Source organism: Sphingobium sp. AP50 (assembly GCF_900109095.1).
Classification (GTDB): Bacteria; Pseudomonadota; Alphaproteobacteria; order Sphingomonadales; family Sphingomonadaceae; genus Sphingobium.
This window is the reverse complement of sequence record NZ_FNYZ01000019.1, coordinates 1-57,671: the sequence shown is the minus strand read 5'-3', so window position 1 is coordinate 57,671 and position 57,671 is coordinate 1. Positions and strand designations below refer to the sequence as shown.

Here is a 57,671-nt window from a genome sequence, read left to right as displayed (position 1 = left end):
ATCCACCGCCTGCCGGGCCGTACCCCGATCGCGGGACAGCGCCATCCAGCCGGCATCCACCAATATCCATCCCTTTTCGCGCTGATGACCGATGACGGTGGACAGAAGCGACAGGGCAATATCATCGACCGTGCACACGCCGATCCCGGCCATCACCAGATCGAAGAAGACGAATACTCCGGCCCGGACTTCCGTCACGCCGTCGAAGCTGGTGCCGAAATGGGCGGTCGGCGTCGATCCCACGCTGACGACCGGGCAGGAAAAGCCTTTGGCCCGCAGCCAGTCCGCCGTGGACACGACCGCCAGCCTTTCTTCCTCCGCGCAGGCGCGCAAGGCTTCATCGCTGCGTGCGCCATAGCTGCCACCGGCATGGGTCAGCACGCCGCGCAGTTCCGCGCCGTCCGCCAGAGCCGACGCGATGGCAAGCTGTGCGTCATGATCATCCGGCCGGACGCCCGATCGATGGCCGTCGCAATCCACTTCGATCAGGGCGGGGATAGCGACGCCTGCATCCCGCGATGCACGGGCCACGGCCTGCGCTTGCTCCACGGAATCGAGCACGACGGCAATGTCGACGCCTTCGGCTTTCAGCGCCAATATGGCGGGCAGCTTGTCGGGGCTGATCCCGACCGCGTAGATGATGTCGCGCACCCCGGCCTGCGCGAACAATTGCGCTTCACGCAGCGTCGATACGGTGGCCGGTCCGTGCGGCGTGGTCATCAGACGATGCGCGACGTCGACCGACTTGGCGGTTTTGAGGTGCGGACGCAGGTTCACGCCCAGTCCGTCCAGACGACCCCGCAGACGCGCGATATTGCAGTCCATCCGGTCGGCGTCGAGGATCAGGGCGGGGGTGGAAAGCGTCGAGAGAGTCTGTTCAGGCAAGGTCATGCTGCTCCGGCTGGAGGTCGCATAATGCGTGCCGGTGGGAAATTATCAAATCCAATCTGCCAGATAGCGCAAAGGGCGGCGCGTCCTGCGACACGCCGCCCTTTCCTTTTTTATTCGACAGTCAGGATCAGAAGCGAACCTTCGCGCCGACAGTCATGTAACGGCCGATCGTGTCATAGTGGATCGCGCCATAAGTGGTCAGCGGCGGATCGCGATCGAACAGGTTGTTGACGTTGGCGAACAGGGTGAACTTGTCGATGTTCACCTGACCGCCCAGGTCGACATAGACGCGAGCCGCGATGTCATTGTTGGCGATGTCCAGCGCATGGTTGAACTTGCCGCCGCCGACATAGCGAACGCGGGCATCGATCGACACATCCTGATTGGTGTAGTTGATCGAGCCCGTGGCGCGCCAGTGCGGCGTGCCGAAGCTGACATTGTCACCCACGTCGCCGGCCCGATCGACGGTGGTCTTGCCATCGTTGATCAGCACCTTGTCGACATAGGTGGCGAGGCCACGGAAGCGCATCGTGCCACCCATACCACTGCTGACCTTGCTGAGCGGCAGGGTATAGCTGGCTTCGACGTCCACACCGCTGGTCCTGTACTCGGCCAGGTTGATATAGGTGGTGTAGATGGTCGTGGGCGCACCGTCGCTGTCGCGAACGATCTGGCTGCACAGATTGTCGTTCCCACCGGCACAACCGGTGATCACATCCTGCGCGCCGAGCGAGGTGATCGCGTCCTTCAGCTTGATGTTATAATAGTCGACCGACAGATTGAAGCCCGGCAGGAAGGTCGGCGTGAACACCGCGCCCAGAGTCAGCGTGCTGCCGATTTCGGGCTTCAGGTTCGCGTTGCCGCCGCCATAGCGGGTGACGGAATAGGTGTGGCTCTTACCCTCATCATCGATTTCGGCAACCGTGGTGAAGCTGGTCGTGCTGGTGGTGTAGAGTTCGGCCAGGCTGCCCGAACGAATGTCACGCGAACGCGACGCACGGATCAGCAGGTTGTCGAAGATGCGGTCGGTCAGACCCAGCTTCCAAGACCAGATGCCACCGCTGGTGCTGTAGCGGCTGTACCGGGCCGCGCCATTGACATCAAGCTTGCTGAAGGGCTGATCCAGCAGCGGGAGGGCGACTTCGGCGAAGCCTTCCTGCACGTTGAACCCACCATTAAGCGGCGAGAAGTTGAACCGGCTGAACCCGCCGGCTGCCGAGGTGGCGTCGAGGCTGTTGGTGACCTGTTCTTCCCAGCGTGCTTCGGCACCAAAGGCGACCGAAACCGGGCCGGCCCAGGTGGAGAAGGGATCACCGCGAAGGCTGGCGCCGGTGGTGTCGAGCTTGGTCGTGTAGATGACCTTGGCGACGTCGCCGAAGACATAGTCGATCGCGGCTTGGCTGGCAGTGCCGGTGCCCAGGATATTGAGCGGCGAGCAGCCCGAATTGGCGTTGGTCAGGGTGACACGGCAAACGATATTGCCGCTCGAATCCGTCACCGCGTCAAGCGCGTTGCTCAGCTTCGTGCCGTTGATCTGGTTGTCATAGCTCTGCATGTTGCGGTTTTCGCCATGGCTGTAATAAGCCGAATAGCGCCACTTGCCGTCCGCGAAGCTGCCGTCGACGCCGATCGCGCCTTCGATATTCTGGCGATAATAGCCGAAGGTCCGATAACCATAATCCTCGAACACGCGGCCGACCTTGACGGTGGTTTCCTTGGCAGCGGCCAACTGGCTCTGGATGTCCGACGACAGATAGGGGTTGGTCGCCGACAGGGTGTAGGTGCCGCTTTCCGCATAGAAGGGATATTTCGCCCAGATGCGGCTGTAGCTGCCGTCCGCCCAGAAGGTGGCGTCGCCCACTTCGAAGCTGGCGCGGGCATAGCTGTTGACGCGCTGATAGGGGTTGGTCAGCGAATATTCGTCGTTGGTGGCGACGCCTTCGCCGCCGACCATGGTCGAACCGCTGATCTGGCTGCCATATTGGAAGTCGCGCAGCGTGCCGTCCGAATTGAAGGTCTGACCCTTCAGCGTGCCCGAGGTGATCAGGCCACCCAGGCTGGTGGTCGAAGCGTTGACGTCGCGGACCAGAATATAGTCATGGTCGCCATCGGTCGGTGAGAAGAGGTTGGCGCTGCCGACATTCTTGCGCGAATTGCGATCGAGAATGCCGTCATCCTTCTGATATTCGCCGCCGATCATGAAGTGACCGCGGCCATCAGCGAACTTGGTGCCGAAGGTGGCGTCGAGGCTGTAGCGATAGCCGTCGCCGCGCGAGGACAGGCCATTCTGGGCGCCCAGCGTCAGGCCTTCCAGATCATCGTCCAAGATGATGTTGACCACGCCGCCGATCGCGCCCGAACCCCAGGCCGCCGATGCGCCGCCGGTGACGACTTCGACCCGCTTCACCAGACCCTGCGGCACGGTGTTAAGGTCGGACGAGCCGGTGAAGCGGCGGTTGTTCAGCAGGGTCAGCGTGCGGGTGACGCCCAGACCGCGAAGGTCCATTGCCGAGGAGGAGGAATTGGTGTTGGCGACGGTGCTGGCCGGCGACTGGGTCGCGCGGAACTGCGGCAGGTCGTTCAGAACCTGCGCGATGCTGGGACGAGCACCCTGGCGCAGTTCGGTTTCACCGATGACGGTGGTCGGCGTCGGCGCTTCGAAGCCCTTGCGGTCAATGCGCGATCCGGTGACGACAATGGCCGGGGCCGCTTCTTCGACAGCTTCATCGGCGGCGGCAGGCGCGGCGTCCTGCGCCATGGCGATAGACGGAGTGGCGAGCGACAGCACCAGAGCGGCGCCGGCAGTCCCCGCCATCAGCAGGCGGCGTAGTCCTTCTTCATTGTAACGCATCTTGATAGTCCCCTTATGCTCTTGCTTTGATTATGGCCGCGACCCGAGCGGCTCTTGTGTAATGTCCTGAAAAATCAGTCCGCGACGCGGCGGAAGGCGACGTCGTAGGCGCGGCCTTCGCCAAAGCGCAGGCCAGTGACGGCGCCATTGGCATCGCGTTCGAACTTGACCGTGATGCGCGAGGATTGCGGCATCGCTTCGCCAGTGAAGACGTCGGCATAAGCGGGCGTCAGCGGCTGGTTGTACCAGCGCGGGCCGCTATAGATCAGCTTGTCGCCATCCTGCCGGAAGCTGAGGCAGGCGAAGGTGTCGACCCCGCAGAAGCGGCCGACATAGGGCTTGGGATCGAAAGCGGTGACGGCATCGACCTTGCGATAGGCGACCTTTTCGCCCTCCCGATGTTCAAGCGTCAGGCCGGTCTTGCTGAAGGCGAAGATATCCTCGCGCTGGGCCCAGCGGCCCGGACCGACCGGCTTCAATACCTTGCCATCGGCACGCAGATTGCCCTTGTCGTCGCTGTCGAAGCGGACCGGGAAGCCGGTCATGCCGTCGGCATAGACACCCGAGGGCAGCGCGCCCTTGGGCGCATAGGGCTTGGCATTATAGGCCGGCAGGAAGATGTCAGCGACATCGCGACCCAACGTCGGCGTATCGGCATTGCCGGTATTGCAGAGCAGCGACACGGCCAGCTTCTGCTGCGGATAGCGCGCCATCCATGCGCGATAGCCGCCGGTCGACCCCGAATGGCTGACTTCCTGCACGCCATGATGATCCAGGTTCACCAGCGCCAGCGCATAGGCGATCGGCGTGCCATCATTCAGCTTGGTGGGGGTCTGCATCGTCTCGGTGAAGCCGGGGCCGAATGTGTCGGCATCGAGCGCCGCCTGCCACTTCACCAGATCGCCCACCGTGGTCAGCAGGCCGCCATTGCCATAGGCATCCTCGATCACCTGATCGTTGCGATAGACGCCATCTTCAAATTCATAGGCGCCGGTGCGGCCCGCGACGACATCGGCATGATCATCGCGCCAGCGGGTATGGGTCATGCCCAGTGGCTTGAAGATATGATCCTGAGTGAAGTCGGCGAGCGACTGGCCGCTGACGCGGGCGACGATGATCGCCAGCAGATTGAAATTGGTGTTGCTGTACAGATAATGGCTGCCGGGCGCGAAGTTCAGCTCCTTCTGGCGCGCGACGATGTTCAGCATATCCTGATTGTCGGCGGTGCGGCTGTTGCGCGGCCAGCCTTCGATCGCAGCGACCGAGCCCCAGTCGCGCAGACCGCTTGTGTGGTGCAGCAGGTGGCGGATCGTGACCGGCGTGCCGTAATCGGGCATTTCCGGCACGAACTTGCGAATATCATCGTCCAGCGACAGCTTGCCCGCACGTGCCAGCATCAGCGTGGCGGCGGCAGTGAACTGTTTGGAATCGGAACCGGCTTCGAAGATGGAATCGGTGCTGATCGGCACACCCAGCTCCAGGCTGGCCATGCCATAGGTACGGGTGGCGATCGCCTGTCCTTCGCGCGAAACGGCGACGGCGCAACCGGGAGCATCGGGCTTGGCCCAGCGCGCGAACAGGGCGTCTACGCGGGCGATGCTGGCCGGATTGGCCGGAGCGGGCGCGGCGGCGCTGGCCGTACCGGCGACGCAAAAGGACAGGAACGCCCCCGCAAGCGAAGGCAGCTTGATCGTCATGTCTGATTCCCCTTGCGCGCGCCTAAGAAAGGCGAGCGCTGATCTTGTCGGTCCGCAGCCTTTGGCGCGGTTGCAGCATGGCTTAACCGGAGTCGCTGTCATGAACCTGACACAAGCGGGAAAGACGCCGACTACACGCAATCTATGGCAAGCAAGCGAGTCCCGACCTTCCCTTTTGCGTCGGAATGGGTCATGCACGGCGCAATTTCCTGCTGCTTTCGAGAGGATGCCGCGTCACGGAGTCGGGTATGCGGTTGTTGCTGGTGGAAGATGATGAGCGGCTGGCGCGCGGCATGGTCGCGTCGCTGGAAGCGGCAGGCTTTGCCGTCGACATATTGACCAGCGGTGAGGATGCATTGCGGCTGGCCAGCCAGGAACCCTATTGCGCGATCGTGCTGGACCTGGGCCTGCCGGACATGGATGGGCTGGACGTGCTGAGCCAGTTGCGCGCGCGCGGCGCGGCAACGCCGATCCTGATCCTGACGGCGCGCGACATGATCGACGACCGGATCAACGGGCTGGACCGGGGTGCGGACGATTATATGGCCAAGCCCTTCGACCCGCGCGAACTGGAATCGCGCATCCGTGCGCTGGTCCGCCGCAGTCAGGGATCGCCCGATCCGGTGATGCGCATCGGTGCGCTGACCTTCGACCGGTCGAGCCGGACGGTCTATCTGGACGATGTGATACTGGACCTGCGCCGCCGCGAACTGGCCGTGCTGGAAACGTTGATGGGACGGCCCGGCAAGGTCGTGGCCAAGGAACGGCTTTCGGCCGAAATCTTCAACTTCGACGATGCGGTGACGCCCAATGCGCTGGAAGTCTATGTCGGCCGCCTGCGCAAGAAATTGCAGCCGTCCGGCCCGGCGATCCGCACGATCCGTGGCCTTGGCTATATGATCGAAGCGGCCTGACGATCCCTTAATGCGCCAGTCTCCCCATTCTCTCCGGCTGCGCCTGACCGGCGCGGTGTTGATGCCGCTGGCGGCGCTGGTGCTGCTGTTCTGCGTCATCACGGCGCTGGTCACGCATGATACCGAAGCCAATACGGTCGACCGGGTGCTGATCGGATCGGTACGGACATTGAGTCTGGCTTACAACAACCCGGCGGCCGACCGGGAGCGGCTGGTGCCGCTGGTGATCCACCTGCTGCGGCGGCGCGCGCGGCCAGTCGTGCTCTACAGCGTCTATCGCGGGCAGACCCTGATCGCTGGCGACCCTGCCCTGCTTCCACCCGCTGATTATAGCGCGACATGGGATGGCATGCTCGACCGGCACAAGCCCACCACTTTCGTCAACGCCTATCGCGAGAACCGCATGGTGCGCGGCTATCTGGACCCGGCCGATGCCCGGCAGGTAACGCAGGCGGCTTATCTGCGCAGCGGTACGCTGCATGGTAAACCGGCGCGGATCGCCACCGAAATTCGCCGGGCACAGGGCGACACGGAGCTGATCGCGATTCAGGTCGCCGACTATATGGACGATCGTGCCGCCTATGAACGCACCTTCCTGCAACAGGTGGTGCTGGCGGGGCTGGCCGCCCTGATCCTGACCGGCATGCTCTTCTGGTGGGCGATCGAATGGGGGTTGCGCCCGCTGGTGGATCTCACCCAGCAGGTCGATATGGCACGACGTGATGCGCCAGCGACGTTCCGGCTGGAAACACCAGAAACCGGGCCGGTCGAGATGCAGCCTTTCGTCGCGGCCTTCAACGGGTTGATGGCGCGGTTGGAAAGGGCGACCGAGTCCCTGCGCCAGTTTACGTCCAATGCATCGCACCAGATGCGCACGCCGCTGGCCGTCGCGCGGGTGCAACTGGACGTGCTGGACCGGTACGGTCCGACATCGCCGCAGGGCAAGGCGGCCTTGCAGGACATTCCGCATGCCATCGATTCGCTGGAGCAATTGTTGCGCCAGTTGATTGCCCTCGCCCGCAGCGAGGATCAGATCGGCACGCAATTGCGGCCCTTCGATCTGGCGGAAGTGGCCGCCACCGTCACCGGAGAGCGGGCGGCGCAGGCGCCGGCCGACATCGACATCGGCTATGACAAGAGCGTGGAAGGCCCGGTCATGGCGGTGGGCCAGCCAACACTGGCGGCCGAACTGATCGGCAATCTGCTCGACAATGCGATCCGCTATAATCGGCCGGGTGGCAGCGTGTCCGTCCATGTCGATCGCGATGAAGAAGGTGCCATCGTCGCAATCGACGATGACGGCCCCGGCATTTCGGCAGCCGATCGGGAAAAGGTGTGGGAGCGTTTCTATCGCATCCCCAATCGCAAGGCGCCTGCAGGAACGGGGCTGGGCCTGCCGATCGCCCGCGCCATTGCCGAGCGGATGGGCGCGACGATCAGCCTTGAGGACGGGCGGTCGGGCAAGGGGCTGTGCGCTATCGTCCGTTTCAGGTCCGACATCGCCTGACGCGCCACCGGGCGGGCAATCGCCTCTGTGACAGGTTCATGTCAGCCGCGGCGGCTATCCCCATGGCAAAGCCGATCCCGGCCGGAGCCAAGGGGAAATTCCATGCCGTTGCCCATTTCATTCCGCTGCAAGGCGCTGCGCAGCCTGTCTCTCGCGGGCGCCGCCCTGATGATGACCGCCGCCCTCCCGTCCCATGCGGAGGAAGAGGAGAGCGGTGGCAAGCTGACTACGGCAACCGTGCCGAGCACCCCGATCGCGGGTGAGTTCAGCTTCGCAGCGGTCGGCGACCTCATCTATCTGCGCCCGATGCTGGCGACGATCGAGAAGCAGTCGCCCGACATGCTGGCCATTCTGCGCGGTGCGGACGTGACCTTCGCCAATTTCGAGACGACCGCGCTCGACCTCAAGACCTTCAAGGGATCACCGCAGGCGGAATCGGGCGGCACCTGGATGCTGGCTGATCCCGCCGTACCGGGCGACGTCGCCAAGATGGGCGTCGATATCGTCGGCCATGCCAACAACCACGCCACCGACTGGGGCGTCGAGGGTCTGTATGACACGCTGGACCTGCTGGATGATGCGCATCTGGTCCATGCCGGCACCGGCCGCAGCATGACGGCGGCGCGGGCGCCCGCTTATTTCGATGGGCCGCATGGCCGTGTCGGGCTGATTTCCGCCACCACGAGCTTCACGCCGATGTCGCCCGCCTCCGACCCGTTGGGTCAGGTGCCGGGACGCGGCGGCGCCAATGCAATCCGCAGCACGGAAATCGGACTGGTGTCCGACGCCGATCTGGCGACCATCGCCCGTCTCGCCGGGACCAAGGCCGGCGCGCCGGTCAAGATGAAGGGCCGCGAATATCGCGCGACCGCCACCCCCGCCACGCCGATGACGATCGAATATGATCTGAACGCCAAGGATGTGAACGCCAATCTGCTGGCCGTGCGTCAGGCCCATCAGAATGGCAATTTCACCGTCTTCTCGCTGCACAATCATGAACCGGGCAATGCCTTCCAGACGCCCGCCAATTTCGCGCCGACGCTGGCGCATCAGGCAATTGATGCCGGGGCGGACGTCTATGTCGGCCATGGTCCGCACCAGTTGCGCGGCATCGAAATCTACAAGGGCAAGCCGATCTTCTATTCGCTCGGCAACTTCGCGATGATGAACAATAGCCTCGATGACCTGCCGGCCGATATGTACGACCAGTTCGGCATCACGCCGGGCAGCGTGACTGCGCCGGAACTGCTTCAGGCGCGCGGGGCGAAGGAATTTGGCGATCCCAACCTCTATGAAACGGTGATCGCGGTCAGCCAGTATAAGGATGGCAAGCTCAGCGAGATCCGCCTCTATCCCGTGGATCTGGGCGTCAACGCGACGGGCGCGGGACGCGGTGTGCCGCATCTGGCGGACGCAACGGTTGGCGCGCGTATCCTCGCCCGGTTGCAGCGCCTGTCGCAACCCTTTGGAACGCATATCGACATCGCGCGCGGGATCGGCATTATCCGCGTCAGCGGATCGAACTGATCCCCCTATCGTCATCAGCCGCGCCGCGGCCGAGGAGTATCCTGACCATGTTGCCCCCTTTCAAATCCCTGTCGTTCCTGGCGGTTGCCGGGCTGCTTTCCACGTCCGCCATGGCCATCGCTGCGGGATCGGCACCGTCCTTCGACGTCGCGCGGATCAGCAACGACATAAAGACGCTGTCGAGCGACGAATTTGAGGGTCGCGGCCCGGCCACCCGCGCCGAAACCAAGACCATCGACTATGTCGCCGGACAGATGAAGGCGGCGGGCCTGAAGCCTGCGGGGCAGAAGGGCACATGGTTCCAGGACGTGCCGCTGCGCATGTCGAACATCAGCGGCACCCCGACCCTGTCGATGACGATCGGCGGCACGGCACAGGCGCTGACGCAGGGCGGTGAGGTTGCGATCCGCGCAGCCGAAACCGGCCAGTCCTCGGTCAAGTTCGCCGATCTGCCGCTGGTCTTCGTCGGCTATGGCGTGAAGGCGCCCGAGCGCGGCTGGGACGATTTCAAGGGCGTGGACCTCAAGGGCAAGATCATGGTCGTGCTGGTCAACGACCCCGACTTCGAAGGCGGCGAAGGCGATTTCGGCGGCGAGCTGATGACCTATTATGGCCGCTGGACCTATAAATATGAGGAAGCCGCGCGACAGGGCGCGGCCGGCGTGCTGGTGGTGCATGAAAGCGAGCCGGCCTCCTATGGCTGGGCGACGGTCAAGAACAGCAACACCAACACCATGTTCGACATCGTCCGCACCGATCCGAAGTCCGCGCACACGCAGATGGAAGGATGGGTGCAGAAGGATCTGGCCGCCAGGCTGTTCGCAGCCTCGGGCATCGATTTCGACGCTGCCAAGGCAGCGGCGCGGAAGAAGGACTTCCAGCCCATCCCGCTGAAGGCGACGATGAGCGCCGACTATGCGGTGAAGTCGGAAATCATCACCTCGCACAATGTGGCCGGGCTGGTGCAGGGCAGCAAATATCCGAACGAGACCGTGATCTATTCGGCGCATTGGGATCATCTGGGCATCGGCGCGCCCGATGCAAAGGGCGACACCATCTATAATGGCGCGCGCGACAATGCGTCGGGCACGGCGGCGCTGCTGGAGCTGGCGCGCGCCTATGCCAAGGGGCCGAAGCCCGAACGGACCGTGCTGTTTCTGGCGGTAACGGCAGAGGAAAAAGGCCTTCTGGGGTCCGAATATTATGCCGACAGCCCGTTGCGGCCGCTGGCGACGACGGCCGGCGTCATCAATATGGATGGGCCGCTGGGTATCGAAAAGACCACCAATTTCAGCATTTCGGGTTCGGCCAAGCTGGGCATGCTGGACCTGCTGACCGAGGAAGGCGAGAAGCTGGGCCGCCATTATACGCCTGACGCGCGGCCGGAAGCGGGCAGCTTCTATCGTTCGGACCATTTTTCCATGGCCAAGCGCGGCGTGCCCGCAATCTCCTTCAATCCGGGGCGCGAACTGGTGAATGGCGGCGCGGCGCGCGGCAAGGAACTGGGCGATATCTACACCCGCGATCGCTATCACCAGCCAGCCGACGAATATGATGCCAGCTGGGACACCAGCAGCTGGCAGGGTGACATGACCCTGCTCTACAATGTCGGTCGCCGCGTCGCCGACAGCCATGTCTGGCCCAACTGGTCGGCAGACAGCGAATTCCGCGCCACCCGCGACGCGAGTGAAGCGCAGCGGAAATAATCGTTACATTCTGATTATTCGGCAGGCGGCGTGGATATCCATGCCGCCTGCCCGCCCTTCCCTCATCCCTGTTCAGCCACCTCTTCGGGCTGAAAGGTTGATGACAGCTTCCCTCTCTAACCGGGCCGTCATCCATGTGGTCGATGCCGCAGGGACCGCGACGCCCGTGCGCCACAGGCCGTTCGATGCGTCGGCAGCGTCCAGACCCGCCCTGCGAACGGCGAGAGGATTTATGAACGACATCTGGACCCATATCGTGGCCGATTTTTCCAATCTCGGCTCTCCATCCGCGCTGGCCGCTTTCGGTCAGGTCGTGCTGATCGACATCATGCTGGCGGCGGACAATGCCATCGTCGTCGGTGCGCTGGCCGCTGGCCTGCCTGCCGCATCGCGGCGCAAGGTGATCGCGATCGGCGTCATCGCCGCGCTGATCCTGCGGATCGCTTTTGCTCTGGTCGTCACGGAACTGATGCAACTGGTCGGGCTGGTCTTTGCCGGTGGCCTGCTGCTGGTCTGGGTCGCATGGAAGATGTGGCGTGAATTGCGGTCGGGCGGTGAAGCCGAAGATGGCGAGGATATCGCCGGAAAGGCTGCGCCCAAGGGCTTTGCGCAAGCGGCTTGGGCGGTGGCGATTGCCGACGTGTCGATGAGCCTGGACAATGTGCTGGCGGTAGCCGGCGCAGCGCGCGAACATCCCGGCATCCTGATCGTCGGGCTGGTCCTGTCGGTCGCCCTGATGGGTATTGCCGCGAACCTGCTGGCCCGCGTGATCGAACGCTATCGCGCAATCGCCTATTTCGGCCTGCTGGTGATCCTCTATGTTGCGGGCAAGATGATCTATGAAGGCGCGATCGATCCGGTGACGGGCCTGATCACGCTGTTCTAAACATGATATAGAAAGGGCGGCTGATCCGGTTCGATCGGATCAGCCGCCCTTTTTTTGTGTCAGTCGATGTCCCGGCGAGCCATCGTCCTGAAACCCAGCGGCGCCGCGATCAGAACCAGCACCACGCGGGTCAGATGATGGATGATCACCACCCCCGGCTCCAGCGACAGGCTGAGCGCCACCATGCTCATTTCGGCAAGGCCGCCAGGTGAATAGGCCAGCGTCAGCAGCACCGGATCAAGGCCGGTCAACGCACCAATGGCCGCCGCCCAGGCAAAGGTGACGGCCAGCAGGATCAGGGTCGATCCCGCCGCCAGCGCCAATGTACGCAGCAAAGCCTTCAATGTCAGGCCGACGAAGCGACAGCCGATGGTCGCGCCAAGGCCGACCTGCGCGGCGGCGAGCGCCCAGCCGGGGATGCGGAAATCGGCAAGGCCGCTCATATGCACGACCGCGCTGACGGCAAGTGGTCCGACCAGATGCCAGGCAGGCAGGCGCAGCAGCTTCCCCAGAAACAGGCCCAACGCCACGCAGCCCCCTGCCCATAGCAGGAGCGACCAGTCCGCCACCACCTCGCCGGTGACGGCCGCCCTCGACGCGATGGCGACCGGGCCATGATCCAGCCGGATGAGGAAGGGCAGGATGAAAACGACGAGGAAAATGCGCGCGCCGTGAATGAGGCCGATCGTGCGTTCGTCCGCGCCCCGCTCCGCGCCCATCACCACCATTTCGGCAATGCCACCGGGCATGCCGGCGAAATAGGCGGTGGCGGGATCGAACTTGGCGACCTTACGAAAATAGGTGACGCATAGCAGCGCCGCGCTGGCGAGGAAGAAGGGCAAGGCGAGGAGCGGAATGATCCAGTCGCGGGCCTGCGGCAACAGGTGCGGGCCAAAGCTGCTGCCCAGCACGACGCCGATCACTGCCGCCATCGGGCGGCGGGTAGCGGAGGATGCCTGTATCGGCAGGCCGATAACGCTGGCGACGGCGCAGGCGGCCATGGAACCCAGCACCCATGGCAATGGCGCGTCGATCTTCAGGAACAGAGCGCCCCCCGCTGCCCCGACAGCGATGGCTGCCAGGAAGCGGAGGGCGCTCTGCGTTGCCCGGTGTTTGACCGATTGCGACCCGTCAGGCAACGAAGGGGAAGGCCAGTGCGATCATGCCGACCAGCGTCATGACGATGCAGACCGCCGCCGCCGGCAGCAGGGTGAAACGCTGATGATCGGCCAGGTCGATACCGGCCAGGCTGACCAGCAGATAGGTGGACGGCACCAGCGGGCTGAGCAGATGAACCGGCTGACCCATCAGCGAAGCACGCGCAATCGCCATTGGATCAACGCCATAATGCGATCCGGCCTCCGCCAATATGGGCAGCATACCGAAATAGAAAGCGTCGTTGGAGATGAAGAAGGTGAAGGGCATGGACAGCAACGCCGTGATCGGCGCCATATAGGGCCCAAGCGCAGGCGGAATGACGCCCACGACTTCCTTGCTCATGGCTTCCACCATGCCGGTGCCGCCGAGGATGCCGGTGAAGATGCCGGCAGCAAAGATCAGCGACACGACCGACAGCACGTTGCCGGCATGGGCGGCGATCCGTTCCTTCTGCTGCGCGACGCCGGGATAGTTGACGATCATGGCAATGGCGAAGGCGATCATCATCAGGACCGAGAGGGGCAGGATACCCCAGACCAGAAGGCCGAGCAGCGCGACCACCAGCGCGGCGTTAAACAGGCGCAGATGCGGGCGACGGGCTTCGGGATATTGCGACACGCCAAGATCGGCGATGTCCACCGCTTCACGCTGCGGCAGATGGACATGGCCCAGACGACGCCGTTCCTTGATGCCGAACCAGAAGGCGAGGCCGAGCAGGAAGGCAAGGCCCGCAATCATGCCGGGGATCAGCGGCAGGAACAGGGTAGCGGGGTCCAGCTTCAGCGCGCTCGCCGCGCGGGCGGTCGGGCCGCCCCAGGGCGTCAGGTTCATGATCCCGCTCGTCACCATCAGCAGGCAGACGAGATAGATGCGCTTCATGTCGAACCGCTTGTACAGCGGCAGCAGGGCCGCGCAGGTGATGATATAAGTCGTCGACCCATCCCCATCCAGACTGACGATCGCGCACAGCACGACCGATCCCAGCAGGATCAGCAGCGGATCTCCATGCACGAGGCGAACCAGTCGGCCGACGAGCGGATCGAACAGGCCCGTATCCGTCATGGTCGAGAAGAAGAGGATGGCGAACAGCAGCATGACGCCGGTCGGCGCCAGATTCTTGATACCGTCGATCATCATGTCGCCAAGGCCCGCCGCCTGTCCGGCGATGACGCCGAACAGCGAGGGGATGATGATCAACGCGACCAGCGGCGTCATCTTTTTGGTCATGATCAGCGTCATGAAGGTGGCGACCATCAGGAAGCCGAGCAGGGCAAGGTTCATCGCTGCGTCCTTGAAAAGGCGGGAGGAAGAAGGATCAGAAAGTCACGCCGACACGCGCGCTGACGGTCTGGCCGTCGTCGCTGCCGGTATAGCTTCCGGCGCGGTTGTTGGTGCGCCAGTGGATGCCGTTCACCTGGATGCGGGTGAAGCTGTTGAGATACCAATTCACGCCCAGCGTCGCGGCCCAGCCGTCGCCACCCAGGACGAGGTCGGTATAGTCCAGATTTTCATAGCGGGCGGTGAGTTCGATTGCGCCCGATCCGCCGTTCAGGACGGGATCGAGAACATTGGGCTGGCCGAAGCTGCCGAGACGCGGGTTATAGGGCGGCAATTCGCCGGTCAGGAAATAGCCGGTCGAAACGCTCCATGCCTTGCTTTCGAAATCAGGGCGGCCGCCGGTCAGGCGCGCCACGCGACGGCCTGCCTCACCCATGACCCACAGGCCGCCGGTATAGCCGCCCAGTTCGACGCCATAGCCAGTGGTCGACTTGCCGCCGAGCAGTTCACCGGTCGACACGCGCACCGCGCCGTTGAAGCGGCCGCCGATGACAGTGCTGCGCGTCAGCGTGGTGGCGGCCGAAGACAGGGCCTCGTCAAAGCCCCATGCGCCGACATGCAGGAGAGACTTGTCCGTCTTGATCGGATTCCAGTGCGCGCGGAAAGCGGCGGTGCGGCTGTCATTGGTCGTCTGTTCGCCATCCACCCGGTCGCCGGTGACGCTAACCGATGCGTGCCAGTTGGAACCGAACATGCGGCCCATGAGGCCGATGCCGTAAAAGCCGCGCTGCGGAATGATCGCGGTGGAAACGACGCCGCGCTCCAGGAAGGGCGTGGAGTCCGACCCGGTGCTGCCTTCGAAGGCGCGGTCGTTGAACAGGTGGCCGACGCGGACGTCATAGTCGACCTTGCTGCTCAGCCGATTGCGCCAGCCCATGAAAGCGGTGACGATGTCGACTTCATTTTCGGAAAAGTCGGTTTCGAACTGGTAGAAGAAATGCGGGCCGACGCCGCCTTCCAGACCCAGACGCAGCGCGCGCATGCCGGTGGTGGTCGTGTTGCGACCCGCATAGTCGGACCCCATGGTGGAACTGACGTCCACCAATATGCGACCGCGCGGCTTGTAGGTGAAAACGCCGTCAGCAGAGCGGAAGACGGGCAACCCCGCGCCCCATTCGGTCGTCACGCCGGACGGATTGGCGGCCACGGCGCGCGCCTGTGCCACGTCGATATCGGCCGGGCCGGGCGGGACGATCTGCGGCGCGAAGGGGGTGACGACCAGAGGCTGGCTCGCCTGTTGCTGCGCCATCTGCTGTGCAGCAACAGGCGCAGCATTTTGAGCGACAGCCTGCCCCTCGATCTTGTCGAGGCGTGCCTTGAGCGCAGCAATTTCAGCCGCCTGCGCCTTGACGAGGGCGGCCAGCTCATCCGCGCTGGGCGTCTGGGCAAGGGCGGGGGTAGCGGCGATCAGCGCCAGCGCGGCGCAACCGCCACGCAGAAGGAAGGCGTTCATTTCTGTTGGGCTCCGGAAGCAAGGGCCGCGTTCCAGTCGCGCAGGAAGCGCTGCTGTTTCAGGCGGTCGAGATTGACGAGAAGCTGGGGACCGACGCGGATCGGTCGCGCCTGCGTGGCGGGCAGGCGGCGACCGCGGGCGTCGGTACGCACCGGCCATAGGCTATGCTGGGCGAGCAGGGATTGGCCCTGACGCGACAGCAGGAAATCGAGGAAAAGCTTGGCGGCGGCGGGATGCCGCGCCTCCCGCGCGATGAAGGCGATGCGCGACATGATGATGGTGTAATCCTGCGGAAAGATCACACCGATGCGCGGATCGCGCCGTGCCCGTTCCACCGCATAGGAACCGATGACATTATAGGCGATGCTGAGTTTTCCCTCGGCCACGCCGCGCAGCATCGGTTCGGTCGTGATCGACAAGGTCGGGCGCGTCGCAGCGATCGCCTCCACCAGCGACCGTGTGTCGCCGGTGATGGCAAAGTCCTGCGTCAGATAGAGATAGCCGGTGTTGGACCGGGCCGGATCGAAGGTCGCGACCTTGCCGGTCAGCGCCCGGCGATCCTTGCGCAGCATCGCTTCCAGCGCAGCATGACTCTGGGGCGGCCGGGGAATCGCCTTCTTGTTATAGACATAGGCGATCGGTTCGGCGGTGATGCCGAATCCCATATTCTTCCAGACAGCCGATGCCGGCAGAGCGGGCTTTTCCGGGCTGGCATAGGCCTGTGCAAAGCCGTCATTGATCAGCTTTACCTGCTGATCCATGGCCGAAGACCAGACGAGATCGGCCGAAGGCTTGCGCGCCCGTGATTCCGCCACGAAACGGCGATACATCTCGTTGGAGCCGAGATCGGCATAGCGGACGGTGACACCCGGATAGCGACGCTGGAAGGCGAGAATGAGCGGCGCCATTTCCGACGTATCGGCATTGGCGTAAACGACGACCTGCCGTTCGGCCTGTGCCGCCGCAATCAACTGATCATAGGAGCGCGGATAGCCGGTCGGCCGTTCCGCTACGGCTGTAGCGGCCGGTATGGCCAGACTTGCCAACGCTGCCAGTATCTGAATAACCCTTCGCATCACCCTGTCCTTTGCTTTCCGTTTCTGTCGTCGGATAAGATGTGAGGGTCAGTTACGAAGCCAAGCTGTCATCAACCTTTCAGCACCAGGTGCCCCATTCGGATTTTGATGATCGAAGATGACGCTGCGCTGGCGCGCAGCATTTCCGCCCTGCTCCGCGCGGGTGGCCACGCCGTGGACCATGTCGCGACAGGGGAAGATGCGCTGTCAGTCGTGGGCAGCGAACCCTATGCGCTGGTGATTCTTGACGTGGGCTTGCCTGATATCGATGGATTCGCCGTGCTGGCGGAACTGCGACGGCGGGGCGAGAAGGTGCCGGTGCTCATGCTGACCGCACGCGATGCGCTGGACGATCGGGTGCGGGGGCTGGATCTGGGCGCCGACGATTATCTGCGCAAACCCTTCGATCCCGAAGAACTGGAAGCGCGGGTGCGGGCGCTGGGGCGGCGGCGCGGTGGCGATCCGACACCGGAAATCAGCGTCGGCTCGCTCACCATCAATCGATCGACGGGCGCGGTGGACGTGGCGGGGCGACCGCTGGACCTGCGCCGGCGCGAACTGGCAGTACTCGAGTCGCTGGCGACTCGCGCAGGACAGGTGGTGCCGCGCGAATTGCTGATCGGCGAGGTGTTCGGTTTCGACGAGCCGGTCGGCGGCAACGCCATCGAGGTGCATGTCACGCGGCTGCGCGGCAAGCTGGCGCCCGACGGCCCCGGCATCCGCACGGTACGCGGCGTGGGCTATATGCTTGATGCCGGGTAAGGCGCGCGCCATTGCGCTGCGCACCCGCCTGCTGGCGGCGATGCTGGGGCCTTTGCTGGGCGCGGCGGCCATTATCGGCGTTGGCGGCGCCACGCTGATTTCCGACGTGGTGCGCCGGACCAACGACCGGGTTCTGGGCGGCGCATTGGGTGCGATCGCGGAGACGGTGCAGGTCGAGCGCGGCGAAGTGACGCTGGACCTGCCGCCCGCCGCCTTCGGCATGCTGGAAAATGGTGAGCGCGACAATGTCTATTACCGGATCGCCGTCGGACCCGCCCTGCTGACCGGCTATGCCGATCTGCCCGCACCCGATCCCAGCACGATGCTGGTGGATCAGCCGCGCTTCCGCTTTTCGACCTATCGCGATCAGGGCATCCGTATTGCCGAGGTGAAGCGGATGCTGCCCCGGATCGAACAGCCGGTCATCGTGCAGGTGGCCGAGACGCTGGACAATCGCAAGACGCTGGCGGGGCAGTTGATCGTCGCTCTAATGCTGGGCGAAGTGGCGCTGGTCGGTGTTGCCGTCCTGCTGCTGCGTCCGGCGCTGGGGTGGAGCCTGCGTCCACTGGCGCGGTTGCGCCGGTCGGTGGAAGCGCGCGACGCCGGGGTGCGGCCCGACTTCTCGCCACTGGATGCCGGGCCGCTTCCCAACGAACTGGAGCCGCTGGCGACGGCATTCGACCATCTTCTGGCGCAGCTCGATCGCGCCACCAGCGGCGTGCGCCGCTTCACGGCCGACGCCTCTCACCAGATGCGCACGCCGCTTTCGGTATTGCGGGTGCAGATCGAACTGGCGCGACGGGGGTCGGTCGCCGCGCTCGATGAAATTGCCGACGCCGTGCAGCGACTGGAACGACTGGTGACGCAATTGCTGGCACTGGCCCGCGCTGAGGAGGCGGGCACCGCGCCGCCACTGGAATCGGTCGACCTGAAGGAAGTCAGCACCGCCGTCATCGCCCGGCTGATCAATCAGGCGATCCATGCCGGGATCGAACTCAATCTCGAATCGCAGGATGATCGCACCTATCGCGTGCAGGCGCATCGGACATTGGTGTTCGAAATCATCGCCAACCTGATCGACAATGGCATCCGCTATAACCAGCCCGGCGGTACAGTTACCGTCACCCTGTCGCATCAGCCCGGTGCCATCCTGCTGACCGTCGGCGATGACGGCCCCGGCATCGCGCCCGAACATCATGACAAGGTCTTCGAACGCTTCTTCCGCGCGAGCGCCCTGACCGGGCCGGACGGCACCGGACTGGGCCTGGCGATCGTGCAATCGGCCGCGTCGCGCATGGGCGCCAGCGTAGAGATCGCGCCGGAGGGACCGGGCACGCACATCTCCGTCCGCTTTGCTGCCGAACAGGGTTAGAGCGCGGCGATCACCGACCGGGTGAAGGCGTCCGTACCCTGCTGCCCGCCGACATCGGCGGTGCGAAGCGCCGGATCATCCAGCACCTGCTCCACCGCCCGTTCGATCGCAGCGGCGGCTTCGATCAGCGCAACATTGTCGTCCCGGCGGCCGCGCCAGTCGAGCAGCATGGCAGCCGACAGGATGAGCGATGTCGGATTGGCGACATTGCGACCGGCGATATCCGGTGCGGAGCCATGCTGGGCCTGCGCGACGCAGATATCGTCCCCCGCATTGATCGATCCGCCCAGCCCCAGACTGCCACACAATTCCGATGCCTCGTCCGACAGGATATCGCCGAACATGTTGGTGGTGACGATGACATCGAATCGGTCGGGTGTGCGGATGAGCAACGCGGCGGTCGCGTCCACGATCAACTCTTCCAGTTCGACATCGGGATAGTGGGTGGCAACCGCGCGTACTTCGCGCAGGAACAGGCCGTCGGACATTTTGACGACATTGGCCTTGTGGACCGCCGTCACTTTCCGCCGGCGACCCTGTGCCAGAGAAAAAGCGGCATGAGCAACCCGGCGGCAGGCCTGCGCGCTGATCTTGCGGACCGACAGGGCAGTGTCGGGATCGGGCATGAATTCGGCTATGCCCGCATACATGTTGCGGTCGGAATAAAAGCCTTCGGTACATTCGCGCACAATGATCAGGTCCATCGGCTTGCGCAGGACGCTGAGGTCCGGGCGCGACCGGCACGGCCGGATGTTCGCGCCCAGATTGAAGCGCACGCGCAATTCCCCCGAAGGATTGATGCCGCCCTGATCGCGCGGGGGATAGTCATAATGCGATACCGGCCCCAGGATTACGCCATCCACCTGCGGCACCCGCGCCAGCACGGCATCCGGGCAAGTGGTGCCCTGCTCCGCCAGGGACGCAAAGCCGATGGACATTTCTTCAAAGGTGAGGTTGAGCGCAAAAGCTTTATCGGCCGCTTCCAGCACCTGCCTGGTCGCTGCGGTGATTTCGGGACCGATGCCGTCTCCCGGCAAAATGAGGATATGCATCCCTGCTCCTGCGATGGCTGATGGAGCCATCGCCGGTCGCATGACGACGGGCCACAGGCAAGGGTCAACCGCCCGTGCTGCGCCGGATCACCAGCCGTGCTTGCAGAATATCGGGCGGCGGCGGCCGGTCCTCGATCCGCGCGACCAGCGTGTCGACCAGCAAGGCGCCCGCACCCTTGATATCCTGCATGACGGTGGTGAGCGGCGGATTGGTCAGGCTGGCGGCGGGAATATCGTCAAAGCCGACAATCGCGACGTCGCCCGGCACGGACAGGCCAGCCTCGGCCAGCGCGCGCATCGCCCCGATCGCGATCAGATCGCTGGCGGCGAAGATGGCGTCGAACGGCACGCCCCGCGCGATCAGCGTTCGGGCGGCCGCCTGTCCGGCATCCTCGGCGGTCAGGGCATCGACCTGAAGTGCGGGATCGGGCGCCACGCCCCGTGCCATCATCGCCTGACACAGGCCGGCATAGCGATCGGCAAATTCGGGATAGTGGTGATCGGCATGTCCCAGAAAGGCGATGGAACGGCGCCCCAGTCCCAGCAGATGATCGCCCGCCAGTCGCCCCGCGCCGATATTGTCCGACCCCACTGTCGGGCCGATCGTATCTTCCCCCACCGATCCCCAGCGGACGAAATGGGTGCCATGACCGACCAGATCAGTCAGACGCCGTTCGTACAGCGTATAATCGCCATAACCGAGCAGGATCAGGCCATCGGCCCGGTGGCTGTCCTGATAGCGGACATGCCAGTCATCCTCCATCTTCTGAAAGGAGATCAGCAGGTCCAGCCCGCGCGCGCCGCATTGCCGCGTGATCGACCCCAGCATCGCCAGAAAGAAAGGGTTGATATTGGATTCGTCGGGCGTCGGATCTTCGAAGAACAGCAAGGCGATCGTGTTGGATCGCTGTGAGCGCAGCGAGGATGCATTTTTGTCGACCGAATAGTTAAGGTCGCGGGCAATCGCCTCGATCCGCTGGCGGGTGGCCAGGCTGACCGATCGCGATCCGCGCAGGGCGCGGCTGACCGTGGGCTGCGACACGCCGGCCAGATAGGCGATGTCGAAGCTGGTCGGCTTGCTGCTGGGCTGGCGTCCCATCTCTCTCCTTCTGCGCGGTACCCGCGCCACAGCCATGGTAGGACGGCGCGGAAAGCAAGGCAATTACGTCCTTTCGCCCCGAACGATCCGTTGCGCCGCCGCCACAGTCGGGAGGGGCCATAATTATGCGTATACGTATGCCTTATGGTCGGACCGACCGGGACAGGCGTAGAACGGCGCCATAGCGAGGACAGTGGTGCCACAGGACCACGCCCGCACAGACAGGGTCCAGCATCGGTGAAGGGGTTCGCCGATGTCATAGGGGAGAGGATATAGTGGCCAATCAGTTCAACCGCGCCCATTTGCTGGGCGCTTCCATCTTTGCCATCATCATGGCAGGCAGCGCCGCCCCGGCCTTCGCGCAGGATGTGCCGCAGGCCGATGCGGCACCGCAAGGTGAGGCGAACGACACCATCGTCGTCACCGGCTTCCGCGCCGCGCTGCAAAGCGCCGTCAACGTCAAGAAGAACGCACAGACGATCGTGGAATCGGTGTCGGCCGAAGATATCGGCAAGCTGCCCGACGCCTCCATCGGCGAATCCATCGCCCGTCTGCCGGGCCTCACCTCGCAGCGCCTGTTCGGCCGCGCTAATTCGATCGCGATCCGCGGCGCCAGCGCCGACCTCTCCTCGACCACGCTCAATGGTCGGCCGCAGACGTCGACCGGCGAACAGCGCAATGTCGAATTCGACCAATATCCCGCCGAAGTCGTCAGCCGCGTCGACGTTTACAAGACGCCGCAGGCCAACCTGATCCATCAGGGTCTGGTCGGCACCGTAGACATCCGCACCATCCGCCCGCTCGACTATGGCAAGCAGATGATCGCCGTGGGCGCGCGCGGCGTTTATGCCGACCTTGGCAAGGTCAATGCCGACAGCAAGGACAAGGGCTATCGCCTGACCGGCACCTATGTCGACCAGTTCGCCGGGGACCGGATCGGTGTCGCCCTGTCGGTCGCCTATAGCGACGAACCTTATCAGTCGAAGGAGTTCGAAGCCTGGGGCTATGCCGACACCGGCGACGGCCGCAAGGTGATCGGCGGGGTGAAGCCCTTCGGCGTGTCGACGCAATTGAAGCGTCTCGGCGTTCAGGGCAGCGTCCAGATGCAGGCGACCGACACGCTGCTGCTGACCTTCGACGGCTTCTATGGCGACTTCAAGGACAAGCAGATCAAGCGCGGCGTGGAAGTGCCGCTGTTCTGGAGCAGCGCCACCCCCGTTGCGGGCAGCGAGACGACCGACGGCAATTTCATCAACAGCGGTACCTTCACCAATGTCGAAGCGGTGGTGAACAACCATGGCTATGAACGCAAATCGACCATCTTCTCCGGCGGCTTCAACGCCAAATATACCGGTGATGATGGCTGGTCGGCCAGTTTCGATTTCGGCTATTCCCGCACCGACCGCAGCGAACTCTCGCTGGAATCCAATGCCGGTACCGGGCCGGGCGCGGGCAATGGCGCGACCGACACGCTGGACTTCGTCAGCGACGGCAAGGGCACGCATTTCACCAGCCATTTGCTGGACTATAGCGACCCCAATCTCATGGTGCTGACCGATCCGCTCGGCTGGGGCGGCGGCGCGCCGCTCGGCCATCAGGAAGGCTATTATAACAACCGCATCATCGATGATGAGATCAAGAGCTACCAGATCGAGTTTGGTAAGGAGATCGAGGGCAGCTTCCTGTCGAAGATCACCGTCGGCCTTGGCTATACCGACCGCACCAAGGCGAAGACGCCGGAAGAATATGTGCTGAACCTCGCGAACGGCGCGACCTCGCTGGTGCTGCCGGATCAATATCGTCTGGCCGCCACGGACCTGAGCTTCCTCGGCCTTGGTCCGGTGCTGAGCTACGACCCGTTCAAGCTGCTGGAAGATGGCGTCTATCAGAAGATATTGAACCCCAGCAAGGACGTGCCGGCCAAGGCCTATTCGGTGACGGAGCGGGTCATGTCCGCCTATCTGATGGCCAATATCAACCAGCCCGTCGGATCGTCCGAACTAACCGGCAATATCGGTGTCCTTGCCCAGAATACCGAGCAGAAGTCGCGCGGTTTCCTGAATCTGGCCGCCGCCGATCTGGTGCCGACCACGCGCGGCGCCGACTATTGGGACGTGCTGCCGAGCATGAACCTGTCGTTGCGGATGCCGAGCGATTTCGTGATCCGCCTGTCGGCCGCCCGCGAAATCCAGCGCCCGCGCTTCGAGGATATGAAGGTCAGCCTCGATTATGGCTATAACACCGCCAGCGGGGTCATCACCGGCACCGGCGGCAATCCCACGCTGCGCCCCTATCGCGCCTGGGCAGCGGACCTCAATTTCGAGAAATATTTCGGCACCAAGGGCTATCTGGGCGTCCAGTTGTTCGCCAAGAAGCTGCAAAGCTATGTCTATCGGGAAACGGCGGCATTCGATTATACGGGCCTGCCCATCACCCTGCCGCCAGGCGTCACCGATCCGGAAGGCACGCTGACCCGTCCGGTCAATGGCAAGGGCGGCAAACTCTACGGCTTCGAACTGGCCGGCACCGTGCCGTTCGAAGTGGTGACGCCGGCGCTGGACGGCTTCGGCCTGACCGGTGGCCTCGGCTATACCAAGACCAGCATCAAGCCGGGTATTGGCGCATCGTCCGAAGACCTGCCTGATTATTCGCGCTGGGTCGCCAACGGCACGCTGTTCTTCGAGAAGTGGGGCTTCTCTGCGCGCGGTTCCGTCCGCTACCGCTCCTCTTTCGTCGGCCAGTTCGTGGGCTTTGGCGGCGAGCGGGAACTGCGCCGGGCGCTCAGCGAAACCATCGTCGACGGACAGATCGGCTATGATTTCCAGAAGGGCAGCGCACTGGAGGGGCTGTCGCTCTTCCTCCAGGGGCAGAATCTGACCGACGAACCTTTCGTATCGGTGGATACCGGCGCGTCGATCCAGATCCGCAACTATCAAACCTATGGCCGCCGCTTCATGGCGGGCTTCAACTACCGCTTCTGATGTGTAGACTGGTCCGGCGGCCGCTGCGTCGCCGGGCCTTTTCCAAGGTTCAAGCAAAGGGATGCCCCTCATGGGTCGAACGGCCACGACTTTTCTCGTGACGGCCGCCGGGATGGCTGCGGCCCTGATCGGCACGACACAGGCGCGGGCGGATACGCTGTCCGATCTGCGCGCCCGCGCGCCGGAGCAGGAGATCGTCTATTTCGTCCTGCCTGACCGCTTTGCCAATGGTGATCCGAAGAATGACCGGGGCGGCCTGAAGGGCGGTCCGCTCCAGACCGGCTATGATCCGACCTCGCGGGCTTTCTATCACGGCGGCGACCTGCAAGGGCTGACCGCAAAGCTGGACTATATTCAGGGCCTTGGCGCGACCGCCATCTGGCTGGCGCCGATCTTCAGGAACAAGCCGGTGCAGGGCGCGACGGGGCAGGAAAGCGCCGGCTATCATGGCTATTGGGTAACGGACTTCACTAGTGTCGATCCGCATTTTGGCACGGATGCCGACTTCAAGGCGCTGGTCGATGCGGCACACCAGCGCGGCATGAAGGTATATATGGACATCATCGCCAACCATACGGCCGATGTGATCCAATATCGGGAAAGCACCAGCAGCGCCGCGCCCTATCGCAGCAAGGCGGACTATCCCTGGTCGCGGCAAGGCGGAGCGGCGGGCAAGCCGGTCAACGACGGTTTCGCCGGCGACCGGGATGGCAGCACCGCCAACTGGGCGAAGCTGACCGATCCGTCCTTCGCCTACACGCCCATCATTCCGAAAGGCGAGGCAAAGGCTAAGACCCCCGCCTGGCTCAACGACCCGATCTATTATCACAATCGCGGCGACACTGACTGGAAGGGCGAGAGTGCGCAATATGGCGATTTCGTCGGCCTCGACGATCTCGCCACGGAAGACCCGCGCGTGGTCGCCGGCTTCATCGATATCTACAAGGGCTGGATCGACCGTTTCGGCATCGACGGCTATCGCATCGACACCGCCCGCCATGTAAACGCCGAATTCTGGCGTGCCTTCATCCCCGCCATCCGCGCCCATGCGGCAGCAAAGGGCATCCCGAACTTCCACATCTTCGGCGAGGTCGCGACTGGCGACTATGATCCCGCGCTGCTGGCAAGCTGGACCCGCAACGCCGCCTTCCCCGCCGTGCTCGATTTCGCCTTCATGCGCGCCGCCGTTGACGCGGCCAGCGGCAAGACCGGTACGGAAATGCTTGCGCGCCTTGGCGAGGATGATGTCCTCTATGAAGGCGGGAAGACGGCGGCGCTGCAACTGCCGACCTTCCTCGGCAATCATGATGCCGGCCGCTTCGCTTATTTCCTGCGGCAGGCCAAGCCTGACATGAGCGCGCAGGAGGAACTGGCCCGCACCATATTGGGCCATGCGATGCTGCTGACGCTGCGGGGCGTGCCGACGCTCTATTATGGCGATGAGCAGGGCTTTGCCGGCACCGGCAACGACCAGCAGGCCCGGCAGGACATGTTCGCCTCCAAAGTGGCCGAATATAATGCGGACCGACTGGTCGGCACGAACGCGACCACAGCGACAGACAATTTCAACCCCGACCACCCGCTCTACCGCGCGATCGCGACACTTGCGAAGATCCGCCGCGACACGCCCGCTCTGTCGCGCGGCGCGACGATCCTGCGCGCCAGTTCAGACAAGCCCGGCCTCTTCGCCGTTTCCCGTATCGATCCCGATACGGGGCGCGAGGTTCTGGTCACCTTCAACACATCGGCCGCTCCGCTGTCGGGCCATATCGCGGTCGACCCAGTCAGCGGCGGCTTCACGTCGCTGGCCGGCACCTGCCCGGCCGCGCCAGTCGCGCCGGGCAGCCTTGCCCTCTCCCTCCCCGCTTTCGGCTACGCCGTCTGCGCCGCTCACCCCTAACCGCCGGAACGCCCTTATGACGCTTGCGACGACATCGACTGATCTGCCCTGGTGGAAGGGTGCGGTGATCTACCAGATCTATCCGCGCAGCTTTCAGGACAGCAATGGTGACGGCATCGGCGATCTGAACGGCATCACCCAGCGGCTGGATCATGTCGCAAGGCTGGGCGCAGACGCCATCTGGATCTCACCTTTCTTCACCTCCCCGATGCGCGATTTCGGCTATGACATTGCCGATTATTGCAACGTCGATCCGATCTTCGGCACGCTCGCCGATTTCGACGCGCTGGTCGCCCGCGCGCATGAACTGGGCCTCAAGGTCACGATCGATCAGGTCTACGCCCACACGTCCGATCTGCATGACTGGTTCACCCAGAGCCGCGCCAGCCGCACGGGCGACAAGGCGGACTGGTTCGTCTGGGTCGATCCGAAGGAAGACGGCACCCCGCCCAATAACTGGCAGTCGGTCTTTGGCGGCCCGGCCTGGACCTGGGACGGGCGGCGCGGCCAATATTATATGCACCAGTTTCTGAGCAGCCAGCCGCAGCTTAACGTGCATAACCTTGAGGTGCAGGATGCGCTGCTGGGCGCCATGCGCTTCTGGCTGGATCGCGGCGTCGATGGCTTCCGGCTCGATGCGCTCAACCATTCGATGCACGATCCGCTGCTGCGCGACAATCCGCCCGCCCCAGACACCGGCAAGCCGCGCACCCGCTCCTTCGACTATCAGATCAAAAAATATAGCCAGTCGCATCCCGGCGTGGTCGACTTCATCAAGCGTATCCGCACGTTGTGCGACGAATATGGCGCGATCTTCACCGTGGCCGAAGTTGGCGGCGACCTCTCCGAAACGGAGATGAAGGCCTATACGGCGGGCGAAAGCCATCTCAACAGCGCCTATGGCTTTAACTTCCTCTATGCCGACGCTCTGACGCCCGCGCTGGTCGCTGAGACGGTCGATCGCTGGCCCGATGAACCGGGCCTTGGCTGGCCAAGCTGGGCGTTCGAAAATCATGACGCCCCGCGCGCGGTGTCGCGCTGGTGTGCGCCCGACGATCGCCCCGCCTTCGGCCGCCTGAAGGCAATGCTGCTGGTCGCGCTGCGCGGCAACGCCATCCTCTATCAGGGCGAGGAACTGGGCGTCACGCAAGTCGATATCCCATTCGAGAAGTTGCAAGACCCCGAAGCCATCGCCAACTGGCCGCTCACCCTGTCGCGTGACGGCGCACGCACGCCTTTGCCCTGGGCCGCCGATGTGGCGCAGGCGGGTTTCAGCACCGCCGAACCATGGCTGCCGGTCGGGGACGAGAATGTCGCCCGCGCCGTCGACGCGCAGGAGGCAGACGCCGCCTCGCTCCTCAATCATACCCGCGCCATGCTGGCCCTGCGCAAGGCGCATCCGGCACTGCGCCATGGCAGTCTAGAGATACTGGTTGCCGACGATCAGCGCCTGCTCTTCCGCCGTCAGGCCGACGGCCAGTCGCTGCTCTGCCTGTTCAACCTGTCGGGCGAACCGGCCGCATGGCCCGAAGAGATCGCGCCGACCAACAAGCTGCTCAGCGCCGTGAATGGTGCCGCGCCGGGCATCTTGCCGCCCTTCGGCGCGCTGATGATCGAAGAATAAGGAGACGCCCCTATGCTGAACCCGCCGCTGCGCGCTTGCGCGCTGGCCTTGCCGTTTGCGCTCATGACACCGGCTATTGCGCAGGAGGCACGCCCTGCCGTCACCGCTGCATCGCCCGATGGCTCGATCGTCCTCACCGTCTCGACCGACAATGACAGCCGCCCGACCTGGTCGCTCTCTCGCAAGGGCAAGCTGCTGATTGCGCCGTCGAAGCTGGGCTTCATCCTGACCGACGGCCTCAACATGGTGCGCGGTTTCTCGATCGCCGGGTCGGACAAGGGCCAAGGCAATGATCGCTGGGAACAGCCCTGGGGCGAGCGCCGCTTCGTCACCGACCGCTATAATGAAGTGACGGTCCGTTTCCGCCAGTCGGACGTGCAGGGCGCGCGCCTGATGAACGTGCATTTCCGCCTGTTCGACGACGGCGTCGGCTTCCGCTACGAACTGCCGCAGCAGCCCAGCCTCAAGACGATGCGGATCGCCGACGAGACGACCGAGTTCGACGTCGCGTCCAAGGGTACGGCCTGGTGGATTCCGGGCGGCGAATGGAACCGTTATGAGCAGGTCTATCAGAAGACGCCGATCGACGCCGTATCGACCGCGCATACCCCGATCACCATGCGGCTGGACGACGGCACGCATCTTTCCTTCCACGAAGCCGCGCTGGTTGACTATTCGGCTTATTGGCTGAAGCGCGCCTCCGGCCAGACCTTCCGTACCACCCTCTCTCCCTCATCGCAGGGTGCGCGGGTGATCCGTGACCTGCCCTTCAACACGCCCTGGCGCACCATCCGCATCGCCGACAGTGCGGCGGGGCTGGTCGAAAATGATCTGGAGTTGAACCTCAACGAACCCAACAAGCTGGGCGACGTCAGTTGGTTCCAGCCCGCCAAATATATCGGAATCTGGTGGGGTATGATCCGGGGCGACTGGACATGGGCGGAAGGGCCAAAGCATGGCGCCACCACCATCCGCACGAAGCAATATATCGATTTTGCCGCCCAACATGGTTTCCGGGGCGTCCTGGTCGAAGGCTGGGACAAGGGCTGGAATGGCGACTGGTTCGGCCATGGCGACGAATTCAGTTACACGCAGTCGACTCCCGACTTCGACCTGCCGGGCCTTGCTGCCTATGCGAAGAAGAAGGGCGTCCACCTGATCGGCCATCATGAAACCGGCGGCAATATCGCCAATTATGAGGCGCAGCTGGACGATGCGATGAAGCTCTATGGCGGCCTCGGCGTCGATGTCGTCAAGACCGGCTATGTCGCCGACGCGGGCGGCATCATCGCGCCCGGCGATCAGCCGGGCCAGACCCGCATGGAGTTTCATGACGGCCAGCGCATGGCGCAACATCATCTGCGCGTCGTGGAAACGGCGGCGAAATATCATGTCGCGGTCAATGCGCATGAGCCGATCAAGGATACGGGCCTGCGCCGCACCTACCCCAACTGGGTCGGGCGAGAGGGCGCGCGCGGCATGGAATATAATGCCTGGGGTGCCTTCGCCAACGGACCGGACCATGAACCGACGCTCGTCTATACCCGCATGCTCTCCGGCCCGATGGACTTCACACCGGGCGTACTAAGCCTGGAGGGTGCGGACCATGCCCCGCTGGCGTCCACGCTGGCAAAGCAGCTCGGCCTCTACCTTGCCCTCTATTCGCCGATCCAGATGGCGGCGGACTTTGTCGAAACCCTCACCAAATATCCCAGGGAACTGGACTTTATTTCCAAGGTGCCGTCCGACTGGAGCGAAAGCCATCTGATCGCGGGCGAAGTAGGCGACTATGCCATCTTCGCGCGCAAGGATCGTAACAGCGAGAATTGGTATGTCGGCGGCGTCAACGACGCGACCGCCCGGACGGTGACGCTCCATTTCGATTATCTGGAGCCAGGCAAAAGCTACACCGCCACCATATACAAGGATGGCGAAGGCGCGACCTATCTGACTGACGCCCGCCACAAGATCGCCTATGAAACGCGAACATTCCGCAAGGGCGACCACTACGACCTGTGGTTGGCGCCGGGCGGCGGCGCGGCCATGCAACTGACCCCCGGTAAGTAGCGAACCGGCCTTGAAGGCCGGTCTCCCCGCCCCCGGCCCGGACTGCACGCCGGGCCGGGGGCTTTTTCTTCGATCAGCGCGGCGCCATCCGGATGGCGCCGTCGAGGCGGATCACCTCCCCATTCAACATCGGATTGCGAACGATGCTCTCCACCAGTTGCGCATATTCGGCGGGTTTGCCCAGCCGGCTGGGATGCGGCACCTGCGCGCCCAGCGCGTCCTGTACATGTTGCGGGAAACCCTCCAGCATGGGCGTCAGGAAGATACCCGGCGCGATGGTCATCACGCGGATCTTGTGTTGGGCAAGGTCGCGCGCGACCGGCAGGGTCATGCCGACCACGCCGCCCTTGGACGCGCTATAGGCCGCCTGACCGATCTGCCCGTCATATGCCGCGACCGAGGCCGTGTTGACGATGACGCCACGTTCGCCATTGACTTCATCCGCCGCAGCAAGCCGGGCGGAAAATTTCGAAATGACATTGAAGGTGCCGATCAGGTTGACCGTCACCGTCTTCGCAAAGGTATCGAGCGGGTGCGGTACATTTTCCTTGCCCACCGTCTTCACCGCCGGCGCGATACCGGCGCAGTTGACGAGGATGCGGGCGACGCCATGCGCCGCCTCCGCCGCGTCCAGTCCTGCCGCGACGCTGGCATCGTCGGCAACGTTGACAGCGACATAGACACCTCCGAGCGATTCCGCCGTCACCCGTCCGGCCTCCTCATTCAGGTCGAAGATCGCGACCTTCGCGCCCTGCTGCGCCAGCATCGTCGCCGTCGCCTTGCCCAGGCCCGACGCGCCGCCAGTGACGATCGCGGCTGCTCCGTTAATGTCCACTTCGCTGTCTCCTTCAGATCAGTTCGATCGCCATGGCAGTCGCTTCACCACCACCGATACAGAGGCTGGCGACGCCGCGCTTCAGGCCGCGCGTCTGCAGTGCCGCGATCAAAGTCGCCACTATGCGCGCGCCCGATGCGCCGATCGGATGGCCCAGCGCGGTCGCGCCGCCATTGACGTTGATCTTGTCATCCGGAATGCCCAATTCCTTCGCGGCAATCATGGCGACCACGGCAAAGGCTTCGTTGACTTCGAACAGGTCGACATCGGCGACCGACCAGCCAGCCTTGTCCAAAGCCTTGCGCATGGCGGGCACCGGTGCGGTGGTGAATTTGGACGGTTCGTGCGCATGCCCGGCAGTCGCGACGACTTTCGCCACGGTCTTGAGGCCCAGCTTTGCCGCCACGCTGGCGCGTGTCATGACCAATGCCGCCGCGCCATCCGAAATGGAGGAGGCATTGGCGGCAGTGATCGTGCCATCCTTGACGAAGGCGGGTTTGAGCGAGGGTATCTTTTCCGGTCTGGCCTTGCCCGGCTGCTCGTCGGTATCGACGATCGCGTCGCCGCCTCGACCTTTCACCGTGACAGGTGTGATTTCACGGGTGAAGGCGCCGCTGCCGATCGCCGCATTGGCGCGTTCCAGCGATCGGATAGCATAGGCATCCTGATCCTCGCGCGTGAACTGATAGTCGCGCACCGCTTCTTCGGCAAAGACGCCCATCGCCTTGCCGGGTTCATAGGCATCCTCCAGCCCGTCCATCATCATCGTGTCGACGATCCGGTCATGGCCGATGCGCGCGCCGGAGCGATGCTTGGGCAGGGCATAAGGCGCGTTGGTCATGCTTTCCATGCCGCCCGCGATGACGATGTCGGCCGCGCCGGACGCCAGCGCCTCATGCGCCATGATCGCGGCCTGCATGCCAGAGCCGCACATCTTGTTGACGGTGGTCGCTTCGGTGTTGAGGCCAAGGCCTGCGCCAAGCGCAGCCTGACGCGCAGGCGCCTGACCCAGACCGGCAGGCAGGACGCAGCCCATATAGATGCGGTCGATGGCGTCGCTCGGCGCGCCTGCCCGCTCGACCGCCGCCTTCACGGCTGCGGCACCCAGTTCGGTGGTCTTGAGCGACGACAATATGCCCTGGAACCCGCCCATCGGCGTGCGGGCATAGCTGGCGATGACGACGGGATCGTCCTGCATCTCTCTCTCCTGTTTCAAAGGCTGCGCGCAATGACCATGCGCTGGATGTCGGATGTGCCTTCGTAAATCTGGCAGACGCGCACATCGCGATAGATTTTGGCGACGCCATATTCCTCCAGATAGCCATAGCCGCCCAGCGTCTGCATCGCTCCGGAAACGATCGCTTCGGCCGCCTCGGAAGCGAATAGCTTGGCCATCGACGCTTCCGTCAGGCAAGGCGCGCCGGCATCCTTGGTGCGGGCAGCGTGCAATACCAGTTGCCGCGCCGCCTCCAGACGAGTGGCGAGGTCGGCGAGACGGAAGCCCACTGCCTGATGATCAATGATCGCCTTGCCGAAGCTCTTGCGATCCTTGGCATAGGCGACCGCGATCTCCAGCGCGGCCTGCGCCATGCCGACGCATTGGGCGGCGATGCCGATGCGGCCGGTTTCGAGGTTCGCGAGCGCAATGCGATAGCCCTGACCCGGCTGGCCGATCAGCAGATCATCCTCTACGAACATATCGTCGAAGCGCAGCGCACAGGTATCCGACGCGCCCTGCCCCATCTTATGCTCAACCTTGTCGACGGCATAGCCGGGCCGGTCAGTCGGCACGATGAAGGCGGACAAGCCTTTCTTGCCAGCATCTGGATCAGTCACCGCGATGATCATGACCAAGCCGGCGATCTTGCCCGAAGTGATGAACTGCTTGGATCCGCTGATCCGCCAGCCGCCATCGACCTTGACCGCGCGGGTGCGTACGGCCGAGGCGTCGGAACCCGCATCGGCTTCGGTCAGGGCGAAGGCGCCGATGGTGCGGCCGCCGATCAGATCGACAAGGAAACGGCTTTTCTGCGCCTCACTGCCGTCCTTGAGCAGGCCGGAGACGAGGATCGAGTTCTGGATCGAAACGATGGTGGAGAGCGCGCCGTCGGCGGCGGCAATCTCCATCAGCGCCAACGCATAGGAGACGGCGTCTGCTTCCGCACCGCCATAGACCTCCGGCGCGGTCATGCCCCACAGACCAAGTCCAGCCATCTCTTCGAACAGCACGGGCGGATAGCCGCCCTCCGCCTCGAAAGCGGCGCTGTGCGGGCGAATCCTCTCCTGCGCGAAATCCCGCACCGTATCGCGGACAGCCACCTGAATTTCGGTCAGCATAAACCCTCAAGTCTCTATTATACTCACGAGTATATTGATTATCGTCCAGTTTCTGTCAATGCTGGCCGCGAAGGAGATTTGATTGACCAAGCTACTGGCAGTATCCCCCTTTCGAACGCGGGAGGAACGGGAAAGGGAGCGGGAGGAAAAGCGCGAGGCGGTGCTGCTGGCGGCAGTGCGCATGTTCAATGCGCGCGGCTATCATGCGACCTCGCTGGACGATGTCGCCGCCAGTCTGGGCATCAGTAAGCCGACCATCTATCATTATCTGGGCAATAAGGAGCAGGTGCTGGTCGAATGCGTCAATCGCGGACTGGCCATGCTGCGGACGGCGGCGGACGAGGCCGCAGGCGCTTCAGGCACTGGCTTCGACCGGCTGCGCGCCTTCCTGTGCCGCTATGCGCAGATCAATATGGACGATTTCGGCCGTTGCGTCATCCTGACCAGTGACGAGGTGCTGTCGATGGACAGCGCCACCCGATTTCGCGCGCGCAAGCGGGAGATTGACGCCGTGGTGCGGGCGCAGATTGCGGAAGGCATTGCCGACGGATCGATCGCGCCGGTCGATGTGCGCTTCGCCTCCTTCGCGCTGGCGGGGGCGCTTAACTGGCCTGCCCGCTGGCATGATCCCGATGGCGCCCTGACGCCGGAACAGGTTGCCGGAAAGCTGGTTGATGTGGTGATGAACGGGATGGCGCCGCGCTGACATCCCGCAGCCAAGCGGCGGGACAAGCTGAGGACCATGTCTTTCTGAACCGGTCAGCCAGCGACTATTTCCAACGAAACCCCTTGCAGTTCGGCGCTGCTGTTGCCGGCGAACAGGGTGAAGCGGCCCGGCTCCACCCGCCATTGCATCGCCCGATCCCAGAAGGCGAAGGCATCCGCGTCGAGCGGGAAGCGAAGCGTGCGCCGCTCGCCCGGCGCCACTGTGACCCGTTCGAACGCCTTGAGTTCCAGCAGCGGGCGCGGGGCGGAACTGACTTCATCGCGCAGATATATCTGCACCACTTCATCTCCCGTCCGCTCGCCGACATTGGCGACATCTACTTCGACCGTCACCCCCTGCCCCGGCGCGATACGGGCCTGCGACAGACGAGGCGGGGATAGCTGAAAGCGCGTGTAGCTGAGGCCGAAGCCGAAGGGGAAGAGAGGCGCACGGTCCACTTCGATGGCGCGATGGATAGTCGCGCTTTGATGGCGGTCATAGGGCGCGGGCGCTGACTCCGGAGTCCGTGGCAGACCGATGGCGAGCTTGCCGCCCGGATTGGCGAGGCCGAACAGGATATCGGCCAGCCCATGCCCCCCTTCCTGCCCCAGATACCATCCCTCGATCAGGGCATTGGCGCCATCGGCCAATCGCGCCACGGCAAGGGGGCGACCGTTGAGCAGCACGCCGACCACGGGCTTGTCGGCCGCCAGCACCGCATCAACCAGCGCATCCTGATCGCCGAACAGACCAAGGCGGGTGCGATCGCCCGAACCGTCCACGAAGATCGCCTCGCGCGTGACCTGCGGCACATCACCGATGGCCAGAATGACCAGATCGGCGCCTTTGGCGAGCGCTGCCGCCTCCGCGATCAGGCGACGATTATCCTGCGCGTCGGCAGGGCGGATCGGCGCCATATTCTCGCGTTCACCGGGCTTCAGCGGCGCGACGATCCGGACGCCGGGGGCATATTCGACCCGGACATCCGGCCCCACCGCCGCCCTGATCCCGGCAAGCAACCCGACGGCGCGATCATTCTCCCCCGAATAGCCACCAAAAAGGGCTGGCTCGGCGACCGGACCGATCACCGCGATGGTTCGCTGCTTGCGAGGATCGAGCGGCAGGAGGCCATCATTTTTGAGCAGCACCGCCGCCTTGCGCGCGGCGAGCCGGGCCAGCGCGATATCATCCGGCCGGTTGATGCCCCGCTGCGCCGTGCGCAGATCGGTATAGGGCCGTTCGAACAAGCCAGCCTCGAACTTGAGCGTCAGGATGCGGACCACCGCCGCATCGACCAGCGCTTCGGCAACGCACCCGTCGCGCACCAGTTGCGGCAGCCGGGCATAGGCCTGACCATCGGGTAGTTCGGCATCGATGCCTGCTTCGATAGCCTGCACCGCCGCATCGTCATTATCGGCGGCGACATGATGATGATCGACCAGATTGGTGACGCCATTATAATCGCTGAAATAGGCGCCCTTGAAGCCCATCCGCTTACGCCCCTCCCCCTGAAGCAAGGGAGTGTTGACATGGGCGGGGATACCCAGAACTTCATTATAGGATGGCATGACAATGGCTGGATCAGCCTGCCGAATGACCATTTCGAAGGGACGCAGGAAGCTTTCGCGCAGACCGCGTTCATGCATGTCGGCGGGCGACAGGTTGATCCCGGCCTGAGGCGAGGCATGCAGGAAATGTTTGAGCGTGGCGAAGACGCGATCACGGCCAAGCGGGCGGGATCGCCCCTGCTGCCCGCGCACCGCCGCCAGCCCCATCTGCCCGACATGGAAGGGGTCTTCGCCGAACATCTCCTCGACGCGGCCATAGCGGGGATCACGAGCCAGATCGATCACCGGGGCCAGTGCGACGGTGGCGCCACGCAAGCGTGCTTCACGACCGACGACGGTGAATATCTGTTCGACCAGCGTTGGGTCCCAACTGCTGCCAAGGGCGGGAGGCGACGGGAAGACAGTGGCGCCCGGCACGGCCAGCCCATGGGCTGTCTCTTCATGGAACAGGGCGGGAATGCCGAGCCGTGTTCGTTCGACAAGGAATGTCTGGACCGCATTGATGAAGGCGATACTGTCATTGAGCGTCCGGAAATGTTCGGTCTTGAACCGGGGCGTGCCCGCCGTATCGGATGGCCGCGCGATCTGGCCGATTCCGTTCGCCAGACTGCGCATCGCCTTGTCCGGGGAGAATGCGCCGGTCGCGTCCGTAAAGCCGGCCTTGCCGAACCAGATGCAACGCATCTGCGCGGCCTTTTCCTCCAGCGTCATCCGTGACAGCAGGTCGCGAACCCGATCGGCAACCGGCAGGGTGGCGTCGCGATAGGGCAAGGTGGCTGGCCGGGCGAGTGCAGGCACCGCCATGATCATCGATCCCGCCATCAAACTGCGCCTCGTGATACGAAACGGCATCCTGCCTCTCCCCCATGTCTTTGCCCTGTTCCGGCAATGTGTGCGCTACCATTGCCGGTGGATCGTGCCCGGCCCAAGAGGCGCGGCGCGTTATTTATCGCGGACGGTGCGATTATGTTGGCCAGAGGGTTGCGGAGGCCGATAAGCTGATAGGCAAATCGGAAAGGATCGCGACATGACCGAACGTCCCGAGACGGGCAGCCACTATCCACGCGCAGTGCTCGACCTGTTCGATGCCTATGTTCATGGTGCGATCGATCGGCGCGGATTCCTTCAGCAATGCGCATTATATGTAGGAGGGGCAGCAGCGGCGACCGCGACGCTGACTGCGCTCAGTCCGGATTTCGCGCGTGGACAGGTGATCCGGCCCGATGACGAGCGACTGGCCCTGTCGCGGGTCGACATCGCCTCACCCGCAGGCAACGGTACGATCCGCGCCTATGTCGCGCGGCCGGCCTCAAAGGCCGGCGCTCCCTTGCCGGTCATCATCGTCGCGCATGAGAATCGCGGTCTTAATCCCCATATCGAGGATATTGCGCGGCGGCTGGCGCTTGACGGTTTCATGGCGGTCGCGCCCGATGCGCTCACCACTTTGGGCGGCTATCCGGGCGATGAGGACAAGGCGCGCGCCGCTTTCGCCACGCTGGACCGGGGCAAGATCGGCGAGGATTTCGTCGCCGCCACGAACCATGCGCGCGACATGGCCGGCAGCAATGGCAAGCTGGGTACGGTCGGCTTCTGTTTCGGCGGGGGCATCGCCAATCTGCTCGCCACCCGGATCGCCGATTTGCGGGCGGCGGTGCCTTTCTATGGCAGCCCGGCGGCGCTGGCCGACGTGCCGAAGATAAAGGCCGAACTGCTGATCCATTATGGCGGCAACGACACCCGCACCAACGCCGCCTGGCCCGATTATGAGGCCGCGCTGAAACAGGCCGGCACGCGCTATCATACCTATATCTATGATGGCGCGGAGCATGGCTTCAACAATGACACGACGCCGCGCTTCAACAAGGCCGCAGCCGATCTGGCCTGGGCACGGACGATGGAGTTGTTCCGGCGCACGCTGGCCTGATCGCGATAAATATCCTTCCCTGTGCCATTCATTGTCGTCCGCGCCCGCCTCAGGGGCGCGCGATCGGCTCGACCTGCGTGACTGTCGCTGATAGCGGCACGGTCGATCATTGGCTGAATGGGATGGATGAAGATGGCGAACGATCCCGTTTATCGCGTGGAAACACAGGGGACTCTCGTTCGCCATCCCTTTGCCTATCGGGATTTCCGCTATTATTGGACGGCACGCATCTGCGCGATGCTGGCCCATAGTGGGCTGGTCGTGGCGCTGGGCTGGGCGGTTTATGACGAGGCGCGACTGTCCATGGGGGTGCGCGGTGCGGCGCTGCGACTGGGCCTGATCGGGCTGGTGCAATTCCTGCCGATGCTGATGCTCAGCCCCTTTACCGGACTGGCGGCGGACCGTTTCGATCGGCGCAATGTGGTGCGGCTGGCGCTGGTCGGGCAATTGAGTTGCGCGGCGATCCTGTCGCTGATGGCCTTCGGGCCGGGCGCGGGCCTCTATACGCTCTATGCCATCGCGGCCTGTTTTGCCGCATCGCGGGCTTTCTACATGCCGGCCATGAACGCCCTGCCGCCCGCTCTGGTGCCGCGTGCCACGCTGCCGCAGGCGATTGCCATCAGTGCGGTGGCGGGGCGCATCGGCGGGATATTGGGACCGGTGCTGGGTGGCTTTGCCTATGCGGTCGGCGCGAAATGGGCGTTCGGACTGTGCGCCACCCTGCTGCTGGCAGGATTGCTGCTGCACCTTGCCATCCGGCCGCTCCAGCAACAGACTCCTATGACCGCGGCTCGCCCGCTTCAGCAGATGCTGGAAGGGTTGCGGTACGTCATGAGCAACCGGCTGTTGCTGGGGGCGATCAGCCTGGACCTGTTCGCGGTCTTGCTGGGCGGAGTGACGGCGCTGCTGCCGATCTTTGCCCGTGATGTCCTGCATGTCGGGCCGGATGGACTGGGGCAGTTGCGCGCGGCATCGTCGGTCGGCGCGCTGGCGACGGCGGTCTGGCTGTCCTGGCGCCCGCTGAGCCGTGAAGTCGGGGTGAAGATGCTGGCATGTGTCGCGCTGTTCGGCGCCATGACTGTCGGTTTCGGCCTGTCGCGCAGCATGCCCCTGTCGCTCGCCTGTCTGGCGCTGATGGGCGCGGTCGATATGGTTTCGGTCTATATCCGGCAATCGCTGCTCCAGATCGCAACACCCGATGACAAGCGCGGACGGGTCGGGGCGATTTCCAGCCTGTTCGTCGCGGGATCGAATGAACTGGGCGAAATGGAGTCGGGGCTGGTCGCATCGCTGATCGGGCCTGTCGGCGCAGTCATTACGGGTGGCATCGCCGCGATTTTGGTCGCGGGCCTGTGGGCAGGGCTATTTCCCGAACTACGGCAGGCCCGCCGTTTCGATCAGGTGCAACCAGACTGATCGGGTGCCGCACAGGCTTCTGAAATATCCCTGAAATAACAGCGCAAAGTGGATGACCCAGAGAGGAAGGGACAGGGGCGAAGCGCATCAATGGCCGCGCCCCTCCCATGTCCTCGACCAGAAAGGTTATCCATGTCCCGCACCCCATATCTGAGCCTTGCAACCCTTGCTGCGCTGTGTGCCGCCGCCTCCGCGCAGGCACAGGCGCCCCATAGCCAGGGCTCGCATAGCGCGCAGACCAAGACGGCTCAGAAGACGCCCGCAAAGACGACTGCGGTGAAGAAGGACAGCTATACCGCTCACCAGAAGAGCTGCATGAACCGCTACAAAAGCTACAATAGCAGTTCCGACACCTATCTGCTGAAGGGCAAGAAGGTTCGCTGCAAGCTGTAAACCCGTAGCGATCGGCGCCGGCCGGTGTTGATCCTCCTCCATGATGGATATCCAGATGCGCAAGATTTTCTTCGGCGCCGCCCTTATACTGTGCGCCGCTCCCTTGCTCGCGCAGGGTGGCGGTGGATCACCCGGCGGCGGTGGCATGGGCGGACCGCCCGGTGGTGGCCCTCCCGGTGGCGATCGCCCGTCCAAACCGCGCGAGATGAAGCCGATCAGGCGCGCGGCGCTGGACAAGGCCGTCACCGCGATGTTCCGTGAGGCCGATGTCAATGGCGATGGCATGGTGACGATTCAGGAATTGCGCGCCGTCATTCAGGCGCGACGAGACGACATCATCCGCAAGCGCTTTGCCGCCATCGACAAGGATCGCAATGGCGCAATCAGCCCGGACGAGTTTCTGGCCTGGCAGAACCAGATGGGATCGGTGTCATCGACCGATGCGGGTGCTCGCGGTGACCGCGACGGGCCGATCGCCGAAGTCATTCGCCCTCATGTCGGCGACGATCCGGAAGATGGCATCCTGGAACATCTGATCCAGCCGATCGATGTCACCCTGATCGCCCAGGCCAACAGCAATTATGATGCCGGCATGTCTCTGGACGAATTGCTGGCTCATGAGCGGGCGCGCTTCGACGCAGCGGATATCGACAAGGATGGCGAATTGTCGCCGGACGAGATGCGCCGCCTGATGCCGCGCGACAATCGCCCCGGCGGCGGGCCACCGCCCATGGGCGGCAATGGTCGGCCACCGCGCTAAGAAACCGGTACTATCATGAACCTGTCCTGCCTTGCCGGCCCGCGCCATCGCGCGGGCCTCATCCTGTTGCTGTCCGGATGCAGCCCGTTCGCACTGTCACCCGTGCTGGCAGCAACGAGTGCCGCCGCGACGCCCGCTGCGGACGATATCGTCGTCACCGGTCAGGCGCCGCCGGGCGCGGTCATCGGCGATATCCCGGCGGAAAACCAGCTCAACCGCGCCGATATCGACGCCTATGGCGTCGGCACGATCAGCGAATTGCTGGACGAAATCGCCTCCCAGACCCAAAGCAATCAGGGGCGCAGCGATGACGGCCCGGTCGTGCTGGTCAACGGCAAGCGCATTTCCGGCGTCAACGAAGTCAACGACCTGCCGACAGAAGCCATATTGCGGCTCGATATCCTGCCCGAGGAGGTCGCGCTGAAATATGGCTATGATGCGCAGCGCAAGGTGGTGAACATCATCTTGCACCGTCGCTTCCGGTCGCAGGTCGCGAACCTGTCCGGCGGCTTCGATACGGCAGGACAGGGGGAAAATGCCGCCGGCGACTTTGGCTACACCCGCATCCGCGACAATGACCGGGTCAACATCACCGCACGCGCAAAGTCGACCGCATCGCTGCTGGAAAGCGAGCGCGACATCGTATCCACGGATACGTCCACCGATCCGACCGGGCAGGTGGACAATGTCGGCCGTTATCGCACCCTGTCGCCTTCCACGCGCACCTATATGCTCAACGCCAATGTCGCGCATCAACTGGCCGACAAGGTGAACATGTCGTGGAACGGGCGGGTCAATTATTCGACCAGCGCGGCGCTCAACGGCCTGCCAACGGGTAGCCTGACCACGACGTCCGACGGCAGCAGCGAGACGATCGATCGCATCCTGTCGACAGATCCGCTGCGGCAGGACAGCCGCACCCTGTCGCTGAGCACCGGCGTCAGCCTGAACGCTGAATTGTCGAAGACCTGGCGCCTGTCCCTGATCGGCAGCTACAGCCATTCGGACGTCGAGACCGACAGCGATACCGGCTATGATCTGACGGCGCTTCAGGCCGCGCTGGATGCCGGCGAGAATGTCGATGCCAATGGCGTCCTACCTTCCAGCCTGCTCGGGCGGATGCAGACCCGGCGGTCCAGCGCCCTGTCCGACAGCGGCAGCGCCAGCCTGCTGATCAACGGCAAATTGTTGAAATTGCCTGCCGGTAATATGGGGGTCAGCCTGCGGTTTAGCGGCGACACCAGTTCGCTGCGCTCGACCAGCGAGGAAGACAGCGTCACCACCACGCGGACTGCCCGCCGTACGACCGGCGGCGCGCAGATCAGCATCGACCTGCCGATCGCCAGTCGACGGAACGGATTCCTGTCGCCACTTGGGACATTGACGGCCAATGCCAATGCGTCCGTCACCCAATATTCCGATTATGGCGCGCTGGCGACGCTGGGTTACGGGCTGAGCTGGACGCCGCGTACCGGGATCACCTTCATTGCGGCGATCAACAATGATCGGTCGGCGCCCACATTGTCGGATCGCAATGATCCCACGATCACCACCAGCAATGTGCGCATCTATGACTATGTCACCGGGGATACCGCCACGGTGACCCAGGTCAGCGGCGGCAATCCTGACCTGAAAGCGGACAATCGCCATCAACTCAAGCTGGGTGCGACTATCAAACCCTGGTCGAAGCTGAATCTGAGCCTGTCGGCCAATTATGTCAGCAGCCGGACGCGCAATGCCATCGTCAGCCTTTCGGGCACGTCGGTCGCATTGGAGGAAGCCTTTCCCGACCGCTACGAGCGGGATGATGAGGGCAATCTGGTTCGCATCAACACCCAGCCGGTCAATGTCGCGCGGGAGGATGTGGACCAGTTCCGTTGGGGCATGAATTTCACCACCGTCCTGCGCGCGCCCAAACGGCCCGCGCCGCCGGCTGGCTTCGTCCCGCCGAATTGGGTAAAGCGGGCACAGCCAGCAATGTCGGCAGAGGATGGCGCTGCACCACAGGCCGGCGCCGCGCCCGGATCAGGCCCCGATACCGCTGCGCCAGAAGGCAGCGATCAGGAGCATGGACCGCAGGATGACGCGGATATCCTGGTCACCGGACAACGCGGCGACGACGCGACGCCGATGGGCCCGTCCGGTGGCTTTGGCGGGCCGGACGGCTTCGGCGGACCACCACCGGGACCACCGCCAGACGGGATGGGTCCGCCACCCGGTGGTGGCCCGCCCGGTGGCATGGGCGGTGGTCCGGGTGGCATGGGTCCACCGCCGGGCGGCCCCGGCGGACCGGGCGGTGGCGGCAGCGACAATGGCGCGCGGCTGCAATTTTCGCTCTACCACAGCGTGATCCTGCGCGACGCCATCTTGTTGCGGGAAGGGACTTCGTGGATCGACCTGCTGGAAGGCGGCACATTGGGCGGCACGGCGCAATCGCGCCATAGCGTCCAGTTCAGCAGCGGTGTCATCGACAATGGCGTCGGTTTGCGGCTCGACAGCAATTGGAAGAGCAGCGCAATCGTCACGGCGGACCAGAACAGTGCAGGCAGCGACCTGCATTTCGGATCGCTGCTGACATTCGACCTGCGCCTTTTCGCCAACCTGTCCAACCGGATTCACAATCAGAATTGGGCGCGGGGTATGCGGGTCAGCCTGTCGGTGAAGAATATCCTCAACACGCGGCAGAATGTGACCGATGGGACCGGGGCGACGCCGACCGCCTATCAGGGTGCCTATCTGGACCCGGACGGGCGGACGGTGATGCTGTCGATCCGGAAGATGCTCTGATCAGCCGGGCGGCGATTGCCGCCCGGTTCGGCGCTAATTCAGTCTATTATGCCAGTTCCAGCGCCGCAGATTCCGTCCGGATCGGAATGGTCGCAGCGACATGATCGCGGATCATCTGGACGAAACGGGCATGCAATCTGGTCGGCAACCAGTTGGCGCGGGTCGTCACGGCAATGACAGGCACCGGGCTGATCGGACCATAATCGATGGCCGCCATACCCTGCCCTTCATGCTGCAATTCATAGGAGGTCATCAGCGTCAGACGGTCACTGCCAAGGAGCAACGGCCGGATCACCGCCAGCGCAGAGGTGGAAATGGGCGAGCGGACACCCGGATCACCATCGAACAGCCGATCGAAACAGGCCCGGCGACTGGAGCCCGGCGCACCGACAAGCCAGTCGAAACGGGCGAGATCGTCGCGGGTGACGGTGGACTGCCGCAGCAACGGATGCCCTTCCCGCGCCACGATCGAATAGGGCGTGCGCGCAAGCGGCAGCGTATCCAGATCGTCGGCATTTTCCTGCGGCAACAAGCCTACGACGAAGTCGACATCGCCCGCTCGCAGGCTCTTGACCATTTCCACCGCGCTTTCATTGCGCACGACGACCTGGGCCTGCGGCGCGGCGCGAATGAAATCTTCCAGCATTGATGCCAGCAAGACGCTGCCGCCCAAGGGCATGGCGCCGACGATCAGGGGGGCGGTCGTGCCACCATGGGCTTCCGCCAGTTCCTGAACGCCCCAGTCGATTTCCTGTATGCATAGCTTGAGCCGCCGCCCAAGCTGGATGCCATCGGGCGTCGGAATGGTGCCGGCTGCCGTGCGGTAAAAGAGCGGCTTGCGGACATTGCTTTCCAGATCGCGGGCAGCGCGCTGGAGCGTGGCGGGCGAAAGACCCAGTGCTTGCGCCGCAAGCGGGAAGGAACCCTGTTCGACGATGGCGATCAGCGCCCGGACCTGCGAGCGCAGCAGCCGCGCGGCGACCGTCTTCGCGCCGACCATCCCCCCTTCCACCCCGAACAGCGCCAGAGCCTGTTCGAACTGGGTGATGAAGCGCGATACGCGCCGGTAGAAAAGTTCGCCATTATCGTTGAGATAGGAGCCGCTTGCCCGCCGTTCCACCAAGCGGGCGTCGACCAGTTGCTCCAGCTTGCTGAGCGATTGGGTGACCGCCGGCTGTGATAAGTTACAGTCCTCCGACGCGCGCCGCACGCTCTTCAGACGTCCTACCGATTCGAACAGCCGGAGCTGACGGAAACTGATCGCTTCTATATCCTGCGACACGCTTTTCTCCGCTTCTGATCCTCATCCCAGCATCATCGATAGCATGAGATTTATAGCTATTGAAAGGCCGAAGCATGGAATAGGCCTGCAACCAGCTGATTGAAAACAGGTCGCGGCTCTTTGGTAACATGTCGGGGTGCGTTGACTAATATGCCGGCCAAGCGCTTCACCATGGGCGTCAAAAATGAGCGGGAGAGTCCCTGTGTCGAAGGTTCATCTAAAGATCGCCGTTGCGGATCATCCGCATACCTCTGCCATTCGGGACGGGTCGATCCCAATCGAGGGGGTCGATGCGGAGATCGTCACCGTCAAGCCGCAGATTGGCGCGTTTCGGCGGATGGTCCGCGATCTGGAATTCGACGTGTGCGAGATTGCGCCCACGACCTACATCATCGCCCGCGCCTATGGGAAGAAGTTCAAGGCGCTGCCAATCTTCGTGGTCCGTCGCTTCCACCATTCGGGCCTGCTGGTCCGTCCTGATGCGGGCATAGTCAGCCCCAAAGATCTGGAAGGCAAGAAGGCCGGCGTGCGCGCCTATTCAGTGACGACGGGGGTATGGACCCGGCAGGTGCTGATCGACGAATATGGCGTCGACAACAGCAAGATAAACTGGTTCGTCGATGACGAGGAGCATGTGCAGGAATTGCAGCTTCCTGCCAATGTCAGCCATGTGGCGGCGGGCGACAGCCTGGCCGACATGATGGCGCGCGGCGACATCGTCGCGGGCTTCGATGCGGCGGCGGGCATCGGCCGCACCGGCGCGCCGACCGGCGGCTGGCAGGAGGTCGAAGCCAATTATCCCGACCTCTTCCCCAATGCCGAGGCACTGGAAGCGGATTATTATGCCCGCACCGGCGTCTATCCGATGCACGGCACGATCGTCGTCAAGGACAGCGTGCTGGAAGAACACCCATGGGTCGCCCGCTCCATCTACGATGCCTTTACCAAAGCCAAGGATGATTGGGTCGCCAAGCTCAACAGCGGCGAAGCCACCGGCGCTGGCGCGGACAAATATCGCAAGCTCCAGACGATCGTCGGCCCCGATCCGCTGCCTTATGGCATCGAAGCGAACCGCGCGACGATCGAAGCGCTAGAAAAGACCGCCTTCGACCAGGGGCTGACGCCGCGCCGGATGAGCATGGACGAACTGTTCGTCGATCCCGAACAGGTGCCCGCGCTCACCGCCTGATCCCGCTACCGGGCGGACGCAGAGATGCCGTTCGCCCGGAACAACTCTTATCCCGCTATGCCCGGATTCAATGCCGCCGCTGCGCGGTCCGGGCCTAAGCCAGACACGACAAAAGCCGCCCAGCGGACGGAGAGATCATGATTATCGATTGCCACGGCCATTTTACTACCGTGCCCCAGTCCTTCCGCGACTGGCGCGCCAGACAGGTGGATTCCGCCAACGATCCTGTAAATGCCCCCAAAGTTTCGGACTGTATCGTCACCGACGATGATATTCGCGAAGGCGTGGGCAATGGGCAACTCAAGCTCCAGCAGGAGCGCGGTAGCGACCTGACCCTTTTCTCGCCGATCGCCGGCCTGATGAGCCATCATCTGGGCAATGAACGTACCAGCCTGGAATGGGCGACGATCAGCAACGATCTGGTCCGCCGGGTGTGCGATATCTATCCCGACAATTTCGTGCCGGTGGGCATGCTGCCGCAATCGCCGCTGGCCCCCCCAAAAAACTCGATCCCCGAACTTCGGCGCATGGTCAACGAACTGGGCTTCGTCGGCGTCAATGTGAACCCCGATCCGACCGGCGGTTACTGGACCGGCAAGCCTTTCACAGACAAAGAATGGTATCCGCTGTTCGAGGCGATCTGCGAACTGGACGTGCCCGCGATGGTGCATGTCGCAGCATCCTGTAATCCCAACTTCCATGGCACCGGCGCGCATTATCTGAATGCCGACACGTCGGTCTTCATGCAGATCCTGCAATCGGACCTGTTCAAGGACTTTCCGACCCTGCGCCTGATCATTCCGCATGGCGGCGGCGCGGTGCCTTATCATTGGGGCCGCTATCGCGGCATGAGCCTGGAGATCGCCAAGCGCCCGCTCGAAGGGCTGCTTGACAATATCTTCTTCGACACCTGCGTCTATCACCATCCCGGCGTCGAACTGCTGACCAAGGTGGTGCCGACCAGCAATGTGCTGTTCGGGTCGGAAATGATCGGCGCGGTGCGCGGCAAAGACCCGAACACCGGCCATTATTTCGACGATACCAAGCGCTATGTCGACCAGTGCGACGCGCTCAGCGACGCCGATCGCCAGGCCATCTTCGAAGGCAATGCCCGCCGCGTCTATCCGCGACTCGATGCGCATCTCAAGGCGAAGGGGCTCTGATCATGCGCATCATCGACATTCACCCGCATATCATTTCCGACGACGCGACCCGCTATCCGCCCGCGCCTTTGTTCGGCAAGCGGTCCGACTGGTCGCAGGAGCGGCCCTGCACCGTCGACGCGCTGATCGCCGCGATGGACGAAGCCGGGGTCGACAAGGCGGCCGTCGTTCACTCCTCCACCACCTATGGCTTCGACAACAGCTATGTGGTGGATGGCTGCAACCTGTTTCCCGACCGGCTGATCGCGGTCGGATCGGTCGATGTCGCTGCGGGCGACGCGGTACCGGTGATCCGGGGCTGGGTGGACAAGGGCCTCAAGGGCCTGCGCATCTTTACCGGGGGATCGACCAAGGATTTCGATCCGACCGAACTGGAAAACCCGGCCGCATACCCGGCCTGGGAGGTGCTGGGCGAACTGGGCGTGCCGATGTGCATCCAGACCGGTCCGATCGGACTGCCGCAGGTGACGGACCTGGCGAAGCGCTTCCCCAAGGTCAACATCATCCTCGATCATCTGGGTCGCCCCGATGTACTGGATGGACCGCCCTATGCCAATGCCGACAGCCTGTTCGCGCTGGCCGACATTCCCAACATCTACCTCAAGCTCACGCCCCGCATCTTTGGCGATGTGAAGAAGGAGAAGGCCTCGGCTGAGACTTTCTTCCCGAAGGTCGCGGCTGCTTTCGGCGCAAATCGCATGGCTTGGGGTTCGAACTTCCCGACATCGCCCGGCACGCTGGCCGATATCCTCGCGACCGCAAAGGCCGGTCTCGCTTCGCTGAGCGAGGCAGACCAGCAATGGATCTTCGGCAAGACAGCGCAGACACTCTATCCCGCTCTGGCGGACTGACGACGCTCTGGCGTCCCGAAAAATAACGAATGCCCATAAGGAGAGGGTCCATGGCATCATCCCCATTATCGAAGGAAACCGCCGTATCGGCGGCGCGCGTGCCGGAACTCTCTCCTGCCGGGCGCTGGCTGATATTGTTCCTGTTGGCGACCGGCGTTCTGATTGCCTTCGTTGACAGGACCAGCATCTCATCCGCGCTGGCGGACCCACCCTTCATCCAGCATTTCGGCCTGTCCGATCTGGACCGTGGCTGGCTGAACTCCGCCTTTTTCTGGTCCTATGGGCTGGTACAGATTCCGATGGGCTGGCTGGTTGATCGCTACGGCGTGAAGGTGCCATACACGATCTGTTTCGTACTCTGGTGCTTGGCGACGGCGGCCATCGGTTTGGTCGATGCTTTCGCGACCCTGCTGACCATGCGCCTGCTGATCGGCGCGGCTGAAGCGATCGTCATGCCGGCCAGCTATCGCTGGATCAAAAACAATTTCAGCGAACGGCAGAATGGAACGGCGGTCGGCATCTTCGCCATGGGCAACAAGTTCGGCCCGGCAATCGGCGCGCCGGTCGCGGCCTGGCTGATCGTCAATTATGACTGGCGGATGATGTTCATCCTGACCGGCGTGGCGGGCTTCATCTGGCTGATCCCCTGGATTCTGACGGTGCGGAACGACTGGCCGACGGTCGAGGAACGAGAAAGCGCGAAGAAGAAGGCATCGGCCGTGACTATGGGCGCGATCCTGAGAAGCCCGCTTGTGTGGGGCGCGATGATCGTCAATTTCTGCTACGGCTATTTCACCTTCTACTGCATGACCTGGATGCCCGCCTATCTGGTCGAGGAACGCGGCCTGTCGCTGAAGGAATCCGGCCTCTACACCTTTTTCAGCTTTGCCGGCATCGCCATCGTCGCTGTCATCGCGGGCTGGGTCGCGGACAAGATGATCGAGCGGGGCGGCGATCCGGTCTTCGTGCGCAAGGCCTTCGTCATCGCCGGCTTCATCGGCGCCTGCACCGTCATGCTGGGCGCCTATGCCCCCAGCCTGTCGATGGCGCTGTTCTGGAACGTCTTCTCCCTCTCCTTCCTGGGCCTGGCGACCGCGAACAATCTGGCGCTCTGCCGCCTGACGCTGATCCCCAAGCCAGCGATCGGGCTGGTGACGGGCGTGCAGCAGGTGGCGACATCGCTCGCAGGGGGCGTTGCGGCCAGCCTGTCGGGATGGCTGCTGCACGTCAGCGGCGGATATGACCTGCCGATGCTTGTGATCTTTGTCTTCCTGATCATCGGGGCAGCCGCGACCTGGATTTTGCTCCGCCCGCAATGGGCACCGAAAATATCGGAATAAGCTATCGCGCCGGACCTGCTTTGGATTGGTCCGGCTTCTGCGCAGCACATAGTCTGCGCGCCCATAGACAGAGGATTTTATGGCAAAGATCGTGTTTGGGATGGCGGTGCCGCACAGCGGGATGCTGGGGCAAAAGCCGGAGGACTGGCTCAATAATGGCGACCGGGATCGCAATAATCCGGAACTCTGGTTCCAGAACCGCACCTGGACCTATCCGGAACTGGAGGCGCATCGCGGCGCGGCGTTCGAGCCATTCCTGACTATCGAGGAGCGCACCGAGCGCGCCACCAAATGCCGCGCGGCGCTGGACGAGATGGCCGAAGCCTACAAGGCGGCGAAGGTCGATGTCGCGATCATTCTGGGCAAGGACCAGAAGGAAATCTGGCCCGACCAGTCCCCGTCGATCACCATCTACACCGGGCAGGACGTGCATAACGGCCCGCCCCAGCGCCCGGTCTATGCCCCCGACCATCATGTCGTGCATCAGGCCTATCCTGACCTTGCCACCTATCTGATCAAGACCTTCCAGAAAGAGGGCTTCGACCTCAACGACCTTCAGGCCTGGCCCGAAAATGTCTGGATGGAGAAGAATCAGGGACGCAAGGCAGACTATCCGGTCGTGCCGCATGCCTATAGCTTCGTCTATCATCAGATCATGGGCGACGATGTGCCGCCGCATGTGCCGGTGCTGTTCAACCTCTTCTATCCGCCGACCCAGCCGTCCATGAGCCGCTGCATCGAATTCGGCCGCGTGCTGCGCGACGCGATCGAGGCCTGGCCGGAAGATGTCCGTGTCGCGGTGATCGCATCGGGTGGTCTGTCGCACTTCGTCAATGACGAGGCGTTCGATCGCGACGTCATGGGGAAGCTGGCCGCCTATGACTATGAGGGCCTCGCCGCGATCCCGGACGGCTATTATCAGTCCGGCACATCGGAAGTGAAGATCTACTCGATCGTCATGATGGCGCTCCAGCATACCGGCGCGGAAATGACCCTGGTGGACTATGTCCCCTGCTGGCGCACGGCGGCCGGCACCGGCGAGGGCATGGGCTTCATGTACTGGAACGCGCCCGAATAAACGGCGCGCTTCCCCCTTCATTCAGACAAGAACGGACGACCGATATGACCGACACGCGCCTCAATGGCGTCATCCGCGCCTTCGAAGCCGGCAAGCCCGCCTTCACCTGCTTCGCCAAGGTGGACAAACTGATCGCGCAGGAAATGACCGATGCCCCCTATGACGGTGTGGTCTTCGAAATGGAGCATAATCCCTATGATGTTTCGGCGCTGGGCGACGCGCTGCAATATATGCTCAACCGCAAGAAGATCGCCGAAACGGGGTCGGTCGCCCCGTCGGTGACGCCGCTGGCGCGCATCCCCGCCAATGGCGGCGAGATGAACCAGTTCCAGGCCAAGCAGGTGCTGGATCGCGGCGTCTATGGCGTGATCACGCCCCATGTCTCGACCGTCGAACATGCGTGGAACGCGGTGGCTTCCTGCCGCTATGCCAAGCCGACGGGCGCGGCCTATTATGAGCCCAAGGGCATTCGCGGCGACGGGCCTGCCACCGCCGCGCGCTACTGGGGCCTCAGCCAGGCGGATTATTACGCCAGGGCAGACGTCTGGCCGCTGGTGCCGCATGGCGAGCTTCTGGTCGGCATGATGTGCGAAAGCCCCGAAGCGATCGAAAATCTGGATGATATCCTGGCCAATGTGCCGGGCATCGGGCTGGTGTTGATCGGCGAGGGCGATCTCAGTCAGGCGCTGGGCTATCCGCGTCAGTATGAGCATCCCGAAGTCGTCAGCGCGATGAACAAGATCGTGGAGGTCTGCAAGAAGCACAATGTCGTCGTCGGCAACCCGCACACCAATGCGAAGAATGTCGAGCGGTTGATCGGCGAAGGCTATCGCTTCCTGATGTCCGCCCCGTCGCGCAGCTATGGCGTGGTCGGTCAGGGCCGCGAACTGGCGGGCTATTGACATGAACGGCGCCGAAAGCCTCGTCAACACGCTGGTCGATCAGGGTGTCGACATCTGCTTCGCCAATCCCGGCACGTCGGAAATGCATTTTCTGGCGGCGCTGGAAAATCCCCGAATGAAGAGCGTGCTCTGCCTGTTCGAGGGGATTGCGACCGGCGCGGCTGATGGCTGGTACCGTATGAAGGACCGCCCCGCCTCCACCCTGCTCCATCTGGGGCCGGGGCTGGCGAATGGCCTTGCCAATATCCACAATGCCAGGCGCGCCTCGTCCGGCATGGTCAACATCATCGGCGAGCATTCGGTATCGCACCTGCGCTACGACCCGCCGCTCCAGTCGGACATTGAGGGGCTGGCGCGGCCACTCAGCCATTGGGTGCGCCGGGCCGACAGTGCATCGACCATCGCCTGGGACGCGGCGCAGGCCGTGGCGACCGCGTCCGAACATCCCGGCAAGATCGCGACCCTGATCCTGCCCGGCGACACGAGCTGGCAGCAGGCGCAGAGCGCGGTAACACTGCCGAAGATCGTGAAGATGCGCCCGGCCCCTGCCGCCGCCCGGATCGACCATATCGCGCAGATCCTCAATTCCGGCGAACCCACACTGATCATTCTGGGCAACAAGGCAACGCGCGGGCGGGCGCTGGAGTTGGCGGGCAAGGTGGCTGCTGCCACCGGCGCTCGCCTCGGCTCGCAATTCTTCACCGCCCGGATCGAGCGTGGCGCGGGTCGCACCCCGATCGAGCGCATCCCCTATGCCGTGCCGCAGGCGATGGCCTTCCTCGACGGCTTCAAACATATCATCACGGTCGAAACGCGCGAGCCGGTCGCCTTCTTCGCTTATCCCGACAAGCCCAGCCTGATGAAGAAGGAAGGCACGATCGTCCATCCGCTGGTCGAGGATCATGAAGATAGCATAGCCGCCTTCGAGATGCTGCTCGACGCGCTAAGCGCGACCCATATCGCGCCGATCATCCAGCAGCGGATCGAAACGCCTGCCCCGACCGGTGCGCTCAATCCGCTCAGCATCGCCCATGCGCTGGCGGTGGCGTTGCCGGAAAACTGCATCCTGGTCGATGAATCGCTGACCACCGGCCGCGAATCCATGGGCCACACCATGGGCGCGGTGCCGCATGACCTGATCAACAATATGGGCGGCTCCATCGGCTATGGCACGCCAGTCGCCACCGGCGCGGCGCTGGCCTGCCCGGATCGCCGGGTCTTCTGCATGGTGGGCGATGGCAGCGCCATGTATACGATCCAGTCGCTCTGGACCCAGGCCCGCGAGGGGCTGAACATCACTACCGTCATCTTCGCCAATCGCACCTATGCCATCCTGAAGGCCGAATATGCCAATATGGGCGCGGGCACGCCGGGCGCACAGGCGATGGCGATGATCGACATCGACCGTCCGACCATCGACTGGGTCGCCATGGCGAAAAGCATGGGCGTGCCCGCGCTGGCCGTGGAAACGGCCGAGGATTTCACCAGAGCGATGCAGAATTCGGCGCGCGAGCCGGGGCCGTCGCTGATCGAAGTCAGACTGTAAACATAGTCTCTTGCATAAGGGGTAGAGGATATGGCGACCACCGCCGACGACGTGCTGACTCTGCGTACCAACCTGGCCTTGTCGCCGATGACCAGGGCTATTCATGAAGGCCGGGTGACGTCCGACATCGTGAAGCTCGACTGTTGCGGGCCGGATCCGGCGCAGAACGGGTTCAAGGACATGATCCGTCGCAACATGTATGATGCCGGTGAACTGGCGATCGTCACCTATTTGCAGGCGAAATGCTATAACAAGCCCTATATACTGCTGCCTGCGCCGGTTTCCGGCCGGTTCCAGCATCATTGCGCCGGGTTCAACCGCGAGCTGGGTCATATCGACCCCAAGGATATCGAGGGCAAACAGGTCGGCGTGCGCACCTATGCCCAGACCACGGGCCTGTGGATACGCGGCATCCTGCAACATGAATATGGTGTCGATCTGGACAAGGTCACATGGATGACCGTGGGCGAAGGGCATCTGGAGGAATATAGCGACCCCGACAATTGCGTGCCGCTCCCCAAGGGATCGAATATCGGCCAGATGATGCTGGACGGCGAACTGGCCGCCACGCTTCAGGGCGTCGATTTGCCCAAGGATCCACGTGTGGAACGGCTGGTGCCCGATCCGTTCAATGCCGCCAAGGACTGGTTCGCGCGCGAAGGCGTCGTGCCGATCAATCATATCTTCGTCGTCCATCAGGACATTTCGAAGAACCGGCCGGACGTGGTGCGCGAAATCTATCGCATGGTCGAGGAAAGCCGCAACCTGACCGAAGGCGGCCTGCCCAATCCCTTCCCACCCATGGGCGTCGAAGCGAACCGCAAGGGCCTGCAACTCGCCATCGAATGGGCCTTCGAACAGAAGATCATCCCACGCAAGCTCAACGTCGACGAACTGTTCGACGAAACCACCGGATCGCTCGGATAATAAAGCCGAAACAAGGCGGCGGAAATCGATAGGCTTCCGCCGCCTTTCTTATACGTCAGAAAACCGCTTCCATTATAACAAAGACAAGCAATTCCGAAAAAAGGAATTGAATATAACAGCGCACCATGGGGAGGACACATCATGCGCCGCTGCAACTTTTCAATAACCGCCTTACGGGGCGGGCTATCAGTCATGGCCGTTGCCCTGACAATGCCTGCCCTTGCCCAGACCACTGAACCGCCCGCGGCCACGGACGGTGTCTCCGAAATCATCGTGACCGCCCAGAAGCGCGCCGAAAATGCGCAGAATGTGGCTGTTGCGATCACCGCGCTGAGCACGGCAGACATTGCCGCTTCTGGCGTTACCAGCACGGAGGATCTGCGGGCTGCGGTTCCCGCGCTCAATGTCACCACGGCCGCCGGCGGTTTCGGCCTGCCGCGCATTCGCGGCGTCGGCGCCACCGGTCAGGGCGCGGGTATCGAAAATCCCGTCGCAGTGTATGTCGACGGGGTCTATTATGGTTCTGCCATCGGTGCGCTTCAGTCCCTGTTCGACGTGCAGCAGGTCGCAGTGCTGAAGGGGCCGCAGGGCACATTATTCGGTCGCAACGCGACGGGTGGCCTGATCCAGATCACCACGCGCAAGCCCAGCTACGACTATACCGCATCGGGCCGTTTCGGTTACGGCAGCTATGATACGGTCAGCGCGGCGGCATTCGTATCGGGGGGCCTTGCCCCTAGCCTCGCCTTCAGTCTGGCCGGGCAATATGAAAATCGCGACGACGGCTATGGCAAGAATGTCTATACCGGCAACGATATCCAGACCGACCGCACCTACTCGCTGCGCGGAAAATTGCTCTGGGAGCCGGGCGATACGACATCGATCGTCCTGTCGGGCGATTATTTCGGGCGGCGGGCTGCCGACCCCGCCTTCGTCACCTTCAGCCGCAACAGCGCCGGGCAGGATGTGCCCGCCGTCATCAAATCGCTGGGTGGCGATCCGCAGCGCGACATTTATTCCGACTTCGATCCGACGCTGCGCGGTAGCCAGAAGGGCGTCAGCCTGACGATCGATCAGGAACTGGGCGGCGTGAACCTGCGCAGCATCACCGCCTATCGCAAGACCCATTTGCGGACCTTTTTCGATCCCGACGGCACGGTGCAGCCGCGCCTGCGGATCGACAATAATAATCGCGACAAGCAGTTCACGCAGGAAATCGACCTGATTTCCGACAATGACGGACCGTTCAACTGGGTCGTCGGCGGCTTCTACATGAAGAGCAGCGCGGGCCAGTATCCCGGCCGCACGACGGGCCTGACCACCTTTGGCGACAATGGCTATTCGGACGATTTCACCGACATCGGGCTGGAATCGATCGCCGGTTTCGCCGACGGCACCTATGAGCTGGGCGAGAGTACCAAGATCACGGCGGGCCTTCGCTATACCTACGATCAGCGGGATATCGATGCCCAGCGCGTCGCCTATAATGGCGCAACCGGTGTGACGACGACAACCGACTATGATCAGGCGGAACGGACGTTCAAGAAGCTGACCTGGCGCCTGTCGGTCGATCATCGTTTCTCTCCCGAAGTCATGGCTTATGTCAGCTATAATCGCGGCTTCCGCAGCGGCACCTTCGTTCCGCAGATTGCGACACCCTTCAATGTGCTGGAGCCCGAAGTCGTCGATGCCTATGAAGTGGGGCTGAAAACCGATCTGTTCGACCGCAAGGTTCGACTGAACGTCGCCGGCTATTATTACGACCAGTCGGCGGTGCAGGTGATCCAGGTGATCGCTGGCGTCAACAATGTCTATAATGCGCGCAAGGGCGCCCGTATCTACGGCATCGACGCCGACCTGACCTGGCAGGTGAGCGACAATCTGCGCCTGTTCGGCGGCTTCAACTGGACCGACGCCCGGTACAAGTCCTTTACCGACGCGATCATCTCCATCCCCTATCCGGTCGCAGCGGGCTTCAGCCCCTCTTCCTATAGCTATGTCGACAGCAAGACGGGCGCGACCGTCGCCAACACCAGTTGTCTGGGGACATTCGGGGCGCCGTCGGCGCAGCTTGGCGGCAACTGCCTGCTGCGCGGCGATGCTTCGGGCAACCGGCTGCAAAATACGCCCGAATTCACCGTCAGCCTGGGCGGCAGCCTGGATATCCCCACCAGCGCAGGCACCTTCACGTTGGCAGGCAATTATTATTATAATGACGGCTTTGTCGCGACCGCCGACGAACGGGTGAAGCAGCCCAGCTATAATACGGTCGATGCATCGGTGACGTGGAAGGAGCCGGGCGACAAATTCTATGTCCGCCTGTGGGGCAAGAACCTGACCGACGCCTTCTACCGCAGCCAGATCAGCGCCACCAACAGCGGCGACAATGGCTATGCCGGCGCCCCGCGCACCTATGGCGTGACGCTCGGCTTCGATTACTGACTTCGACGCCTGGACACGTCGCAGCGCCCCCGCCGGTTCACCCCGGCGGGGGTTTCCTTGTTCAGGGGAAGGCGCAAATCCGTTCGCGCGCCGTCTGATATTCGTTTTTCAGCCGACCGATGAGGTCCGCCGCTGGAACGACAGCGTCCACGGCGCCGATCCCCTGCCCGCATCCCCATATGTCGCGCCAGGCCTTCTTGCTATCGGTCATGCTGGCGAAATCCATCTTCGATGGATCGGACGAAGCGAGATTGTCGGGGTCCAGTCCCGCACGGACGATCGATCCACGCAGATAATTGCCGTGCACGCCGGTAAACAGGTTCGAATAGACGATGTCGCTGGCGCTGCTATCGACCAGCATCTGCTTATAGGCCGGATCAGCATTGGCTTCCTGCGTCGCGATGAAGGCCGACCCGATATAGGCCAGATCAGCGCCCATCGCCTGCGCCGACAGGATCGCCGCGCCATTGGCGATCGAACCAGACAAGGCCAGCGGACCATCAAACCAGCTACGAATTTCCTGCACCAGAGCAAAGGGCGACAGGGTGCCGGCATGGCCGCCGGCACCTGCCGCCACGGCAATCAGCCCGTCCGCACCCTTTTCCACCGCTTTCCTGGCGAACCTGTCGTTGATCACATCATGCAGGACGATGCCGCCATAGCTGTGGATCGCCGCATTGACCTCTGCCTGGGCACCGAGCGATGTGATGATGATCGGCACGCGATATTTGCAACACAGTTCCAGATCCTCCTGCAATCGGGGATTGGACCTGTGCACGATCAGGTTGACGGCAAACGGCGCGTCACGGTCTGTCAGTTCCGTCGTCAGCCGTTGCAACCATTGTTCGAATACCCCCGATGGACGGGCGTTGAGCGACGGGAAAGCGCCGATCACACCAGCCCGGCATTGCGCCATCACCAGATCGGGCTGGGATATGATGAACATCGGCGATGCTATGGCGGGAAGCGCAAGCCGATCCTTGAAACGATCCAGCAGGGACATGGGGATATCAGGCTCCTTTACGATTATCATTATGCGCCGGTCAGGGACGCGAATCCCAGGCGGTTGCAAGGTGCATACTGATCTTCCAGCCTGTCTCCTAGCCGCTGAAGGCCATAAATCGGGCGGGCAAGCGGCATAATGCCCACGCATTTGCCATGCCGTAGCGTCGATACCGGAAAGAAATTTTTCGCACGGTCACTGGCGGCATCGCGTCTTAGAGCGGTTTGGAAAATCAGGGGTGAACGTTTCGGCGTAGCAGATTGCCGCCCACGGCGACGAGGATCATGGCCTGCGAGACGTCGATGCGCTTTTCGTAATCGCGGACCAATCGGCGCCATCGGATCATCCAGCCAAAGGTCCGCTCAACGACCCATCGTCGGGGCAGAACCTTGAAGCCCTGCTACTGATCGCTGCGTCGAATGACCTCGACGACGAAATCCAGATAGCTTGCCTTGTCCATGAGCTTGAGGCGGTCATAGGCGCCATCGGCGAAGAGATGCTTGATCCAGGGCCAGCGTTTGCGGATGCCATCGAGGATGGACTGGGCACCCGCGCTGTCCGAAATGTCCGCAGTGGTCAGGTTGACCATCAGCAGCCGTCCATCGGTATCGACGGCGATATGCCGCTTGCGCCCGACAACCTTCCTGCCTGCGTCAAACCCACGCTTTTCTGCCGATGGCGCCTTGCCCCACTGGCTGTCGATCACTGCTGCGCTCGGACTGGCCTCCCGCCCTTGGCGCTCGCGATCGAGCATCAGTTCGATGTCATGGATTGTCTGGAACAGGAACCTGCGAGCCAGTTCCCGGAACCAGCCATAGACCGTCTGCCATGCCCCAAAATGGATCGGCAGCATCCGCCAGCCACAGCCCGACCGAACAAGGTAGCGCACGGCGTTGATTACCTCGCGGAAATCCACTTCGCGCGAACGGCCCCGGCGCCCCGGTTTGGGCATCAGGGGCGCCAGGCGATCCCATTTTTCATCGGTCGGACCACCGGGATAGCGCTTCGTCTTCTTGGCAATAGTCGCGCCACCGCCAGCCCCGTCATCGATCAAGCCGCCTAAGCGCTCCACTGTGGGGGTGTTTTAGCGCTTACGATGTGGCTGAGGTGGGCGTGTGATTACAATTTTGTCACCTGGCGGGGCTGGCTGGAGACCCCGCTGCGCTGGTATTTCGGGATGGTTATGGACACAACAAAAAGGGCGCTCCCTAACAGGAGCGCCCTTTTTGTGTATGGGATATGTGAATGGGTTTTATGCGTTTTTCAACAAAGCGCGAGCTATAATGCCTGGCGACGCCCTACTCTTCCGGGGCTTGAGCCACAGTACCATTGGCGCAGTCAGGTTTCACGTCCGAGTTCGG

At 63.3% G+C, this 57,671-nt stretch carries 41 protein-coding genes and 1 pseudogene (1 of these 42 running past the window's edge); 26 read left to right on the top strand and 16 right to left on the bottom strand.

All coding sequences use genetic code 11. From position 1 onward, the window contains the following. The 3 genes from BMY84_RS23010 to BMY84_RS23000 form a co-directional block, all read right to left on the bottom strand. On the bottom strand, nt 1-891 hold the 5' portion of the coding sequence (locus BMY84_RS23010) for a DSD1 family PLP-dependent enzyme (RefSeq protein ID WP_177204143.1). The gene continues 258 nt to the left of window position 1, outside the view; 891 of the gene's 1,149 nt are visible here — the first part of the coding sequence; it begins with the start codon at nt 889-891; its stop codon lies beyond the left edge, outside the window. A gap of 127 nt (nt 892-1,018) precedes the next feature. Further along, complete coding sequence (locus tag BMY84_RS23005; RefSeq protein ID WP_093086906.1) at nt 1,019-3,742, bottom strand: TonB-dependent receptor domain-containing protein; 2,724 nt, start codon at nt 3,740-3,742, stop codon at nt 1,019-1,021. A gap of 74 nt (nt 3,743-3,816) precedes the next feature. Further along, nucleotides 3,817-5,439, bottom strand: a complete 1,623-nt coding sequence (locus tag BMY84_RS23000) for a serine hydrolase domain-containing protein (RefSeq protein WP_093086904.1) — start codon at nt 5,437-5,439, stop codon at nt 3,817-3,819. Nucleotides 5,440-5,687: 248 nt separating this feature from the next. Here BMY84_RS23000 and BMY84_RS22995 point away from each other — a divergent pair, with 248 nt between their 5' ends. The 5 genes from BMY84_RS22995 (at nt 5,688) to BMY84_RS22975 (ending at nt 11,979) form a co-directional block, all read left to right on the top strand. Then, complete coding sequence (locus tag BMY84_RS22995) at nt 5,688-6,353, top strand: response regulator (protein WP_093086903.1); 666 nt, start codon at nt 5,688-5,690, stop codon at nt 6,351-6,353. A gap of 10 nt (nt 6,354-6,363) precedes the next feature. Beyond that, the gene (locus BMY84_RS22990) at nt 6,364-7,860 is read left to right on the top strand and encodes a sensor histidine kinase (RefSeq protein ID WP_093086901.1); all 1,497 of its coding nucleotides are present in this window, start codon (nt 6,364-6,366) and stop codon (nt 7,858-7,860) included. A 102-nt stretch (nt 7,861-7,962) separates the two neighbouring features. Further along, entirely contained in the window at nt 7,963-9,387 is a 1,425-nt protein-coding gene (locus BMY84_RS22985) for a CapA family protein (protein WP_093086900.1), read from the top strand. 47 nt (nt 9,388-9,434) lie between these two features. After that, nucleotides 9,435-11,093: a M28 family peptidase gene (locus tag BMY84_RS22980; RefSeq protein WP_093086898.1), complete on the top strand. Its 1,659-nt coding sequence runs from the start codon at nt 9,435-9,437 to the stop codon at nt 11,091-11,093. A gap of 232 nt (nt 11,094-11,325) precedes the next feature. Continuing rightward, nucleotides 11,326-11,979, top strand: a complete 654-nt coding sequence (locus BMY84_RS22975) for a YjbE family putative metal transport protein (RefSeq protein WP_093086897.1) — start codon at nt 11,326-11,328, stop codon at nt 11,977-11,979. Nucleotides 11,980-12,038: 59 nt separating this feature from the next. Here the strand turns inward: BMY84_RS22975 and BMY84_RS22970 are convergent, their stop codons facing one another. Genes BMY84_RS22970 through BMY84_RS22955 form a run of 4 tightly spaced genes read right to left on the bottom strand, consistent with a single transcriptional unit; the run spans nt 12,039 to nt 17,004 of the window. Then, entirely contained in the window at nt 12,039-13,118 is a 1,080-nt protein-coding gene (locus BMY84_RS22970) for an AbrB family transcriptional regulator (RefSeq protein WP_093086895.1), read from the bottom strand. Then, complete coding sequence (locus BMY84_RS22965) at nt 13,111-14,418, bottom strand: CitMHS family transporter (protein WP_093086894.1); 1,308 nt, start codon at nt 14,416-14,418, stop codon at nt 13,111-13,113. Before BMY84_RS22965 ends, BMY84_RS22970 begins: the two co-directional genes overlap by 8 nt. Nucleotides 14,419-14,452: 34 nt before the next feature. After that, complete coding sequence (locus BMY84_RS22960) at nt 14,453-15,928, bottom strand: OprO/OprP family phosphate-selective porin (RefSeq protein WP_093086892.1); 1,476 nt, start codon at nt 15,926-15,928, stop codon at nt 14,453-14,455. Then, the gene (locus BMY84_RS22955; RefSeq protein ID WP_093086891.1) at nt 15,925-17,004 is read right to left on the bottom strand and encodes an ABC transporter substrate-binding protein; all 1,080 of its coding nucleotides are present in this window, start codon (nt 17,002-17,004) and stop codon (nt 15,925-15,927) included. Before BMY84_RS22955 ends, BMY84_RS22960 begins: the two co-directional genes overlap by 4 nt. Nucleotides 17,005-17,112: 108 nt before the next feature. On the opposite strand from BMY84_RS22955, the gene BMY84_RS22950 reads away from it, so the two are divergent. Continuing rightward, complete coding sequence (locus tag BMY84_RS22950) at nt 17,113-17,766, top strand: response regulator (protein WP_093086889.1); 654 nt, start codon at nt 17,113-17,115, stop codon at nt 17,764-17,766. Continuing rightward, the gene (locus tag BMY84_RS22945) at nt 17,756-19,138 is read left to right on the top strand and encodes a sensor histidine kinase (protein WP_093086887.1); all 1,383 of its coding nucleotides are present in this window, start codon (nt 17,756-17,758) and stop codon (nt 19,136-19,138) included. Before BMY84_RS22950 ends, BMY84_RS22945 begins: the two co-directional genes overlap by 11 nt. Here BMY84_RS22945 and BMY84_RS22940 read toward each other — a convergent pair. Together BMY84_RS22940 and BMY84_RS22935 are read right to left on the bottom strand one after the other, a co-directional pair. Next, nucleotides 19,135-20,190, bottom strand: coding sequence for an isocitrate/isopropylmalate dehydrogenase family protein (locus BMY84_RS22940; RefSeq protein ID WP_093086885.1), 1,056 nt, complete (start codon nt 20,188-20,190; stop codon nt 19,135-19,137). The genes BMY84_RS22945 and BMY84_RS22940 overlap by 4 nt on opposite strands. Before the next feature lie 64 nt (nt 20,191-20,254). Next, entirely contained in the window at nt 20,255-21,289 is a 1,035-nt protein-coding gene (locus BMY84_RS22935; RefSeq protein ID WP_093086883.1) for a LacI family DNA-binding transcriptional regulator, read from the bottom strand. A gap of 332 nt (nt 21,290-21,621) precedes the next feature. Between BMY84_RS22935 and BMY84_RS22930 the strand changes: the two genes are divergently transcribed. From BMY84_RS22930 to BMY84_RS22915, 4 genes are all read left to right on the top strand, one after another. Continuing rightward, nucleotides 21,622-24,270 (top strand): TonB-dependent receptor, encoded by a 2,649-nt coding sequence (locus BMY84_RS22930; RefSeq protein WP_093086988.1) that lies wholly within the window; start codon nt 21,622-21,624, stop codon nt 24,268-24,270. Between the two features lie 70 nt (nt 24,271-24,340). Then, nucleotides 24,341-26,170: an alpha-amylase family glycosyl hydrolase gene (locus BMY84_RS22925; protein WP_177204142.1), complete on the top strand. Its 1,830-nt coding sequence runs from the start codon at nt 24,341-24,343 to the stop codon at nt 26,168-26,170. 16 nt (nt 26,171-26,186) lie between these two features. Then, entirely contained in the window at nt 26,187-27,794 is a 1,608-nt protein-coding gene (locus tag BMY84_RS22920; RefSeq protein WP_093086881.1) for an alpha-amylase family glycosyl hydrolase, read from the top strand. Nucleotides 27,795-27,806: 12 nt separating this feature from the next. Continuing rightward, nucleotides 27,807-29,861: a glycoside hydrolase family 97 protein gene (locus tag BMY84_RS22915; RefSeq protein ID WP_093086880.1), complete on the top strand. Its 2,055-nt coding sequence runs from the start codon at nt 27,807-27,809 to the stop codon at nt 29,859-29,861. Between the two features lie 73 nt (nt 29,862-29,934). On the opposite strand, the gene BMY84_RS22910 is transcribed toward BMY84_RS22915, so the two are convergent. From BMY84_RS22910 to BMY84_RS22900, 3 genes are read right to left on the bottom strand one after another with little or no spacing between them, the layout of a single operon-like run. Next, the gene (locus BMY84_RS22910) at nt 29,935-30,696 is read right to left on the bottom strand and encodes an SDR family NAD(P)-dependent oxidoreductase (RefSeq protein WP_093086878.1); all 762 of its coding nucleotides are present in this window, start codon (nt 30,694-30,696) and stop codon (nt 29,935-29,937) included. 13 nt (nt 30,697-30,709) lie between these two features. Next, entirely contained in the window at nt 30,710-31,894 is a 1,185-nt protein-coding gene (locus BMY84_RS22905; RefSeq protein ID WP_093086876.1) for an acetyl-CoA C-acyltransferase, read from the bottom strand. Between the two features lie 14 nt (nt 31,895-31,908). Continuing rightward, nucleotides 31,909-33,033 (bottom strand): acyl-CoA dehydrogenase family protein, encoded by a 1,125-nt coding sequence (locus BMY84_RS22900; protein ID WP_093086875.1) that lies wholly within the window; start codon nt 33,031-33,033, stop codon nt 31,909-31,911. A gap of 82 nt (nt 33,034-33,115) precedes the next feature. Here BMY84_RS22900 and BMY84_RS22895 point away from each other — a divergent pair, with 82 nt between their 5' ends. Beyond that, a complete protein-coding gene (locus BMY84_RS22895; protein ID WP_256215384.1) occupies nt 33,116-33,739 on the top strand; it encodes a TetR/AcrR family transcriptional regulator in 624 nt (207 codons plus the stop codon). Nucleotides 33,740-33,792: 53 nt separating this feature from the next. Here the strand turns inward: BMY84_RS22895 and BMY84_RS22890 are convergent, their stop codons facing one another. Beyond that, the gene (locus BMY84_RS22890; RefSeq protein ID WP_093086873.1) at nt 33,793-36,129 is read right to left on the bottom strand and encodes a glycoside hydrolase family 3 N-terminal domain-containing protein; all 2,337 of its coding nucleotides are present in this window, start codon (nt 36,127-36,129) and stop codon (nt 33,793-33,795) included. Nucleotides 36,130-36,334: 205 nt separating this feature from the next. On the opposite strand from BMY84_RS22890, the gene BMY84_RS22885 reads away from it, so the two are divergent. From BMY84_RS22885 to BMY84_RS22865, 5 genes are all read left to right on the top strand, one after another. Continuing rightward, nucleotides 36,335-37,231 (top strand): dienelactone hydrolase family protein, encoded by an 897-nt coding sequence (locus BMY84_RS22885; RefSeq protein ID WP_093086872.1) that lies wholly within the window; start codon nt 36,335-36,337, stop codon nt 37,229-37,231. Between the two features lie 132 nt (nt 37,232-37,363). Further along, nucleotides 37,364-38,647 (top strand): MFS transporter, encoded by a 1,284-nt coding sequence (locus BMY84_RS22880; protein WP_093086983.1) that lies wholly within the window; start codon nt 37,364-37,366, stop codon nt 38,645-38,647. 132 nt (nt 38,648-38,779) lie between these two features. Continuing rightward, nucleotides 38,780-39,040, top strand: a complete 261-nt coding sequence (locus BMY84_RS22875; RefSeq protein WP_093086870.1) for a BA14K family protein — start codon at nt 38,780-38,782, stop codon at nt 39,038-39,040. Between the two features lie 55 nt (nt 39,041-39,095). Beyond that, nucleotides 39,096-39,800, top strand: coding sequence for an EF-hand domain-containing protein (locus BMY84_RS22870; RefSeq protein ID WP_093086982.1), 705 nt, complete (start codon nt 39,096-39,098; stop codon nt 39,798-39,800). A gap of 15 nt (nt 39,801-39,815) precedes the next feature. Beyond that, complete coding sequence (locus tag BMY84_RS22865; protein WP_093086868.1) at nt 39,816-42,587, top strand: TonB-dependent receptor; 2,772 nt, start codon at nt 39,816-39,818, stop codon at nt 42,585-42,587. A 46-nt stretch (nt 42,588-42,633) separates the two neighbouring features. Here the strand turns inward: BMY84_RS22865 and BMY84_RS22860 are convergent, their stop codons facing one another. Then, complete coding sequence (locus BMY84_RS22860; protein ID WP_093086867.1) at nt 42,634-43,869, bottom strand: LysR family transcriptional regulator; 1,236 nt, start codon at nt 43,867-43,869, stop codon at nt 42,634-42,636. Nucleotides 43,870-44,071: 202 nt separating this feature from the next. Here BMY84_RS22860 and BMY84_RS22855 point away from each other — a divergent pair, with 202 nt between their 5' ends. The 9 genes from BMY84_RS22855 to BMY84_RS22815 all read left to right on the top strand — a co-directional run bounded on the left by BMY84_RS22855 (nt 44,072) and on the right by BMY84_RS22815 (nt 55,307). Then, nucleotides 44,072-45,058: a PhnD/SsuA/transferrin family substrate-binding protein gene (locus tag BMY84_RS22855; RefSeq protein WP_256215383.1), complete on the top strand. Its 987-nt coding sequence runs from the start codon at nt 44,072-44,074 to the stop codon at nt 45,056-45,058. Between the two features lie 137 nt (nt 45,059-45,195). Beyond that, nucleotides 45,196-46,221: an amidohydrolase family protein gene (locus BMY84_RS22850; protein ID WP_093086864.1), complete on the top strand. Its 1,026-nt coding sequence runs from the start codon at nt 45,196-45,198 to the stop codon at nt 46,219-46,221. 2 nt (nt 46,222-46,223) lie between these two features. After that, nucleotides 46,224-47,072, top strand: a complete 849-nt coding sequence (locus BMY84_RS22845) for an amidohydrolase family protein (RefSeq protein ID WP_177204141.1) — start codon at nt 46,224-46,226, stop codon at nt 47,070-47,072. Nucleotides 47,073-47,122: 50 nt separating this feature from the next. Then, nucleotides 47,123-48,412: an MFS transporter gene (locus BMY84_RS22840; RefSeq protein WP_093086862.1), complete on the top strand. Its 1,290-nt coding sequence runs from the start codon at nt 47,123-47,125 to the stop codon at nt 48,410-48,412. A 79-nt stretch (nt 48,413-48,491) separates the two neighbouring features. Continuing rightward, the gene (locus tag BMY84_RS22835; RefSeq protein WP_093086860.1) at nt 48,492-49,490 is read left to right on the top strand and encodes a DODA-type extradiol aromatic ring-opening family dioxygenase; all 999 of its coding nucleotides are present in this window, start codon (nt 48,492-48,494) and stop codon (nt 49,488-49,490) included. 44 nt (nt 49,491-49,534) lie between these two features. Beyond that, the gene (locus BMY84_RS22830) at nt 49,535-50,392 is read left to right on the top strand and encodes an HpcH/HpaI aldolase family protein (protein ID WP_093086859.1); all 858 of its coding nucleotides are present in this window, start codon (nt 49,535-49,537) and stop codon (nt 50,390-50,392) included. Nucleotide 50,393: 1 nt separating this feature from the next. Further along, nucleotides 50,394-51,938: an acetolactate synthase large subunit gene (locus tag BMY84_RS22825; RefSeq protein WP_093086857.1), complete on the top strand. Its 1,545-nt coding sequence runs from the start codon at nt 50,394-50,396 to the stop codon at nt 51,936-51,938. Nucleotides 51,939-51,968: 30 nt separating this feature from the next. After that, entirely contained in the window at nt 51,969-52,865 is an 897-nt protein-coding gene (locus BMY84_RS22820; protein WP_093086855.1) for a phosphate ABC transporter substrate-binding protein, read from the top strand. A 192-nt stretch (nt 52,866-53,057) separates the two neighbouring features. Further along, on the top strand, nt 53,058-55,307 hold the full coding sequence (locus tag BMY84_RS22815) for a TonB-dependent receptor (RefSeq protein ID WP_177204140.1): 2,250 nt from the start codon (nt 53,058-53,060) through the stop codon (nt 55,305-55,307). A gap of 61 nt (nt 55,308-55,368) precedes the next feature. On the opposite strand, the gene BMY84_RS22810 is transcribed toward BMY84_RS22815, so the two are convergent. Continuing rightward, a complete protein-coding gene (locus tag BMY84_RS22810; protein WP_093086852.1) occupies nt 55,369-56,310 on the bottom strand; it encodes an NAD(P)H-dependent flavin oxidoreductase in 942 nt (313 codons plus the stop codon). A gap of 232 nt (nt 56,311-56,542) precedes the next feature. Beyond that, nucleotides 56,543-57,364, bottom strand: a pseudogene (locus tag BMY84_RS22805) (IS5 family transposase). Between the last annotated feature and the right edge of the window lie 307 nt (nt 57,365-57,671).

Bases quoted from the DNA above. Each gene is read 5' to 3' on its own strand.
- BMY84_RS23005 (WP_093086906.1), bottom strand. From the start codon at position 3,742: ATGCGTTACAATGAAGAAGGACTACGCCGCCTGCTGATGGCGGGGACT.
- BMY84_RS23000 (WP_093086904.1), bottom strand. From the start codon at position 5,439: ATGACGATCAAGCTGCCTTCGCTTGCGGGGGCGTTCCTGTCCTTTTGC.
- BMY84_RS22995 (WP_093086903.1), top strand. From the start codon at position 5,688: ATGCGGTTGTTGCTGGTGGAAGATGATGAGCGGCTGGCGCGCGGCATG.
- BMY84_RS22990 (WP_093086901.1), top strand. From the start codon at position 6,364: ATGCGCCAGTCTCCCCATTCTCTCCGGCTGCGCCTGACCGGCGCGGTG.
- BMY84_RS22985 (WP_093086900.1), top strand. From the start codon at position 7,963: ATGCCGTTGCCCATTTCATTCCGCTGCAAGGCGCTGCGCAGCCTGTCT.
- BMY84_RS22980 (WP_093086898.1), top strand. From the start codon at position 9,435: ATGTTGCCCCCTTTCAAATCCCTGTCGTTCCTGGCGGTTGCCGGGCTG.
- BMY84_RS22975 (WP_093086897.1), top strand. From the start codon at position 11,326: ATGAACGACATCTGGACCCATATCGTGGCCGATTTTTCCAATCTCGGC.
- BMY84_RS22965 (WP_093086894.1), bottom strand. From the start codon at position 14,418: ATGAACCTTGCCCTGCTCGGCTTCCTGATGGTCGCCACCTTCATGACG.
- BMY84_RS22960 (WP_093086892.1), bottom strand. From the start codon at position 15,928: ATGAACGCCTTCCTTCTGCGTGGCGGTTGCGCCGCGCTGGCGCTGATC.
- BMY84_RS22955 (WP_093086891.1), bottom strand. From the start codon at position 17,004: ATGCGAAGGGTTATTCAGATACTGGCAGCGTTGGCAAGTCTGGCCATA.
- BMY84_RS22950 (WP_093086889.1), top strand. From the start codon at position 17,113: ATGATCGAAGATGACGCTGCGCTGGCGCGCAGCATTTCCGCCCTGCTC.
- BMY84_RS22945 (WP_093086887.1), top strand. From the start codon at position 17,756: ATGCCGGGTAAGGCGCGCGCCATTGCGCTGCGCACCCGCCTGCTGGCG.
- BMY84_RS22940 (WP_093086885.1), bottom strand. From the start codon at position 20,190: ATGCATATCCTCATTTTGCCGGGAGACGGCATCGGTCCCGAAATCACC.
- BMY84_RS22935 (WP_093086883.1), bottom strand. From the start codon at position 21,289: ATGGGACGCCAGCCCAGCAGCAAGCCGACCAGCTTCGACATCGCCTAT.
- BMY84_RS22930 (WP_093086988.1), top strand. From the start codon at position 21,622: ATGGCAGGCAGCGCCGCCCCGGCCTTCGCGCAGGATGTGCCGCAGGCC.
- BMY84_RS22925 (WP_177204142.1), top strand. From the start codon at position 24,341: ATGGGTCGAACGGCCACGACTTTTCTCGTGACGGCCGCCGGGATGGCT.
- BMY84_RS22920 (WP_093086881.1), top strand. From the start codon at position 26,187: ATGACGCTTGCGACGACATCGACTGATCTGCCCTGGTGGAAGGGTGCG.
- BMY84_RS22915 (WP_093086880.1), top strand. From the start codon at position 27,807: ATGCTGAACCCGCCGCTGCGCGCTTGCGCGCTGGCCTTGCCGTTTGCG.
- BMY84_RS22905 (WP_093086876.1), bottom strand. From the start codon at position 31,894: ATGCAGGACGATCCCGTCGTCATCGCCAGCTATGCCCGCACGCCGATG.
- BMY84_RS22900 (WP_093086875.1), bottom strand. From the start codon at position 33,033: ATGCTGACCGAAATTCAGGTGGCTGTCCGCGATACGGTGCGGGATTTC.
- BMY84_RS22890 (WP_093086873.1), bottom strand. From the start codon at position 36,129: ATGGCGGGATCGATGATCATGGCGGTGCCTGCACTCGCCCGGCCAGCC.
- BMY84_RS22885 (WP_093086872.1), top strand. From the start codon at position 36,335: ATGACCGAACGTCCCGAGACGGGCAGCCACTATCCACGCGCAGTGCTC.
- BMY84_RS22880 (WP_093086983.1), top strand. From the start codon at position 37,364: ATGGCGAACGATCCCGTTTATCGCGTGGAAACACAGGGGACTCTCGTT.
- BMY84_RS22875 (WP_093086870.1), top strand. From the start codon at position 38,780: ATGTCCCGCACCCCATATCTGAGCCTTGCAACCCTTGCTGCGCTGTGT.
- BMY84_RS22870 (WP_093086982.1), top strand. From the start codon at position 39,096: ATGCGCAAGATTTTCTTCGGCGCCGCCCTTATACTGTGCGCCGCTCCC.
- BMY84_RS22865 (WP_093086868.1), top strand. From the start codon at position 39,816: ATGAACCTGTCCTGCCTTGCCGGCCCGCGCCATCGCGCGGGCCTCATC.
- BMY84_RS22850 (WP_093086864.1), top strand. From the start codon at position 45,196: ATGATTATCGATTGCCACGGCCATTTTACTACCGTGCCCCAGTCCTTC.
- BMY84_RS22845 (WP_177204141.1), top strand. From the start codon at position 46,224: ATGCGCATCATCGACATTCACCCGCATATCATTTCCGACGACGCGACC.
- BMY84_RS22840 (WP_093086862.1), top strand. From the start codon at position 47,123: ATGGCATCATCCCCATTATCGAAGGAAACCGCCGTATCGGCGGCGCGC.
- BMY84_RS22835 (WP_093086860.1), top strand. From the start codon at position 48,492: ATGGCAAAGATCGTGTTTGGGATGGCGGTGCCGCACAGCGGGATGCTG.
- BMY84_RS22830 (WP_093086859.1), top strand. From the start codon at position 49,535: ATGACCGACACGCGCCTCAATGGCGTCATCCGCGCCTTCGAAGCCGGC.
- BMY84_RS22825 (WP_093086857.1), top strand. From the start codon at position 50,394: ATGAACGGCGCCGAAAGCCTCGTCAACACGCTGGTCGATCAGGGTGTC.
- BMY84_RS22820 (WP_093086855.1), top strand. From the start codon at position 51,969: ATGGCGACCACCGCCGACGACGTGCTGACTCTGCGTACCAACCTGGCC.
- BMY84_RS22815 (WP_177204140.1), top strand. From the start codon at position 53,058: ATGGCCGTTGCCCTGACAATGCCTGCCCTTGCCCAGACCACTGAACCG.
- BMY84_RS22810 (WP_093086852.1), bottom strand. From the start codon at position 56,310: ATGTCCCTGCTGGATCGTTTCAAGGATCGGCTTGCGCTTCCCGCCATA.